Here is a 57,671-nt window from a genome sequence, read left to right on the forward strand (position 1 = left end):
CGCCAGTTGTTTAACCTGATGAATCGACAACACCCGCGGCAGCACCACGCGCTGCAGATTGAAGTGGCGATGATAAAAGCGAATCGCCTCAGGATTGGTTGCCGAAGCCTGCACAGAGAGATGACGTTCAACCTGTGGATAATGCTTCGCGGCATACTCCAGCGTGGCAATATCGGCCAGAATCAGCGCGTCGGCTCCGTTTTGCGCCGCCACATCAATCGCCCGCTGCCAGCGTCCCATGCCATCCGGGTGGGCAAACGTGTTGATCGCCACATGCAGTTTGCGCCGATGCTGATGGAGATAGCGCGCCGCTTCAGCCAGCTTTTTATCGGTGAAGTTCAGGCCCGCAAAGTGACGGGCATTGGTGTCATCTTTCAGTCCTACATAGACCGCATCCGCACCATTCTCTGTGGCGGTGCGCACTGCGGGTAAGTTTCCTGCCGGGCAGAGCAGTTCCATAGGTGTTCCTCTCAACATGCGATGGGCGTCGAGTCTAGGCATCTGGTCCGGCGAGCGTGTTGATTTGGGGCAGTGAAATTCCAGTTCATCCGGCCTGGCGGTGCTTTTTTCCCCTTCATGGCAGCGTTTTTTATTGATCCCGGATGAGGCGCGCAGAAAAGGATATGGCAATATACGTAAAATTTTCTGAAGGGAGTGACGAAAGTGTTAGAGCGGATACATGCCCATTTTGTGAAAAACGGTCCAAAAATCTTAGGGTTACCCGTAGCGCTCACCCCATTCCCGGTCAAAAAGTTGCTGCTGCAACAACTCTTAAACTGGCAATTTCGCCATGCTTTGGCTGAAGGTGAGTTAGACTTTCTGAACGGTCGCCTGCTGGGTATCGGGATTGCCGATCTCAATCTGCAATGGATAACCACGCTGCAGGATGGCCGACTGGCGGTATTGCAACAGTCCGAAGCGGATGTCTGGTTTCGGGGCAATGCCAATGATCTGTTGCTGGTGGCAGCACGTAAAGCAGATCCCGACATGCTGTTCTTTCAACGCCGTCTGGTGATTGAAGGTGACACAGAACTGGGACTTGAGGTGAAGAACGTAATGGATGCTATTGAACCCGAAGCTATGCCCACCGCGTTACGCACGGCTATTGAGCAGATGGCGGCATGTGTCGACGCTGGCATGAAACAGGACGCGAAGGCCACACAGGCGCGCGCGGGTGCCGCATGTTGATCCGGAGCGAAATTGGTGTTGATGCTGCAGGCATCGACGCACTACTCAGACGCTGCTTCAGCCGTTCAGCCGAGGCGGAACTGACTCAGGCGCTGCGTGAAGATGGCCTGCTGACCCTGGGCGTGGTCGCCACGGATGATGAGGGACAGGTGCTGGGTTATGCCGCATTCAGTCCGGTCAGCGTTCAGGGCGAAGATCGCGGCTGGGTGGCTCTGGCACCGCTGGCCGTCGATGAGACGCTGCGCGGTCAGGGCATTGCCAGCAAGCTGATTTATGAGGGGCTGGATACGCTCAATGAATTTGGCTACAGCGCGGTCGTGGTGCTGGGCGAGCCGGCGCTGTACAGCCGGTTTGGTTTTGAACCGGCTGCACGCCATGGCCTGCGCAGTCGCTGGCCGGGAACAGAGTCAACGTTCCAGGTTTACCGTCTGGCGAACAATGCTTTTGACGGCGCGGAAGGACAGATCGACTACGCCGAACCTTTTAATCGCCAGCCGTAATACCCAGCCAGCTCTCCAGATTGATCGGCTGACCCGCCACCAGCAGTAACTTCTGCTGACGGGTCAGTTGCTTAACCTGATACTCCAGTCTGGAGGCGCTGGCGCGATTGCCCGCCTCACAGTGAAACACCAGGTCCAGCGGACCTTTGCCGCGCAGCGCGCGGGCGCCGCGTCCGCTCTGGTGCTGAGCAACCCGGCGCACCACATCCGTGGTGATGCCGGTGTACAGGCTCCCTTTCGCCGTACGGACGATGTAGAGTTGCCACTGCTGACCCATCGTAATCTATCCCCAAAAAAAGGTGCCGGGCAGTGTAGCGCGCTTCACGCTCCGGTGCACCGTCAGGAGTTTACCTTGTCCGATCACGCCCATCTGGTTCGCTACCTCCGAAAGCAGCATGTGCTTTCACTCTGCTGTAACGCCGACGATCAACTCTGGTGCGCTAACTGCTACTACGTCTTTGATGAGACGCGCATGGTCTTCTGGATTATGACTGAACCCGATACCCGCCACGGTGAACTCATGGTGCAGAATCCGCAGGTTGCAGGCACCGTCAATGGCCAGCCCAGAACTGTAATGCTGATTAAAGGGGTGCAGTATCATGGCCGGGTCAGACGGCTGGATGAGGTATCAGAGCGGGTCGCCAGAGCGGCTTACCAGAAACGTTTTCCGGTCTCACGCAAAGTGTCAGCACCGCTGTGGGAGATTGAGCTGGATGAGATGAAGATGACGGATAATGCGCTGGGATTCGGCAAGAAAATTGCCTGGCAGCGGGAGAAATAGATACGCCCCTTTCAGCTGAAAAAGGGCGTGGCGGATTTACAGCGCTTCGAGGATCCGCAGAGATTCACGGTTAAAGGCCGGTAAATCGTCCGGCGTACGGCTGGTGACCAGCTTATCGCCGTCCACGACAACTTCCTTATCATGGAAATCAGCACCGGCATTGATCAGGTCAATGGCAACGGCTTTAACGGTGGTCATCTTGCGACCGCGCACGCCGTTTGCGCTAATCAGCAGCTGTGGACCGTGGCAGATGGCAAAGATCGGTTTGCCGCTGGCGACAAACTCTTTGGTAAAGGCAACAAAACGATCGTCGCCGCGCAGGGCGTCAGGCGAGTGGCCGCCGGGCAGCAGCAGGGCATCGAATTCCGCCGGGCTGACGTCATCAATGCTTCGATCGATGGTTACTTCCGCTTCGCCTTTCTTGCCTTTAACGACATTACCGGCCTGTTTCTCAATGGTCACTACCTCAAAACCAGCGCCTTTGTAGGCTTCCGCAGGTGAGGTAAATTCTGAGTCTTCAAATTCATCGGTAATCAAAACCGCCACTTTCTTGCTCATCTTTTTTCCTCATTAAATTTGTGGAGCGCGAGGCGCTTTCCGGATAACGCTGTAAGCCTGGTCGCTGAGCGTGAAAACGCAAGCCAGCCCGTTAAGATCAGCTATCTTTTAAGCTGTCAGCAGTGAAATAAGGATGAATCTGAGATGAATCGCGTATTACTGACCGGTGCCACTGGGTTAGTCGGGTCGCATCTGCTGCGCTTACTGATTGAGGATCCACGTGTTGATGAGATCATCGCGCCCACCCGCCGGCCACTGCCCGCGTTGCACAAAGTGGTGAATCCGGTTGAAGCCGATCTCACCGATGTGCTGGGGCCGCTGCAGAGTCCGCTGGATACGGTGTTCTGCTGCCTGGGCACCACACGTAAGCAGGCGGGCAGCAAGCAGGCCTTTATTCATGTCGATTACACGCTGGTGGCAGACAGCGGGTTATGCGGATTACGTCTGGGGGCGAAGCAGATGCTGGTGGTCAGCGCGCACGGTGCCAGCCGTCACTCACCGTTTTTGTACAATCGCGTCAAAGGCGAAATGGAGAATGCGCTGCGCCATCAGGGCTGGCCGCGGCTGACGCTGGTCCGACCTTCACTGCTGCTGGGGGATCGCGCGCGGAAACGACAGGGCGAAAGCCTGGCGGGACCGCTGTTTTCGCTGCTGCCGGGCAACTGGCGAGCGGTTCACGCACGCGACGTGGCACGCTGTCTGCATCAGCAGGCATTCACGCCAGGTGGTGAGAGCGTCAACATCATTGAGTCGGGCGACATCCCGCGTCATTCAGCGTAACTGCCAGATGATCTGATTTCGGCTGCCGCGCCATTGCAGCGTGGCATCTTTCTCCTCTTCAACAAAGCGGCCATCGATCAGCACGTCGAGATAGTCCAGCACGGCGCGCTGTGCCGCATTCAGCTCCTGCATGCGATAGCCGGTCCAGAGCCAGATATCTTTACCGGGACATGTCTGCCGCACCCGCTTCACCAGCCGGCGAATGTGCGGCACGTTATGCGGATGAAGGGGATCGCCGCCACTCAGCGACAAGCCCTGGCGCGGAATGCGTGTGTCCTGCAAATCCGCCAGCAGTTGCTCCTCCATCGCCAGCGTAAAGGGCACGCCGGAATCAAGACGCCAGGTGCTCTGGTTGTAGCAGCCGCGACACTGATGTTCGCATCCGGCGACAAACAGCGTACAGCGGGTGCCGGGGCCATTCACGATATCCACATCGTAGTAGCGGTGAATATGCATCATCCCAGCGGTCCGTCTGCCAGATGTTTAACGCGACGCTGCACTTCCTGTTGCTTACCGGCGTTAAACGGTCGCGCATCCGGGCTGCCCAGATAGCCACAGACCCGCCGTGTAACAGAGACGCGAGCCGGATCGTGATTGCCGCAGTTCGGACAGGTAAAGCCACGGCTGGTACAGGTAAACTCGCCATTGAAGCCGCACTCGTAGCACTCATCAATCGGCGTATTGGTACCGTAATAGGGGACGCGGTCGTAGCTGTAATCCCAGACATCCTCCAGCGCTTTGAGGTTGTGCTGTACGTTCGGGTATTCGCCGTAACAGATGAATCCGCCATTCGCCAGCGGCGGATAGGGCGCTTCAAAGTCGATTTTATCGTAAGGGTTCACCTTCTTCCCGACATCGAGATGGAAGCTGTTGGTGTAATAACCCTTGTCGGTAACGCCCGCCACCACGCCAAACTGTGCCGCATCGAGACGGCAGAAGCGGTCGCACAGGTTTTCGCTCGGCGTGCTGTAAAGGCTGAAGCCGTAGCCTGTTTCCGCTTTCCAGCAGTCAGTGGTGGCGCGCAGGTACGCAATGATCTCTACGCCTTTGGCGCGCAGCGCCGCGTCATCGTAAGGATGCTGGTGGCCGCCGCTGAGCGCATTCAGGGTTTCGTGCAGGCCGATATAGCCCAGCGACAGTGACGCCCGGCCATTACGGAAAATAGGGCCGACTTCATCATCCGCGTTCAGCCGGACGCCGCAGGCACCTTCCATATAGAGGATGGGCGCAACGCGCGCTTTGGTCTTCTCCAGGCGCGCCACCCGCGTCATCAGCGCCCGCTTAGCCAGCAGCAGGCGGGCATCAAGCAACGTCCAGAAATGTGCTTCATCCCCCGCCGCCTCCAGCGCAATGCGCGGCAGGTTCAGGCTGATCACACCAATGTTGTTGCGGCCCTCATGAATCTGCTCGCCATTCTCTTCATAAACGCCCAGGAAGCTGCGGCAGCCCATGGGCGTTTTGAACGAACCGGTGACGTTTACCACCTGATCGTAATTGAGGATATCGGGATACATCCGCTTGCTGGCACATTCCAGTGCCAGCTGCTTGATGTCGTAGTTAACGTCGCCCGCCCGGCGGTTGACGCCTTCACGAATGCTGAATACCAGTTTCGGGAACACCGCGGTTTTGCGATTTTTGCCCAGTCCGGCCAGCCGGTTACGCAGAATCGACTGCTGAATCAGCCGTGCCGCCCAGTCCGTTCCCAGGCCGAAACCAAAGGTGACAAACGGCGTCTGGCCGTTGGCGGTGTGCAGGGTATTCACCTCATACTCCAGCGACTGAAAGGCGTCGTAGCACTCCTTCTCCGTACGCTGGCGTGCATACTGTTCAGCCTGCGGAATCTGCCACTGCTCAGCAATCGTCAGATGCCGGGCATAGCTCTGCTCAACAAACGGGGCCAGCACTTCATCAATGCGGTTAATGGTGGTGCCGCCATAAATATGGCTGGCGACCTGGGCGATAATCTGCGCCGTCACAGCAGTGGCGGTGGCGATTGATTTAGGCGGCTCAATCTCAGCGTTGCCCATTTTGAAGCCGTTGGTCAGCATGCCTTTCAGATCGATCAGCATGCAGTTAAACATCGGAAAGAAGGGGGAATAGTCGAGATCGTGATAGTGGATCTCGCCGCGCTCATGCGCCAGAACGATATCCCGCGGCAGGATCTGCTGCTGCGCGTAGTGCTTCGCCACGATCCCGGCCAGCAGATCGCGCTGTGTCGGGATCACTTTGCTATCTTTGTTGGCATTCTCGTTCAGCAGCGCCGCGTTGGTCTGATCGACCAGACCGCGAATGGCGTGATGTAACTGGCTCTGACGATCGCGGGCGACATCGCGATCGTGGCGGTATTCAATGTAGGCGCGCGCCAGCTGCGGATAAGGACCCGCCATCAGCGTCTCTTCTACCGCACACTGAATCTCACGGATAGCCACCTCAGGACGATCGGCCAGCCGCAGAGCAACGCGCTCAGCGACCTGCGCGCACCAGGCCGTATCGTCGACCTCTGCTGCCCGTGCCGCCGCCATGACAGCCTGCTCAATACGCTGCGCATCAAAGCCTGTCCGGCATCCATCACGCTTGATTACCACCGTCGCCATCTCTCTCTCCGTTAACTACATATGGGGTTCAGATGGATTCTATTCCCTACATGTAGTGATTGCTGCGAATTATTGCGCCCGAATTTGACCTGAAACAAGGAAGCCTCAACCCGGCAGAAAATTCCGGCGGATGTAAAAAATCGGACTAAAGTTCAGGTTTCCTGCGGCGCTGGCAGGCCAACACGCGTGCGGTAATGCCGATCGTCAACAGCAGCGCGACGCTGAAGCCGCTGGCACACGGCGTGCAACCGATCGAAATGCTCAGTACCATGGGCCTCCCGCTGGTGAATGCTTACGTTCGTCATCAGGCATCTGGTGCCGCTGAAGTGGCCGGGATGCAGGCGACTCTGGATGCCGCCGGAGAGGTGCAGGATGAAACGGTGATAGCGCGGGTCAGCCGCTGGAGACGCTGCTGCGTGCCTTTCAGTAAACGCGATGGCCGGATGAACCGGCCTCCGCGGCGTCAGGCCGGGCCGCTGACCGAGTGACGGCGCACCAGCGTCGGGCTGAACATGTGAGTGACTTCCGGCAGCGGCAGGTCGTTGGCCAGCGCCAGGGCCAGCTGAGCGGCCTGCTGCGCCATCGTGACAATCGGATAGCGGACGGTGGTGAGGCGTGGTCGCACATAACGCGATACCAGCACATCATCGAAGCCGATCAGCGACATCTCTTCCGGTACGCGGACGCCATTATCGCTCAGGACCGCCAGCGCGCCTGCCGCCATGGAGTCGTTGTAGCAGGCGACGGCGGTGAAATTTCTGCCGCGTCCCAGCAGTTCTGTCATCGCCTGCTCACCGCCCACTTCGTCCGGTTCGCCCCAGGTCACCAGCCGATCGCTGCACGGCAGACCGTGCTCTTTCAGCGCATCGTAGTAACCCTGCAGGCGATCTTCGGCATCAGAGATGGTGTGGGTTGAGCAGATAAAGGCGATATTCTGGTGGCCGAGCTGGATCAGATGGCGGGTCGCCAGCCAGGCGCCGTAGCGATCGTCAAGTGCAATACAGCGCTTTTCAAAGCCTTTGATCAGCCGGTTCAGCAGCACCATTCCGGGCACCTGCTTCATCAGCACTTCCAGTTCTGCGTCGGGAATTTTCTTAGCGTGCACCACCAGCGCCGCGCAGCGGTGACGCATCAGCTGTTCAATGGCCTGCCGCTCTTTTTGCTCATTATGGTAACCGTTACCAATCAGCAAAAAGTTACCGGTGTCGCCTGCCACTTCATCCACGGCCTTAACCATGGCACCAAAAAAGGGATCGGAGACGTCACCGACAATCAGGCCGAGTGTTTCGGTCGATTGCTGCGCCAGCGCGCGTGCGTTGGCATTCGGGTGATACTGAAGCTGCTCCATCGCCAGGCCTACGGCCTGTCGGGAGCTATCGCTGGCTTTGGGAGAATTATTGATTACACGGGAGACTGTGGCGACAGAAACGCCCGCCAGTCGCGCAACATCCTTTATGGTAGCCATGCGTTGACCTGCTTTGGGGAAAACGTTTACACATCGCATCAGTGTTACGGAAAAGGGCGGACACATCAACCCGACAGAATGCCAGCGTCGTCGCAAAAAGGGGCAAAAACGGCCGCTGCTGCACATCTTCTGCTGAGACGTCGCACCATGTTATGCTCAGTTCCCCACCTGGCTACCGTGAAAAAAACAACGATGAAAACCAAAGTGCCACATCTGGCGCACTGGGGCGCGTTTACCGCCGTCACTGAAAACGATCGTCTGATTGGCTGCGAACCTTTCTTCGCCGATGCCGATCCGTCGCCGATGATCCACACCATTCCCGAGCTGGTCTACTCCGACAAACGCATTCGCCAGCCGATGGTGCGCCGCTCGTGGCTGAAGTCACGCGAAAAGAGCGACCGCACGCTGCGTGGCCGGGAAGATTTTGTCGCTGTGGACTGGGAAACCGCGCTGGATCTGGTGGCGGAAGAGAATCGCCGCGTCCGCGAGCGCTACGGGGCGTCGGGCATTTTCAACGGCTCCTACGGCTGGTCATCGGCCGGACGCGTCAACCATGCCCGCACGCTGGTGCGTCGCTTCTACTTTCAGGGCGGCGGCGGCGTCGATCAGCAGGGTAACTACAGCTGGGGTGCCGCGCAGTTCTTCCTGCCCTATGTGATCGGCACCTATATGCCGCTGACCGGACGCGTCACCGAGTGGCCGCAGGTGGTGGAACATGCCGAAATATTTGTCGCCTTTGGCGGGCTGGCGCTGAAAAACGGCCAGGTCGCCTCGGGGGGCGCAGGGCAGCACAGCCTGAAACCGGCGCTGATGCAGCTGGCGGCCAAAGGTACGCCGGTTATCAACATCAGCCCGATGCGCGATGACTGCCCGGCGTTTGTCAACGCCGAGTGGATCCCGATTCGCCCCAATACCGATGTAGCGCTGATGCTGGCGCTGGGTCACGAAATCACCCAGCGCGGCGCGGTTGACGAGGCGTTTCTCGCCAGCCACTGCACCGGCTGGCCGCAGCTGCGCGCCTATCTGCTGGGCGAAACCGACGGCGTGGCGAAAACCGCCGGCTGGGCCAGCCGTATCACCGGCATCCCGGCTGACCGCATCGTGCAGCTGGCGCAGCAGCTGACCGGCAAACGCAGTTTTATTACCTGCTCCTACTCTGTGCAGCGCGCCCATCGCGGCGAGCAGCCTTACTGGATGATGATTGCGCTCTCCTCAATGCTCGGTCAGCCTGGCCTGCCGGGCGCGGGGTTCTCCTTTGGTCACGGGTCGATGAACAGCGTCGGTAACCCGCGTCAGGAAGGGCCAGCGCCGATGATGAGCACCGGTCCCAATCCTTCGGGGCTGTCGATTCCGGTGGCGCGCATCAGCGATATGCTGCTCAATCCCGGTCAGCCCTATAGCTTCCAGGGCGAAACGCTGCACTATCCCGACATTCGCATGGTGCACTGGGCGGGCGGCAATCCTTTCCACCATCATCAGCAGCTGAACCGGCTGGTGGAAGGCTGGCAACGGCCTGATACGGTGGTGGTGCAGGATATCGTCTGGACGCCAGCGGCGCAGATGGCGGATATCGTGCTGCCTGCGACGACCACGCTGGAGCGCAACGACATCGGCGGCTCGTCACGTGACCGCTTTGTGCTTGCCATGCATCAGGCGATTAAGCCGCAGCATCAGGCGCGCAACGACTTCGATATTTTTGCCGATTTAGCAGAGCGTCTCGGTTATCGCGACACCTTCACCGAAGGGCGCAGTGAGATGCAGTGGATCGCGCATCTCTATCAGCAGTGCGCCACCGCGCATCAGCGCAAAAGCATTGATTTTCCGGAGTTTGATGAATTCTGGCAGCGCGGCTTTGTGGAAATTCCGGAAGGCGGCAAGCCTTATCAGTTTATGGCGGATTTCCGCGCCGATCCGCAGGCCAATCCAATCAAAACCGTCAGCGGCAAAATCGAGCTGTTCAGCCAGACCATCGCGGACTACCAGCTGGACGATTTCGCCGGTCATCCGGAGTGGCGTGAACCGCAGGAGTGGCTCGGTTCGCCCGTCAGCCGTGACTATCCGCTGCACATGATCTCCATTCAGCCGTCCGACCGGTTACACAGCCAGCTGGATGCCACCGACACGGTGCAGGGCAACAAAACGGCGGGACATGAAACGCTCGCCATGCATCCAGTGGATGCGGCCGCGCGCGGACTGGTGGAAGGCGATGAGATAGAGGTGAGCAACGCCCGTGGCGTGATGCTGGCGGGTGTGCGCATTACTGAGGGTGTCACGCAGGGCGTGGTGATTATCGCCACCGGTGCCTGGTTTGATCCGGGCTTCGGCAGAGCGTGGCAGCCTTTTGATCGCGCGGGTAACCCCAACGTGCTGACGCTCGACATCGGCACCTCGTCCCTGACGCAGGGACCAAACGCCATGAGTTGCCTGGTAGAAATCAAAAAACATCAGGATTGCACAATAGCGTAAGGATCTCATGGCTGGTTACATTTTGCGGGTAACTGTTGCGTTTGGGCGATGGCAGCCGATCAATCCCCTTTGCTACATTCAGGGTCCCAGAGGTATTGATGGGTGAACATCAATAGATTTTCTTGATTACACCAACCTGCGCAGATGCGCAGGTTTTTTTTGCCAAAAATCCGTTGCCAATAACGAACTGATACACAGTTTTCCTGTTATACGGCCAGCGCTTTCTTTATAACTGCTGGCACCAGCCTATTCTCTTTATTTTGCGCAGCGGAATGCCATGCCCCGGATTAAAAAACTACTGGGAAAAGACCAGATAAAAGCGCCCTTTAACCCTTTTCGTTTTCGGCTGATCTGCCTCGGTGTCACGACCTGTCTGGTGGTGCTGCTGGCGCGCGTCGCGGACCTGCAGTTCCTGAATCAGCCGATGCTGGAGCACGAAGCGGATCAGCGATCGCTGCGAACCGTCACGCTGCCCACCAGCCGCGGCACGCTGCTGGATCGTAACGGCGAAGCCCTGGCGCTCAGCGTGCCATCGCGCGACGTGATTGCCGATCCACTGCGCGTGCTGGAGAGCAACCCCGATTTTACCAGTGCCAAATGGGCCTATCTTGCGGCCGCACTCAACACCCGTCCTGAACAGCTGGCGGCGCAGATCACCGCCAACCCGAAACGTCGCTTCCTCTATCTGGGACGTAAAGTCGAACTGGGCATTGCCAAAGACATTAAAGAGCTGAAGCTGAAAGGCATCAGTGAAGTTTATGACGACAGCCGTTTCTATCCGATGAGCGAAGCCTCTGCGCCGCTGATCGGCATCGTTGGCGCGGATAACGTCGGCCTGAACGGGCTGGAAAAAGGCTTTGATAAAGTGTTGCAGGGCGAGCCGGGCAAAGAGGTTTATCGTCAGGATGCGGCGGGCAATATCATCGCGATGATTAACTACCAGCCGCCGACGCAGCCGCCCACGGTGCAGCTCAGCATCGACAAATATGACCAGTACACGCTCTACAGCAAACTGCGCGACGGCGTGCTGATTAACAAGGCGGACTCGGGTGCCGCCGTGCTGGTAAAGATCGACACCGGCGAGATTCTGGCGATGGCTTCTTATCCGTCGTTCAACCCCAACAACTATGAAGGGGCCACCCCGGCGCAGATGCGTAACTCGGCCATCAATGACAGCTACGAACCGGGATCGACCGTCAAGCCGTTGGTGGTAATGGAAGCACTGGAGCGCCATCTGGTTCGCCCGGACTCGGTAATCGACACTACCCCTTACAGCGTGAACGGCCACCTGATCCGTGACGTTGGCCACTGGCCGCGCCTGACCATGACCGGCATTCTGCAAAAATCGAGCGACATCGGGGTCTCTCATCTCGCGCTGGCGATGCCCGCGGAAGCGCTGGTGAATACCTATCACGCGTTTGGCCTGGGCAAGCCGACCGGATTAGGGCTGACCGGCGAAAGCGTCGGTTACTTCCCGCTGCACCGTGCCCGCTGGGCTGACATTGAGCGTGCCACCTTCTCCTTTGGTTATGGCCTGCGCGTTACGCCGCTGCAGATTGCCCGCGAATACGCCACGCTCGGCTCTTATGGCGTTTACCGTCCGCTGTCGATCACCCGCGTCACGCCACCGGTCATGGGACGGCAGGTTGCCAACCCGGAAACGGTGAAAGAGGTGGTGCATATGCTGGAGAGTGATGTCCTGCCAGGCGGAACCGGACTGAAAGCGGCGGTGCCGGGCTACCGTCTGGCAACCAAAACCGGTACGGCGGAAAAGATGGGCACCAGCGGCAAGTATGATGGCGGCTACGTCAACTACACCGCCGGACTCGCGCCCGCCAGCCATCCTGAAGTGGCGCTGGTGGTGATGATCAACCATCCGACGGCGGGCGATCACTTTGGTGGTTCGGTTGCTGCGCCGGTATTCGGCAACATCATGGGGCCGGTACTGAAACACATGAACGTTGCGCCGGATGCCATCTACACCAAACCTGCGGCCAGCTCTTCGGATAAATCTTAGTTAAATCAGAGTGTAAGCGAGGCGTGAAGGTTATACACACCTCGTTGCACTTCCCCGAATTCGGTTGCGTTTTCCTGCTGTCTCCGCGCGGTCAATCAGTGCGAGGATAGCAGTCCCAGAGGTATTAATGGGTGTGAAAACAACACCGCTTCGGCAGTGAGACCCTGTTATTACACCGACCCACGCAGATGCGTGGGTTTTTTTTGCCTGCGCACCGGACCCTGCCTTTTCGGCTGTATTGACCGCCGTTAAATTATCATCGTTTTTAACGAATCCCTGACAGTTTGCCGGTAGAAATGCGCGTCGCTTTTCACCGATAATGTCCGCCGTGACGCCTGGCGTTTTTTTTGCTCGCCACAGCCGGTTTTCACTGCCGCATTCCGCACGTTCCGGGATTTCTTTTTCTGCTTATCTGAAGAGTTCGACGATGACTCACCTTTCTCGCCCCGCGCGTTCCTTTGGGCTTAAATGGCTGCTCCTGTTGCTGGTTGTTGCGATTGTCGCGGGCGTTATCTGGCGTCTGCTCTCTTCGGGACACGGGCCGGGTGAGGGAATGCCGCCGGGCGGACCGGGTGCGCCTGGCATGATGGGCGGCAGTGCAACGCTGGTTCACAGTGGCGTCGCCAGCACGGCAGATGTGCCGGTGTGGCTGAACGCGCTCGGCACGGTGATCCCCAACGCCAGCGTGACGGTGACCAGCCGCGTTGACGGTCAGCTGGAGCAGGTTTTCTTCACTGAGGGGCAGAAGGTCAGCGCCGGGCAACTGCTGGCGCAGATCGATCCGCGCAGCTATCAGGCGACGCTGAACCAGTATCAGGCTGAACTCAGCGAAAACCAGGCGCTGCTGAAAAGTGCCGAGCTGACGCTGGCGCGTTACCGCAAACTGGCGGCCCAGGATGCGCTGGCGCGTCAGGATCTGGACAGCCAGATTGCCACCGTCGGGCAGTATCGCGGTGCTGTTGCTGCCGATCAGGCGCAGATTGCCAGTGCGAAGCTGAGCATTGAGTATGCCCGGATCACCGCTCCGATCAGCGGGCGCGTCGGCCTGCGTCAGGTCGATCCCGGCAACATGGTACAGAGCTCCAGCAGTACCGGCCTGGTCACCATCACTCAGATGCAGCCCGCCGCCGTGACTTTTAGCGTACCACAAAGCGACATCCCGGCGCTGGTCAGCGTGCTGCATCAGGGGCAAAGCCTGCCCGCCACGCTGTTCGATCAGGACAACCAGCATCAGCTCGCCAGCGGCGAAGTGAAGTTCATCAGCAACCAGATTGACACCGCCACCGGCACCGTGGCGCTGAAGGCGCTGTTTGCCAACCAGGATGAGGCGCTGTTTGCTAACCAGTTTGTGAATATCAGGCTGCAGACCCAGGTGCTGAAAGGCGCGACGGTGGTCCCGGCGCAGGCGCTGCAGCTCAGCAGCGATGGCAGCTTCGTCTTTGTGATCAACAAAGATCATACCGTCACGCGCAAAGCGGTTACCACCGGCCCGGCGTTCGGCAACGATCAGCAGGCGATCCTCAGTGGTGTTTCGCCAGGTGATCGGTTGGTAACGGAAGGGATCGATCGTCTGACCAGCGGCAGCAAAGTCACGCTGGCGGATGAGACGCCCGCTGCCGGTGCTGTATCGAAATGAACCCGTCTCGCCTGTTTATTCTGCGTCCGGTCGCTACCATTCTGCTGATGGTCGGCGTGCTGATCGCGGGCATCTTTGCCTATAAATTTCTGTCGACCTCGGCGTTACCGCAGGTCGACTATCCGACCATTCAGGTCACCACGCTCTATCCGGGCGCCAGCCCGGATGTGATGGCGTCGTCGGTCACCTCACCGCTGGAGCGCCAGCTAGGGCAGATGGCGGGGCTGAGCCAGATGAGTTCCACCAGCGCCAGCGGCTCGTCGATCATTACCCTGAAGTTCAGCCTGGATCTGTCGCTGGATGTCGCCGAGCAGGAGGTACAGGCGGCCATTAACGCGGCAAATAACCTGCTGCCTGACGATCTGCCTAATCCGCCGACCTACAAAAAGGTCAATCCGGCGGACAGCGCGGTGGTGACGCTGGCCGCCAGCTCAGACACGCTGCCGCTGACCGGGGTGCAGGATCTGGTCAATACCCGGGTGGCGCTGAAGCTGTCGCAGATTTCCGGCGTCGGAATGGTGACGCTGGCGGGCGGTCATCAGCCCGCGATTCGGGTGCAGATGAACCCGCAGGCGCTGGCGGCGCATCATCTGACGCTGGAGGCGGTAAATACGCTGATCGGCAACAGCAACGTCAATGGCTCTAAAGGCGGCTTTGACGGCAAATATCATTCGGTCACCATCGACGCTAACGACCAGCTGCGTACTGCCGAAGAGTACGGCAACCTCATCCTCACTTACGAAAACGGCGCGGCGCTGCGCCTGAAAGATATCGCCCATATTGAGCAGGGTCCGGAGAACAGCTTCCAGTCCGCATGGGCCAACAACCAGCCCGCGATTGTCATCAGCGTGCAGCGTCAGCCTGGCGCAAACGTGATTCAGGTGGTGGACAACATCAAGGCGCAGCTTCCTGCACTGCAGGCGGCGCTGCCGGACGGGGTGAAGATGACCATTCTCTCCGACCGCACCCAGACCATTCGCGCCTCAATCAGCGACGTGCAGTTTGAGCTGATGCTGTCGATTGCGCTGGTGGTGATGGTGACCTTCCTGTTCCTGCGCAACGTGGCCGCCACGCTGATCCCCAGCGTGGCGGTGCCGCTGTCGCTGGTTGGCACCTTTGGCGTGATGTATCTGGCGGGCTTCAGCCTGAATAATCTGTCGTTGATGGCGCTGACCATCGCCACCGGTTTTGTCATCGATGACGCTATCGTGGTGGTCGAGAACATTTCCCGGCGGCTGGAGCAGGGCGAGTCACCGATGGAGGCGGCGCTGAAAGGTTCACAGCAGATTGGCTTCACCATCATCTCGCTGACCTTTTCCCTGATTGCGGTGCTGATCCCGCTGCTGTTTATGGGCGATGTGGTCGGGCGGTTGTTCCGGGAGTTCGCGATTACGCTGGCGGTGGCGATCCTGGTGTCGATGCTGGTATCGCTGACGCTGACCCCGATGCTGTGCGCGTATCTGCTGCGGCACATTCCGCCCGAGCAGCAGTCAACCTTTGCCCGCAAGGGCGGCGCGCTGTTCGACCGGCTGGTGCGCGGCTATGACCGGCTGCTGACCGTAGTGCTGAACCATCAGAAACTGACGCTACTGGTGGCGCTGGCGACCTTCGGGCTGACGGCGCTGCTCTATCTGATGGTGCCGAAAGGTTTCTTCCCGACGCAGGATACCGGGCTGATTCAGGGCGTCACCATTGCGTCACAGGATGTCTCGTTTAAAGCAATGGCCTCGCGCCAGCAGGCGCTCTCGGCGTTGATCCTGAAAAATCCGGCGGTGGAGAGTGTTTCATCGACCATCGGTATCGACGGCACCAATACCAGCCTCAACAGCGGACGGTTGCAGATCAACCTTAAGCCGTTTGGCTCCCGCGATCTCAGTGCCAGCGAGGTCATCAGCCAGCTGAACCAGGCGACCGCCAGCGTGCCGGGTATCCGGCTCTATCTGCAACCGGCGCAGGATCTCACCGTCAACGATCAGGTGTCGCCGAGTCAGTATCAGTTCACCCTTGACGACGCCGACAGTGAAAATCTGGTCCGCACGTCGCCGAAACTGGTGGCGGCCTTGCAGCAGCGGCCCGAGTTTAATGGCGTGGTGAGTAACCTGCAGGATCAGGGGCGCGTCTCTTACGTGGAGCTGAACCGGGACAAAGCGGCACGCTTCGGCATTACCGCATCGGACGTGGACACTGCGCTCTATAACGCCTTTGGTCAGCGTCTGGTCTCGACCATTTTTACCCAGTCGAATCAGTATCGGGTAGTGCTGGAAGTCGCGCCGGCTTACCAGCAGGGTCCGGCGTCGTTTGATGATGTTTATCTGCAGCCGTCCACCAGCAGCAGTTCAACGTCGTCATCCACCAGCACGACGTCATCTGCCTCTTCATCCACCTCTTCATCCACATCGACGTCGACGTCTGCTTCCGCTTCAGACACAACCTCCACCACCAGCGGGATGGTGAAACTTACCGCTATCGCGACGATTCATCAGCGCACCGGCTCGCTGATGCATATGCGGCTGAATCAGTTCCCGGCGGTGATGATCTCCTTCAACCTTAATCCAGGCTACTCGCTGGAGGATGGCCAGCGGGCAATTGCGGAGGTGCGCCAGCAGCTGCAGCTACCGGAGAGCACCACGCTGCGCTATCAGGGAGAAACCTCGGCGTTTCAGAGCGCCACCGGCAATACGCTGTGGCTGATTCTGGCGGCGCTGATCACCATGTATGTGGTGCTTGGCATCCTCTATGAAAGCTTTATCCATCCGGTGACGATTCTCTCTACGCTGCCGTCGGCGGCGGTGGGCGCGCTGCTGACGCTGTTGCTGGCGGGCACGGAGTTCAGCCTGATTGCGCTGATTGGCGTCATCCTGCTGATCGGCATCGTGAAAAAGAACGCCATTATGATGATCGACTTTGCGCTGGAGGCGGAACATCAGCAGCACCTCAGCGCGCGTGAGGCGATTCATCAGGCCTGCCTGCTGCGCTTCCGTCCGATTCTGATGACGACGATGGCGGCGCTGCTCGGCGCGCTGCCGCTGATGCTCGCCTCCGGCTCGGGTGCTGAGCTGCGGCAGCCGCTGGGGCTGGTGATTGTCGGCGGACTGATTGTCAGTCAGGTGCTGACGCTCTTCTCCACGCCGGTGATCTACCTCTGGTTTGACGGGCTGGCGCAGCGCGGCAACGCCTGGGTGAAGCGCCGTCAGCAGCAGGCGCGGAGCGGGCAATGAACCTGACCCGGTTGTTTATCTTTCGTCCGGTGGCGACGCTGCTGCTGACGCTGTCGATCCTGCTGCTCGGTGCACTGGGCTACCGACTGCTGCCGGTGGCACCGCTGCCGCAGGTCGATTTTCCGACCATCATGGTCAGCGCCAGCCTGGCGGGGGCCAGCCCGGAAACTATGGCTGCGACGGTCGCTACCCCGCTGGAACGTTCGCTCGGGCAGATTGCCGGTATCAGCGAGATGACCTCCAGCAGTTCGCAGGGATCCAGCAGCATCATCCTGCAGTTTGAGCTGGACCGCGATATCAACGGCGCGGCACGCGACGTGCAGGCGGCGATCAACGCGTCGCGTAGCCTGCTGCCGAGCGCGATGGCCTCGCTGCCTACTTATCGCAAAGCCAATCCGTCAGACGCGCCGATTGTGATGCTGGCGCTGACTTCTGCCACCCGCACGCCCGGCGAGCTTTACGATCTGGCGGAGAGCAAGATCGAACAGGCAATGGGGCAGGTGAAGGGCGTGGGCGAAGTGTCACTGATGGGCAGCGCCTTACCCGCGGTGCGTATTGATCTGCAGCCGCTGAAGCTGACCCACTACGGCATCTCGCTGGAGACGGTGCGTGCCGCCGTTGCCAACAGCACCACCAATCTGCCTAAGGGGATTCTGCAGGGCAGTGACCAGTCGTGGCTGGTGGACAGCAACGGCCAGCTGGAGAAGGCGGCCAGCTACCGCGATCTGATCATCACTTATCAGCAGGGCAAGGCGGTGCGGCTGCGTGACGTCGCGACGGTCTATGACTCGGTGGAAGACCGTTATCAGGCGGGATTTCTGAATGCCACGCCTGCGGTGATGATCGGCATCAAACGGCAGGCGGGCGCCAACATGCTCGAAACCATCGACGCGATCAAAGCGCAGCTGCCGCTGCTGGAAAAGAGCCTGCCCGCAGACAGCCAGCTGAAAGTGGTGGTTGACCGCTCGCCCGGCGTGCGCGCCTCGCTGTATGACACCGAAGAGACGCTGCTGATCGCGGTGCTGCTGGTCATCGCGGTGGTGTTTATTTTCCTGCGCAATCTGCAGGCGGTGATCATTCCGGCACTGGCATTGCCAGTGTCGCTGATCGGCACCTGCGCGGTGATGTACCTGCTGGGGTACAGCCTGGATAACCTGTCGCTGATGGCGCTGATTATCTCCACCGGCTTCGTGGTGGATGATGCGATTGTCGTGCTGGAGAACATCACCCGTCACATTGAGCGCGGACTCAGCCCACTGCGGGCGGCGCTGCGCGGGGCGCAGGAGGTGAGTTTCACCGTGCTGTCGATGACCGTATCGCTGATCGCGGTGTTCATCCCGATCCTGCTGATGGGCAGCATTGTCGGGCGGCTGTTCCGCGAGTTTGCCGTGACGCTCACCGTGTCGCTGCTGATCTCGCTGTTTGTCTCGCTCAGCCTGACGCCGATGCTCTGCGCACGCCTGCTGAAACCAAAGCCGCCCGTCAGCCAGCGGCCGCATCCGCTTTATCAGTTTATTGAAAACCAGCTGAACCGCCTGCTGGTCGCCTACGGACGCGGGCTGGCCTGGGTGATGCGCCATCAGAAACTGACCCTGCTCAGTCTGCTGCTGACCGTGCTGCTGAATGTTTTTCTGTTCACCGTGGTGCAGAAGGGCTTTTTCCCGAACCAGGACACCGGGCTGCTGATGGGCGCACTGCGCGCCGATCAGAACATTTCGTTTCAGGCGATGAAGCCGAAAATGCTGATGTTCACGAAGATCATTCAGGAAGATCCGGCGGTCGAGAGCGTGATGTCGTCGATGGGCAGCGGGATGTTTGGCTCCCGTAACAGCGCCAACTTCTTTGTGCGGCTGAAGGACTTTGACCAGCGCGATGCCACGGCCACCGAAGTGGCCAACCGGCTGACGCGTAAAACCAGCCACATCGCTGGGGCCCAGATGTTCCTGATGGCGGCGCAGGATCTGCACATCGGCGGACGCAGCGCTAACGCCACGTATCAGTACAGCCTGCAGGCAGACGATCTGGATCTGCTGCGGGTCTGGACGCCAAAAGTACAGGCGGCGCTGGCGGCGATCCCCCAGCTCAACAGCGTAGACTCCGACTCGCAGACGGGTGGGCAGGAGGTGGAGCTGACCATTGACCGCGACCGTGCTACCCGGCTGGGCGTTGACGTGAAAATGCTCGATACGCTGCTGAATAATGCGTTCAGCCAGCGGCAGATCGCCACGCTCTATCACACCCTGAATCAGTATCACGTGGTGATGTCGCTGCAGGACAGCGACACCGCGAATCCGGAGACGCTTCAGCAGCTCTATGTGATTGATGACAGCGGTGACCGCGTGCCGCTCTCCGCCTTTGCCCGCTTCAGCGGCGGTAATGCGCCGCTGTCGGTGGCGCATCAGGGCCAGTCCGCCACCAGTACCGTAGCCTTCAACCTCAATGAGGGCGTCTCGCTGGAGCAGGCGCAGGGTCTCATCAAACAGGCGATGGCGAAGCTGGGCCTGCCGTCGACCATTCATGCCGGTTTTGCCGGTACCGCCGCCGCCTTTTCCCAGCTAACCGCCACCATGCCGTGGCTGATTCTGGCGGCGCTGGCAGCGGTTTATATCGTGCTCGGCGTGCTCTACGAGAGCTACATCCATCCGCTGACCATTCTCTCGACCCTGCCGTCTGCGGGCGTCGGCGCGCTGTTGTTGCTGCTGCTGACCAACACGCAGCTCACGGTGATCGCGCTGATTGGCATCATCCTGCTGATTGGCATCGTGAAAAAGAACGCCATCATGATGATCGATTTTGCCATCGACGCGGAGCGGCGGCAGGGCATGTCGCCGCAACAGGCGATCACCCAGGCGTGTCTGATGCGCTTCCGGCCGATCATGATGACTACGCTGGCCGCCTTTTTCGGCGCGTTGCCGCTGGCGCTGGGCAGCGGCGGTGATGCCGATCTGCGCAGTCCGCTGGGGATTGCCATCGCGGGCGGTCTGGCGCTCAGCCAGCTGCTGACGCTGTTTACCACACCGGTTGTTTATCTGTGGCTCGACCGTCTGGGTCGTGCCACTCAACGTCAATGGCGTCGTCTGCGCCATGCGGAATCCTGATCCATGAAACCACTTATCCCATTTATTGTGCTGCTGCTGGCTGGCTGTAGCGTTGGCCCCGACTATCAGCGCCCGACGGTGGCGATGCCGGTTCATTATAAAGAGGCCCGGGGCTGGCAACAGGCAACGCCGCTGGATGCGCAAAGCAAAGGCGAATGGTGGACGGTCTATCACGACGCCACGCTGAGCGGGCTGCTGAGCCAGGTCAGTGTGTCGAATCAGAATGTGGCGACCTATGCCGCGCAGTACCGGCAGGCGCAGGCGCTGGCGGCGGAGTCTCGCGCGTCGCTGTTTCCTTCGCTGGGCTATGATAGCAGCGTGACGCGCAGCGGCAGCCATGCAACCAACAGCAGCGTTCGCACCACCAGCAGCAGCCATCAGGCAGAGCTGAGTGCCAGCTGGGAGCTGGATCTGTGGGGCAAACTGCGGCGCACGCTGGAGGAGGACCGCGCCAGCGCCTCGGCCAGCGCGGCGGAGCTGGCGAATATCACCCTGAGCGCCCAGTCTGAGCTGGCGCAGGACTATTTCCAGCTGCGCATCATGGATCAGAAAATCGCGCGTTATCAGCAGAGCGTTGATGCCTATCAGCGCTACCTGAACGTCATTACCAGCCAGTATCAGGCGGGCACCGCATCGCGGGCGACGCTGGCTCAGGCGCAGCTTCAGCTTGAGAACGCCAGCGCCTCGGCGCAGGATTACCAGTGGCAGCGCGCGCAGATGGAGCACGCCATTGCGCTGCTGGTCGGCAAAGCTCCTGCCGACTTCAGCCTGGCCGCCGCACCGCTGACCGCTACGCTGCCCGCGATTCCGGCAGCCCTGCCGGGCGAGCTGTTGCAGCGCCGTCCCGACATTGCGTACGCCGAACGCAACATGGCCGCCGCCAATGCCGCCGTGGGTGTAGCGGTGGCCGGTTACTATCCCGACCTGACCCTGAGCGCCAGCGGTGGCGTCAGTGCTTCGGTGCTGCATTCGCTGTTCTCACTGCCGAACCGCGTCTGGTCGCTGGGGCCGGAGCTGAGCGGCACGCTGCTTGACGCAGGTGCGACCTCTGCCAAAGTCGATCAGGCGCGGGCAGGCTGGGATGCCAGCGTCGCGACCTATCGTCAGACGGTGCTGTCCGCGATGCAGGAAGTGGAAGATAAACTGGTGGAGCTGAATACGCTGCAGGGCGAAATTGCCGCGCAGCAGCGCGCCACCGACGCAGCGCAGACATCGGCGCGGGTGACACGTCTGCAGTATGAGGCGGGCATGATTAACTACCTGGATGTGGCAACTACTGAGAACAGTAGCCTGAGTGCGCAGCAGAGTTTGCTGACGCTGCAGAGCACGCAGTGGGTCAGCAGCGTGGCGCTGATTGCCGCACTCGGCGGTGGCTGGCAGGCCCCCTGAAGCCGCGTCAGATTGCCGATAATTCGGTTGTCGAACCGCGTCAAATCCTGCATCGTGAGGGCTATTTTTCACGATGCTAAGGAGCTGGCATGGCTTTCAAACTATTACGCCTGATATTCCGACTGTTATGGCGGGTCGAACTGCGTGGCGACGTCGCCGAACTGCATAAGCAGAAGGTCCTGATTACGCCGAACCATATGTCGTTTCTCGACGGCATGCTGCTGGCGCTGTTTTTGCCAATTAAGCCGGTATTCGCCGTCTACTCGACCATCAGCGAAAGCTGGTTTATGCGTCTGATAAAACCCTTTATCGACTTTGTGCCGCTGGATCCGACGCGGCCTATGGCACTGAAGCAGCTGGTACGGCTGATTGATACAGGCCGTCCGGTGGTCATCTTCCCGGAAGGACGGATTACCGTGACCGGATCGCTGATGAAGATCTACAGCGGGGCCGGCTTTGTCGCCGCGCGTTCAGGCGCGAATGTGGTGCCGATGCGCATCGAAGGCGCTGAATACACGCCGTTTGGTCGTCTGGCAGGCGTGTTTAAACGTCGCCTGTTCCCGCGCATCACCCTGACCATTCTGCCCGCGACCCGCATTCCGATGCCGGAAGCGAAGCGGGCGCGCGACCGGCGCGTGCTGGCCGGGGAGCATCTGCATCACGTGATGATGGAAGCGCGCATGGCGGTGCGTCCGCGTGAAACCCTGTTTGAGGCGTTCCTGGCGGCACGGACACGCTATGGCGCGTTTAAGCGCTGCATCGAAGATGTGAATTTCAAACCCGACAGCTACACCGGACTGCTGAAGAAGTCGCTGGGCGTGGGCCGTATTCTGGAGCGCTACAGCCAGCCGCGTGAAGTGGTAGGGCTGCTGCTGCCCAATGCCACCGTCACGGCGGCGGCGATTTTCGGGGCTACGCTGCGCGGGCGTGTTCCGGCCATGCTCAATTACAGCGCGGGCGTTAATGGCATGCGGGCGGCACTGACCGCCGCACAGATCAAAACCGTCTTCACATCACGGCAGTTCCTGGACAAAGGCAGCCTGTGGCATCTGCCGCAGGGGCTGGATGATGTGCAGTGGATCTACCTGGAAGATCTCAAAGATACCATCACCGGCAAAGACAAGCTGTGGATCCTTGCGCATCTGCTGATGCCGCATCGCGCCCAGTTGCCTCAGCAGCCGGAAGACGCCGCGATGGTGCTGTTTACCTCCGGCTCGGAAGGCAATCCCAAAGGCGTAGTGCATTCACATAAAAGCCTGCTGGCGAACGTCGAGCAGATCCGCACCATCGCGGACTTCACCCCTCGCGACCGCTTTATGTCGGCGCTGCCGCTGTTCCACGCGTTTGGTCTGACCGTCGGGCTGTTTACGCCACTGATGACCGGCGCGCAGGTCTTCCTCTATCCCAGCCCGCTGCACTATCGCATTGTGCCGGAGCTGGTCTATGACCGTAACTGCACCGTGTTGTTTGGCACCTCAACCTTCCTGGGTAACTACGCGCGCTTTGCCGCGCCCTATGATTTTGCCCGTCTGCGCTATGTGGTCGCGGGTGCGGAGAAGCTGCAGGAGAACACCCGTCAGCTCTACATCGAGAAGTATGGTATTCGCATTCTTGAAGGCTACGGCGTAACCGAGTGCGCGCCGGTCGTGGCGATTAACGTACCGATGGCGGCGAAGACGCATACCGTGGGACGCATTCTGCCGGGCATGGATTCACGGCTGATGTCGGTGACGGGCATTGAGCACGGCGGACGTCTGCAGCTGCGCGGGCCGAACGTGATGAAGGGCTATCTGCGGGTCGAAAACCCGGGCGTGCTGGAAGCGCCGGTCGCCGACGATGGTGAAGGCAATATGGAAGCGGGCTGGTACGACACTGGTGATATCGTCAGCTTCGATGAAGGCGGCTTCTGCCAGATTCAGGGCCGTGCCAAACGCTTTGCGAAGATTGCCGGTGAGATGGTGTCACTGGAGATCGTCGAGCAGATCGCCCTCAAAGCATCACCGGACAAACAGCACGCCGCTTCACTGCGACCGGATGGTCAGCGTGGTGAGGCACTGGTGCTGTTCACCACCGATGCTGAGCTGGCGCGCGACAGGCTGCAGAAGGCGGCCCGTGAGCTGGGTGCGCCAGAGCTGGCACTGCCGCGTGATATCCGTGTCATGAAGCAACTGCCGCAGCTGGGCAGCGGTAAACCCGACTACGTCACGCTGAAAAAAATGGTGGAAGAGGAGCAGGCATGAGCCTTGATCGTAATGCGCCGCTGATGTCGCGCGGCATGATTGCCGTGATTATCGCCCAGTTCTTTTCGGCCTTCGGCGATAACGCGCTGCTGTTTGCCACGCTGGCGGTGCTGAAAAGTCAGTTCTATCCCGAGTGGAGCCAGCCGGTATTACAGATGCTGTTTGTTGCAGCCTACATTCTGCTGGCACCGTTTGTCGGTCAGGTGGCGGACAGCATGGCGAAAGGGCGGGTGATGATGCTTGCTAACAGCCTGAAGCTGCTGGGCGCGCTGGTGATCTGCTTCGGCTTTAATCCCTTCCTCGGCTACACTCTGGTGGGCGCGGGCGCAGCGGCCTACTCGCCGGCCAAATATGGCATCCTCGGTGAGATCACCCATGGCGAGAAGCTGGTGAAAGCCAACGGGCTGATGGAGGCCTCGACTATCGCCGCCATTCTGCTTGGCTCGGTGGCAGGCGGTATGCTGGCTGACTGGCATATTCTGGCAGCGCTGGGGATCTGTGCGCTGACCTACGGCATCGCCGTGGTCGCGAACCTGTTTATCCCGAAACTGCAGGCGGCACGGCCGGGTCAGAGCTGGCGATTTGATGTGATGACGCGCAGTTTCTTTAGTGCCGCTGCGCTACTGTGGCGTGACGCAGAGACGCGCTTCTCGCTGCTTGGCACCAGTCTGTTCTGGGGCGCAGGCGTAACGTTACGTTTTCTGCTGGTGCTCTGGGTGCCGGTGGCGCTGGGTATCAATGACAACACCACGCCAACCACGCTGAATGCGATGGTCGCGATCGGTATCGTGATTGGCGCGGCGGCGGCGGCAAAGCTGGTCACGCTGGAGACCGTGCGTCGCTGCATGCCAGCCGGTGTGCTGATTGGCGTGATGGTGGTGGTCTTTGCGCTGCAGCACTCCCTGATGAATGCCTATTTAGTGCTGATGCTGATTGGTGCGCTGGGCGGTTTCTTTGTGGTGCCGCTGAATGCGCTGCTGCAGGCGCGCGGCAAAGAGAGCGTCGGGTCAGGCAATGCAATTGCGGTTCAGAACCTGGGCGAGAACAGCGCCATGCTGATCATGCTGGGGCTTTATACGCTGGCGATTAAGGCGGGTGCACCTGCGGTGGCGACGGGCGTCGGTTTTGGCGTGCTGTTTGCGCTGGCGATTACGGTGCTGTGGCTATGGCGACCGGCTAAGCGGTAACGAATTCGCCGCCTCTTCCGGCTTACGCGGGGAGAGGCGGCGTGAGGCTTAGCGACGGACGGCAATCGCTTCGATTTCGATCTTCACATCTTTTGGCAGACGCGCCACTTCAACACAGGAACGCGCCGGGAAGTTAGCCTCATGCTCGGTGAAAAACGCTTCATACGTCGCGTTGACCGTGGCGAAATCATTCAGGTCCTTCACGAATACCGTGGTTTTCACAATGTCACCCACCTTCAGACCCGCGGCTTCAACAATCGCCTTCACATTTTCCAGTGACTGACGCGCCTGTGCGGCAATGTCATCTGCCACCTGGCCGGTCGCCGGATCGACCGGGATCTGACCTGAGGTAATGATCATGCTGCCCAGATCGACACCCTGAACATAGGGACCGATAGCGGCAGGGGCTTTTTCAGTACTGATTTCACGAGACATCATGGCTCCTTTAATTATGTCGTCAGGCGGCGATGCCGCCGGTGTTGCCCATTATAAGGTCGGGCAGGGCGATTACCAGTGACCCAGCACCACATGACGGGCGAACTCTTTCTCGCAATATTTGCACTTCAGATGCACATCGTCGGCGCGCTGCTTCACGGCAAAGCTGGAGAAGACCGGCTCGCTGCGGCTGATGCAGTTGCTGTTCGGGCAGGTCAGCACCCGTTCAACGTGATCCGGCAGCGTCGGGGCGATCTTCGCCACCACTTCGTAGTCGTCGATGCGGTTAACCGTGGCGTGCGGCGCATAAACCGCCAGCTGATTTACCTGATCGTCGGTGAGAAAGGTGTTCTCAATCTTGATCAGATCTTTGCGGCCCATCTCGCCCGACGGCAGATTCAGACCGATAGTAATGCGCTGATCGGTTTCGGTCAGCCGGAACAGGGAGAGCAGTTTAAAACCGATCTGCGCCGGAATATGGTCGATGACCGTACCGCGTTTGATCGCTTCGACCTGCAATTTGTTGTCCTGCGTCATGGGGATTCTCCTTACAGGGCGAGTTCGCTGTTTAAAACCAGTGCCAGCAGAGCCTGGCGCGCATAGATGCCGTTACCCGCCTGCTGGAAATACCAGGCATACGGGGTTTTATCGACATCAGTGGTGATCTCGTCGATGCGTGGCAGCGGGTGCAGCACCTTCATGTTGTCGCGTGCCGTACTGAGATCGGCGGCGCGCAGAATGAACTGTGCTTTGACGTTGGCATATTCAGAGGGATCGAGCCGCTCTTTCTGCACGCGCGTCATATAGAGGATATCGAGCTGTGGCATCACCTCTTCAAAGCTGTCGTGACGGGACCAGGCGATGTTCTTCTCATCCAGCATATCGGTGATATAAGCTGGCATCGCCAGCGCATCGGGCGCGATGAAGAAGAAGCGGTTGCCATCAAATTTTGCCAGCGCCTGCGTCAGAGAGTGCACGGTGCGGCCATACTTCAGGTCGCCGACCATCGCCACATTCAGCTGATTAAGACGGCTCTGCGTCTCCTGAATGGTGAAGAGATCGAGCAGCGTCTGGGTCGGATGCTGGTTTGCGCCGTCACCGGCGTTGAGAATCGGGATGCCGCCCGAGAATTCGGTCGCCAGCCGCGCTGCGCCTTCCTGCGGATGACGCATCACGATCGCATCAACGTAGGTGCCGATGACGGAAATGGTGTCGGCCAGGGTTTCGCCTTTTTTGCCCAGCGAGGTATTACTGCCGTCCGCAAAGCCCACCGCTGACGCGCCCAGACGATGAATCGCGGTTTCAAACGACAGGCGGGTACGGGTCGAGGCCTCAAAGAAGCAGCTGGCGATCACCTTATGCTTCAGCAGTTCCGGCTGCGGATGGGCTTTAAGCTTCGCGGCGGTGTGCAGCGCCAGTTCCAGCTCTTCACGACTGAGGTCGTTGATTGAAATAATGTGCTTGCGATATAGCGGGTTAGGCATAGCTCTCTCCTCTGCGCGGCCGGATTGCGGACAAAAAAAAGCCCCTGATTAAGGGGCTTTTTTTTGATCGGGTCGATGACCGAAAGAAACAGCAGCGCCGCCTGCGGTCAGGCGTGATTGAGCGTTAAATTGTCCGCTGTGCTGTCGCATATTTCCTCCGGCAAATTGGGCCGCATTATACCCGTTCGCGGTGGCGCGGCAAGAGGAAAACGTTTGCGCCTCGGTAGCAGCTAAGCGCGCATGGGAGGTCAGACGGGTGACGCGCTCTGCACCAGCAAACGTGACTTCGTGTCATCAGCCCATCTGAATCCCGCCGGTCAGCGCTGGCCCAGCGTGGCGACCATCACCGCTTTAATAGTGTGCATCCGGTTCTCGGCCTGGTCGAACACAATGCTGTGCGGCGACTCAAACACTTCGTTGCTCACTTCCATGCCGTTGGGCAGATCGTACTGTTCTGCCATCTGCTGGCCCAGTGTGGTCTGATCGTCATGGAAAGCGGGCAGGCAGTGCAGGAATTTAACCTGCGGGTTACCGGTCAGATCGAGCATCGCACGGTTGACCTGATAGTCACGCAGCAGGGCGATACGCCCGGCCCAGACGTCTTTGGCTTCGCCCATGGACACCCAGACATCGGTGTAGATAAAGTCAGCGCCTTTTACGCCATCAGCAATATCTTCGGTGAGGGTAATTTTGCCACCGGTCTGCTGCGCAGCATCGCGGCACTGCGCCACCAGTTCGTCCTCTGGCCAGCAGCTCTTCGGAGCCACCAGACGCAGATCCAGACCGACCTGAGCAGCGGCTTCCAGCATGGTGTTACCCATGTTGTTGCGCGCATCGCCCACGAAGACCAGCGTCATCTCGCTGAGTTTTTTGCCCGGCAGATGCTCCTGCATGGTCAGCAGGTCGGCCAGCAACTGGGTCGGGTGAAACTCGGTGGTCAGACCGTTCCACACCGGCACACCGGCGTGTTCTGCCAGCGTCTCCACCAGCTCCTGACCGTAACCGCGATACTGAATGCCATCGTACATGCGGCCCAGCACCCGCGCGGTGTCGCGCATTGACTCTTTATGGCCGATCTGACTGCCACTCGGGCCGAGATACGTGACGTTTGCACCCTGATCGTAAGCGGCAACTTCGAAAGAGCATCGGGTACGGGTCGAGTCTTTTTCGAAGATGAGCGCGATGTTTTTGCCTTTCAGATACTGCACTTCGCTGACGCTTTTTTTCGCCTGTTTCAACTCCGCAGACAGGGAAAGCAGGTGGTCAATTTCGGCGGGGGTAAAATCCAGAAGCCTGAGGAAATGACGCTGATACAGTTGACTCATACAACACTCCGGTAATCATAAAAATGAATTAAAATTCAATTTAACCGTATGAATATTCATTTTCAAGTCTGCTGTTAATAAACTTTTCGTTTTGTGTAGTGGCGCGACAGGCAGTGTGGGAAAATAATTGATTATTGCCGAACTCAGAGAGGACATTGTCATGGCATATGAAGCATTACTGGAAGAGCAGCAGGAAGAGACACGGCAGATTATCGAAGAGCTGCTGGAGGATGGCAGCGATCCTGATGCGCTCTATACCATCGAGCATCATCTCTCATGCAATAATTTTGATTCACTGGAAAAAGCCGCGGTTGATGCGTTCAAGCTGGGTTATGAAGTGACCGAGCCGGAAGAGCTGGAGCTGGAAGATGGCACCACTGTGATGTGCGTCGACATCATCAGCGAATCTGCGCTGAAGCCTGAACTGATTGATGTGCAGGTTGAGCAACTGGTGAACCTGATTGGTAAGTACAACGTCGACTATGACGGCTGGGGCACCTATTTCGAAGACCCTGATGCCGAAGATGAAGACGAAGATGACGACGCCATCGAAGATGAAGATGATGATGGTATTCGACACTAAATAGCCGGGGCGGAGAGTTCTCCGCCTGTCACTTCTGCCACGCCTTTAGACATCATGAATTACGCACCTTTACTTGAACCTATCTATCAGTTTCTGCACTGCCGCACGCCACAGGCCTGGATTGATGAGGCGCGCAAGCCGGAAAATCTGACCCTGCTGTTAACCGACCATCTGGTGTGCGAACTGAAAGCCGCCCAGACCGCCGTGTGGCTGATCCGCAAATATGTCGCCGACAAACCCAGCGGCGACGCCATTCTGGCGTGGCTGAAGCCCTATGAAAATTTTATCTTCCGCGAAGATGGCGACAGCGACTTTATCAACGCCCATAAGAACCTGACGAAAAGCGTTATTGTGCGCAATGCGCTGCCGTGGGCGGATGAGCTGGTGGAGAAGATGGTGCTACTGATTAAAGAGGAGCTGCATCACTTCTATCAGGTGTGGGAAATTATGCAGTCACGCGGGCTGGTCTATCAGAAGATTACCTCCAGCCGCTATGCCAAATCGCTGCTGCGCGAAGTGACCACCCATGAGCCGGAGACGCTGGTGGATAAGCTGATTTGTGGTGCTTATATTGAGGCGCGATCCTGCGAGCGTTTCGCCAGTCTGGCACCATATCTTGATGATGAACTGGCGACGTTCTATATTTCGCTGCTGCGCTCCGAGGCGCGGCATTATCAGGACTATTTAACGCTGGCGGCACAGATTGCCGGTAAAAATATCGCGCCGCGGGTTCAGGCGATTGGCGTAACAGAAGGGCGGTTAATCAGCGAACCGGACAACGAATTACGCTTTCACAGCGGCGTTCCCGCGTTCTGATACGGCTGCACTGGCGGGGCGGGCAGCCTCGTCTGTCACAGTAGTTTCAGCATCCGCACTTCGCAGTCGATATGGCCGGTGCAGCCCATCGCGCTGTCGATATGCTCAAAGCCCAGCGACTCATAAAGTTTGATGGCCCGCGTCAGGCTGGCGGTCGTTTCCAGATAACAGCGACGGAAGCCGTGGCTGCGTGCATGTTCCATCGCCCGCAGCGCCAGTTCGCGCGCCAGGCCCTGACCGCGCACCTCTGGCAGGAAGTACATCTTTTGCAGTTCGCAGATATCGGGCGCGCTGCAGGCGAGAGGCGCAACCCCTCCGCCGCCGACCACTTTGCCCTGATACTCCACAATCCAGTAGGCGCTTTGTCCGGCACTGTAAAGCTCAAACAGCTGGTCGAGCTGGGGATCGGAGACGGTATAGCCCTTGTCAGCCGTCAGGCCGAACTCCGCAGAAACATCACGGATCACCCGGGCAATATGCGCATTATCAGCGGCCGTAATTGGCCGTACCTGGAGGTCAAAACGCGGGATGGTACTGGTCGTCATCATCTCTTCCGGATTTGTACGAGATCAATAAAAAAGCCGGGCAAGCCCGGCTTTATGAATAAGCTGTCAGCTAAGACGCTTACAATGCCGCAATGACCGCCTGCTGTTCAATCAGTTTTGTTTTTGATTGTTGCAGGTCTGCCACGCGTTCGCGCTCTTTCGCAACGACCGCTTCCGGCGCGCGTGACACAAAGCCTTCGTTCGCCAGCTTGGTCTCAATCTTCTCGATCTCGACATCCAGCTTAACCAGCTCTTTCGCCAGACGCTCCAGCTCGGCAGTTTTATCCACCAGATCGGCCATCGGGATCAGCAGCTCAGCGCCTTCCACAATTTTGGTCACCGACACCGGGCCTTTCTCGCCCGCAGGCAGAATGGTCAGGCTCTCCAGACGCGCCAGACGCGACAGGAAGTTGCGGTTAGCTTCAACGCGACGCAGCGCCGCAGGCGAGCAGTCACGCAGCAGCACATCCAGCGGTTTGCTCAGCGCGATGTTCATCTCGGCACGGATGTTACGCACCGCGACGATCGCCTGCTTCATCCACTCAATGTCCGCTTTCGCTTCGGCATCTTCTTTCGCCGCATCATACTGTGGGAAAGGCTGCAGCATAATGGTGTCGTCGCTGATATTTTTCAGCCCCTTCACGCGCTGCCAGATGGTTTCAGTGATAAACGGAATGATCGGGTGCGCCAGGCGCAGCAGCGCTTCCAGCACGTGAACCAGCGTATGACGGGTGCCGCGCAGTTCAGCTTCACTGCCGCTGTTCATCACTGGCTTGGTCAGCTCCAGATACCAGTCGCAGAACTGGTTCCAGGTGAAGTCATACAGCAGGTTAGCCGCGATGTCGAAACGGTAGCTATCCAGCGCTTCACGGTATGCTTTCACCGTGTTGTTGAACTCGGTCAGGATCCAGCGATCCGCCAGCGACAGCGTCATGTCGCCGCCGGTCTGTCCGCAATCCTGGTCTTCGGTGTTCATCAGCACGAAGCGGCTGGCGTTCCACAGCTTGTTACAGAAGTTGCGATACCCTTCCAGGCGTTTCATGTCCCAGTTGATGTCGCGACCGGTTGAGGCCAGCGCCGCCAGAGTGAAACGCAGCGCATCGGTGCCTGATGGCTCAATGCCATCCGGGAATTGCTTCTCGGTACGTTTGCGGATCTTCTCCGCCAGCTGTGGCTGCATCATGTTGCCGGTGCGTTTTTCCAGCAGCGCTTCCAGCGAAATGCCGTCAACCATATCCAGCGGGTCAATCACGTTGCCCTTGGATTTCGACATCTTCTGACCTTCTTCATCGCGGATCAGACCGGTCATGTAGACGGTTTTGAACGGCACCTGCGGTTTGCCGTTTTCATCTTTGATGAAGTGCATGGTCAGCATGATCATGCGGGCAATCCAGAAGAAGATGATGTCGAAGCCGCTGACCAGCACGCTGGTCGGATGGAAGGTGCGCAGCGCTTCGGTGTTTTCCGGCCAGCCCAGGGTGGAGAAGGTCCACAGACCTGACGAGAACCAGGTATCCAGCACGTCGTCATCCTGACGCAACGCCACATCGGCGGCCAGGTTGTTCCCGGCGCGGACTTCCTCTTCGGTGCGGCCAACGTAGACGTTACCGTCGTTGTCATACCATGCCGGGATGCGGTGACCCCACCAGAGCTGACGGGAAATACACCAGTCCTGAATATCGCGCATCCAGGAGAAGTACATGTTTTCATATTGCTTCGGCACAAACTGGATGTCGCCATTCTCAACGGCTTCAACGGCCACTTTTGCCAGCGGCGCGGTACGCACATACCACTGGTCAGTCAGCATCGGCTCGATCACCACGCCACCACGATCGCCGTAAGGCACGGTCAGCTCGTGCGGCTTGATCTCTTCAAGCAGGCCCAGTTCATCGACAGCGGCAACGATGGCTTTACGCGCGGCAAAGCGTTCCATGTTCCGGAAGGCGGCCGGGATCTCATCGGAACAGGCATCGCTGGCTTCGCCGTTGGTGTCATACACCTGAGCGCGGTCGCGGATATCACCATCAAAGGTCAGGATGTTGATCATTGGCAGCTTATGACGACGACCCACTTCGTAGTCGTTAAAATCATGCGCCGGGGTGATCTTGACGCAGCCGGTGCCTTTTTCCATGTCAGCGTGTTCGTCGCCAACGATTGGAATCAGACGGTCAACCAGCGGCAGCATCACAAATTTGCCGATCAGATCTTTGTAACGCGGATCTTCCGGGTTAACGGCCACGCCGGTATCGCCCAGCAGGGTTTCCGGACGGGTGGTGGCAACGACCAGGTAATCTTTACCGTCGGCGGTTTTTGCGCCATCAGCCAGTGGATAGCGGATATGCCACATCGAGCCTTTGCTCTCGCGGTTTTCCACTTCCAGATCGGAGATTGCCGTGCGCAGTTTAGGATCCCAGTTCACCAGGCGTTTGCCACGGTAGATCAGGTTCTCTTTGTAGAGGCGAACAAACACCTCTTTCACGGCATTGGAAAGGCCGTCGTCCATGGTGAAGCGCTCGCGCTCCCAGTCGACGGAGTTACCCAGGCGGCGCATCTGACGGGTAATCGTGCCGCCGGATTCCGCTTTCCACTGCCAGATTTTCTCGATGAACGCATCGCGGCCATAATCCTGGCGCGTCTTGCCCTCTTCAGCCGCAATTTTGCGCTCAACCACCATCTGCGTGGCGATGCCCGCGTGGTCAGTACCGGCCTGCCACAGGGTATTTTTCCCCTGCATGCGCTGGTAACGGATCATGGTGTCCATGATGGTTTGCTGGAAGGCGTGACCCATGTGCAAGCTACCAGTGACGTTCGGCGGCGGGATCATGATGCAAAAGCTTTCCTGGCGGGTATCGCCATTCGGTTTGAAGTAGCCCTGCTTTTCCCAATGCTCGTAAAGCGGCTGCTCGATATCTTGCGGGTTATATGTCTTTTCCATTTCTGCTATGTCGTTTGCGGCTGTGGTGGCGCTGCCGTATTCAATTGGAATCCAACGCTGCGATACGCTTTATAGCGTTCGCGCGCCAGTTGTTTGAGAGCGTCCTCGTAAGGAACGAAGTCTATCACTTCATGGAAAGCAGTAGCAAAATCTGCGAAGTGGGGCAGCAGGCTAATCAGCAGGTCGCGCTGAGAACTGCCGCGACGCTGTGGCCAGGCCAGTTCGACCGGCGCACCGTAGCGCGGGCCTTCACCCGCCAGGTTGTGCGGCACGAAGGCATTTGCCGGTCGTTGCCATAGCGCTTCGTCGAGACGAATAGCTTGCTGTTCGTCTTCGCAGGCGATCAATACCCGCTTTCCGGCCCGCCAGCGTGTTTCCGCCAGATTGCACACCAGCGCTTCTACGGCACTCAGGCCATCGCTCGTTGCATCGGTTTCCAGCACGTAGAAGGTTGCGTTTTTCATCGGTTAGCTCATCAGAAGATCAAGGGCGGATTCAGATCCGCCCTTGCTGTCAGAAAAGAGGGCGCTTAGTCGTCGCCGTTCAATCCTGCCCGATTCAACAGAAACTGCGACAGCATCGGCACCGGACGTCCGGTCGCGCCTTTGGCCTTGCCGGAGCGCCAGGCGGTACCGGCGATATCAAGGTGCGCCCAGTTATATTTGCGGGCAAAGCGAGCCAGGAAGCAGGCGGCGGTAATCGCGCCACCAGGACGGCCACCGATGTTGCCCATATCGGCAAAGTTGGACTCCAGCTGCTCCTGGAACTCATCCGCCATCGGCAGACGCCAGGCGCGATCGCCCGACTGCTCCGAGGCGCTGATCAGCTCATGCGCCAGCGGGTTGTGGTTCGACAGCAGGCCGCTGATGTGATGACCCAGCGCAATCACGCAGGCGCCGGTCAGCGTTGCCACGTCAATCACCACTTCCGGGTCGAAACGTTCCACGTAGGTCAGCGCATCGCACAGCACCAGACGGCCTTCGGCGTCGGTGTTAAGTACCTCAACCGTCTGACCAGACATGGAGGTCAGCACGTCGCCCGGACGCATTGAGCGGCCATCCGGCATGTTTTCACAGCCCGCCAGCACGCCCACTACATTCAGCGGCAGATTCAGCTCGGCCACCATCCGCATCACGCCATAGACGGCGGCCGCACCGCACATGTCATATTTCATTTCGTCCATGCTGTCGGCAGGCTTGATAGAGATGCCGCCGGAGTCAAAGGTCAGCCCTTTACCCACCAGCACAATCGGGCGCGCTTCAGCGTCGGGATTGCCTTTGTATTCAATCACCGACATCAGCGATTCGTTCTGCGAACCGGCACCGACAGCGAGATAGGCGTTCATGCCCAGCTCTTTCATCTGCTGTTCGCCGATCACGCGGGTGGTGACATTTTTGCTGAAGGCATCGGCCAGCTGACGCGCCTGCGACGCCAGATAGGCTGCGTTACAGATGTTTGGTGGCATGTTGCCGAGATCTTTAGCGGCTTTCATGCCGGCAGCGACCGCTAATCCATGCTGGATAGCGCGTTCGCCGCTGGTGAGTTCACGGCGGGTCGGCACGTTAAACACCAGCTTGCGCAGCGGACGACGCGGCTCGGCTTTGTTACTTTTCAGCTGGTCGAAGTTGTAGAGCGCCTCTTTTGAGGTCTCCACCGCCTGACGCACTTTCCAGTAAGTATTACGGCCTTTGACATGCAGCTCGGTCAGGAAGCAGACCGCTTCCATGGAGCCGGTGTCGTTCAGGGTGTTGATTGTTTTCTGAATGACCTGCTTGTACTGGCGTTCATCCAGCTCACGCTCTTTACCGCAGCCAATCAGCAGAATACGCTCGGACAGGATATTTGGCACATGATGCAGCAGCAGTGTCTGGCCCACTTTTCCTTCCAGCTCGCCGCGGCGCAGCAGGGCGCTGATGTAGCCGTCGCTGATTTTATCCAGCTGTTCGGCAATCGGTGACAGACGACGCGGTTCGAAAACGCCAACGACAATGCAGGCACTGCGCTGTTTTTCCGGGCTTCCGCTTTTTACACTGAACTCCATGCACTCTCCTGAATCTTAAAGACAACGGCCGCTGCTGCCGCTAGAATGTAGCGCGCTCATGACCCATTTATTCATTGTCGCAGCATGACATTCTGCTGCTGGAGGTCATAATGAATCAGGGTGACAGGATGTTGTTTTTTCACCACCCGGACGCGTTTTTCATACAAATTTAGCTACGGCGACGGCCATTGATGAAGAAAAATGGCTGATAAGCGTTGAAACTAGCGATTTTCCTGCAAAAAGACAAGTTTTCACAGGCGTACTAAGCGTGATCATCATAAGATATCTGGTTCGGGAAACGCTCAAAAGCCAGCTGGCTATCCTGTTTATCCTGCTACTCATCTTCTTTTGCCAGAAGTTAGTCAGGATCCTGGGAGCCGCGGTGGATGGCGAAGTGCCGACAAACCTCGTTCTGACCTTGTTAGGACTCGGTGTGCCTCAAATGGCACAACTTATACTGCCCTTAAGTCTGTTTCTGGCGATCCTGATGACGCTGGGGCGTCTCTACACGGAAAGTGAAATTACCGTGATGCACGCCTGCGGCCTGAGTAAGGCCGTCCTGGTAAAAGCGGCGATGGTACTGATGCTGTTTACCTCGGTGGTGGCAGCGGTGAACGTCATCTGGCTGGGGCCGTGGTCATCCCGCTATCAGGATGAGGTGACGCAGAACGCCAAAGCAAACCCTGGTGCTGCGGCGATGGCTGCCGGACAGTTCCAGACCTCCAGCGACGGCAGCGCTGTGCTGTTTGTCGAGGATGTGAAGGGCAACAACTTTGGTAACGTGTTCCTGGCGCAGTTACGGCCAAAAGGCAACGCGCGTCCTTCGGTGGTGCTGGCTGACAGCGGTCACATGGAGCAGCACAAAGATGGCTCGCAGGTGGTAACGCTGGACAAAGGCACCCGCTTTGAGGGCACCGCACTGCTGCGTGATTTCCGTATCACCGACTTCACCAACTATCAGGCAATTGTGGGATATAAAGCGGCAACGCTTGATCCTAACGATGCTGAGCAGGCCAGCATGACCGACCTGTTCGCGAATAAGACACCGGATTTCCAGGCCGAGCTGCACTGGCGTCTGACGCTGGTGTTTGCGGTGCTGGTAATGGCGCTGATGGTGGTGCCGCTCAGCGTGGTGAACCCGCGTCAGGGTCGCGTGCTTTCGATGTTGCCCGCCATGCTGCTCTATCTGATCTTCTTCCTGTTGCAGAGCTCGCTGAAGTCAAGCGGAGCAAAAGGGCGGCTCGATCCGGCGCTCTGGATGTGGGTGGTGAATATCAGCTATCTGATGCTGGCGGTGCTGCTTAACCTGTGGGATACGGTGCCGATGCGTCGGATTCGCGCCCGCTTTACCCGCGGAGGGTCGGTCTGATGTTTCGCGTACTTGACCGCTATATCGGTAAAACCATATTTAATACCATCATGCTGACGCTGTTCATGCTGGTGTCGCTTTCCGGCATCATCAAGTTCGTCGATCAGCTGCGTAAAACCGGCCAGGGGAGCTATAGCGCGCTGAGTGCCGGTTATTACACCCTGCTCAGCGTGCCGAAAGATATTGAGATTTTTTTCCCGATGGCGGCCCTGCTGGGCGCGCTGCTGGGACTGGGCGCGCTGGCGCAGCGCAGTGAGCTGGTGGTGATGCAGGCGGCGGGCTTTACCCGCATGCAGGTGGCACTGTCCGTGATGAAAACGGCGATTCCGCTGGTGCTGCTGACCATGGCGATTGGTGAGTTTGTTGCGCCATCGGGCGAGCAGATGGCGCGTAACTATCGGGCGCAGCAGCTTTATGGCGGCGCACTGGTCTCGACGCAGAATGGCCTGTGGGCGAAAGATGGCAATAACTTCATCTATATTGAGCGCATCAAAGGCGACAACGAAATTGATGGTGTGAGCATCTACAACTTCAACGATCAGCGTCGCCTGCAGAGTGTGCGTTATGCGGCGACCGCGACCTGGGATGCGGCTAAGAAGCGCTGGATGCTGTCACAGGTCGATGAGTCAAACCTGACCGATCCGAAGCAGATTACCGGTTCACAGAGCCTGAGCGGCGAATGGAAAACCAATCTGACGCCAGATAAACTGGGCGTGGTAGCGCTGGATCCCGACGCATTATCGATTCGCGGTCTCCATAGCTACAGTAAATATCTGAAGCAGAGTGGTCAGGAAGCGGGACGTTATCAGCTGAATATGTGGAGCAAGATTTTCCAGCCGTTGTCGGTGGCAGTGATGATGCTGATGGCGCTGTCGTTTATCTTTGGTCCGCTGCGTAGCGTGTCGATGGGTGTGCGTGTGGTGACCGGTATCAGCTTTGGCTTCCTGTTCTACGTGCTGGACCAGATTTTCGGCCCGCTGAGTCTGGTTTACGGTTTGCCGCCGATTCTGGGGGCGATTCTGCCGAGCTTTGCGTTCTTCGCGATCAGTATGTTTATGTTGATTAAGCGGCGCTGACCGTCATCACGAAAATGGCCGCCTCTCGGGGCGGCTTTTTTATGGCAGGCACCGTGCGCCAGTTTATTCATCCAGCCGTCTGATGCATCCCCCCATTACCTCATCCAGTCGTTAATCAACGCACCATACAACACTTCCGCTTCCGCTAACCGGCTCAGGAGGCAGTATTCATCCGTCTGGTGTGCCATTGATGGCTCGCCGGGACCGAGGATAATGCAGGGCGGCGAACCCAGCGCGGGCAACAACAGGGACGCATCAGTAAAGTAGGGCACAACGCGCGGTGTCAGCGGGGCGTCATGTAACGCCTGACAATGCTGATAAACAGATTGAATCCAGGCCTGATTGTCTTCACTCAGTACCGCTGGCAGATCCACCAGCGTCGTCATCGTTACGCTGTCTCCCATTAAGGTTGTCAGTTGCTGACGAATGGTGGCGTGCTGCAGATTGGGTGCACTACGGATATCCACGTCAAACTGCGTGCGATCGGGCACCGAGTTAATGTTCAGGCCGCCTGCAATGCGTCCGACGTTAATGGTCGGCTGCTTCATCAGCGGATGAGGTGCGCCAGGCGAGAAGTGCTGAATCTTGCCCAGTGCCTCCGCCGCCAGATAAATGGCATTGATGCCCAGTTCCGGCATTGCGCCATGGGCTGTTTTCCCGCGGGTTTCACAGCGTAGCCATAGCGCCCCTTTGTGGCCAATAACCGGATAGTTGGCGGTGGGCTCACCGACAATCAATGCGCCCACATCGGGCAGGTCAGCGGTATCAATCAGCGCCCGCGCACCGTCGCAGCCCGTTTCCTCCCCGCCCGTGATCAGCAGCACTACGCCGGAACCCTGGCGAATCGCCTGCTGATTCGTCACGCAGGCCATAGCAAATGCCGCGACAGCGGCCTTCATGTCACTGGATCCGCGCCCGTAAAGTCTGTCACCCACGATTTCACCGAAAGGATCGTACTGCCAGTCAGCATTGCCGAGCGGGACGGTATCCAGATGGCCGGTAAACGCCAGCTGCGGTCCAGGCCGACTGCCATGCAGACTGGCAATCAGGTTCAGGCGATCTTCACCGAAGGAGGACAAGGTGACGTCAAAGCCCTGTTCCATCAGCCAGTTCGCCAGAAAGTGCATGCAGGCCGCTTCATTGCCCGGTGGATTAATGGTGTCAAAGCGCAGCAGCTGCTGCGCCAGCGTCTGGCTCTGGCTCATCATCCGCGCACCGTTAACCAGTCCAGACAGTTGATCCACAGCTGGCGGTAACCCTGCCACCGGGCAAATTCCTGCGGCAGCCAGTGCGCAGACATATCGCTGGTCCAGACCAGTGAGCGGCCTTGCTGATACTCGCGTACCGCCAGCAGCGGATGTGACGTACCGTCAATGGTCGCCAGCAATTTACCTTCAGGGTGCATCTCCACTTCGTTATAACCCAGCAACCACGGCCATTCGTCTGGCATATCGGTAAACAGCGCGTGAGATTCCGTCACGCTGGGATAAACGCCTTCGGGCGTTTCGATACGGTCATCCCAGGCCAGGCAGCGCACCGGCAGCACTTTCTCAACTGCCGTATTGCGATAGCGCGCGCCGCCATTAATACCCTGAAAACTAAAGTAGCCGCCAATCATCATCAGCGCGCCACCTGCGGCCACATAGTCGTGGATCAGCGTCAGGCGGTTCGCCGTGCGCTGGCTCTTGAGCCAGGTATCCGGATGCAACAGCAACGTATTGGCACCGATGTCCGATAAAATGATGGCATCCCACTGCTGAAGTCCGTCCAGTGTTAAAGGAAACTCGGTGGCGGCAGCATGGGCGGGCATGTAGGTGATGGCATAGTCACTGTCGGCCAGCGCCGCCATAAAGTCGATTGCGCCATTATGCCAGGTGGCGGTGGCAAACTGATCGAAGCCTTTGACGTGAACAGATGTGCTGGTCCAGGACTCGCCGACCAGTAAAATTTTCTTCTGCATTACGGTTCTCCCTTACCCACCAAAAACGCGCTGTGGGTTAGCAATCAGTAAGGTTTCAAGTTGTTCGCCGCTCACGCCGTGGCGTTTCAGACGCGGAACAAAATGTTTAAGGATGTAGCCATAGCCATGACCGCCGTAGCGGGTCAGCATGGTTTTCAGGAACACGTCCTGCGACAATAAAATCTTTTCGATAAAGCCATCATCGATCAGCTCGCGAATAGCACGGGCATTCTCCTCATCGGACGGTGACTGCGCGGACTCATCGGCGTAGTAATAGCTCATGCCGATCATGTCGTACTCCAGAAAGGCCCCGCGCTGCGCGAGTTCGCGCTGATAACGTTTGTCGGCAAAGCTGGGGTTCATGTGGCACAACACCACATGGCGCAGGTCTGCCCCTTCATCTTCAAGGATATCCAGCACCTGATGCCCTAATCGTGCCCAACCGGGCAGATGCACCTCAATCGGCACACGTGTCGCGGCACTGGCACGGCCCGCCGCCCGCAGGGATTTCTCCTCGTCGGGCGTAAAGCGGCTGGATACGCCAATCTCGCCGATCAAGCCAGCCAGCACCTCGGGTTTTTCCTCCCTGCCGCCGAGGTCGTGAATCAGCTTCTCAGTCAGGGCTTCGATGCTGATCGTTTTCACCCAATCCGGATGAGACGGTTCCAGATATAACCCTGTGCTCATGATGATATTCAGCCCGGTCAGGCGTGCAATGCGTTGCAGTGCTTTGGGATCGCGGCCAATGCCAATATTCGTAGGGTCCACCACGGTATCGCCGCCCAGCGCCCGAAACTTAATCAGCTCCTCAATCGCTAAATCCACATCAAACAGCTGACAGTTATCGCGGCTGATGAGCGGATTAAGTGACAGCTCGCCCAGGTTTTCGATGCTGACGGGCAATTCCGCCAGATGACGATCGCTACAGCAGCAGGGCGGCACCCATTTGCCGGACGCATCCAGCAAAATATGTTCGTGCATCAGCGTCACCCCCATCTCACTGACAGGGAGCGGGCCGAGTACGGTCATCACATAGCCACTGTTGATGCCCAGCGGCAGTGGATCAGGATGACGAAAAATTGAATGTTTCATACGCTATCCTTTCGCCGCCGATCGCGTCGGGTTGAGAATGCGGGTGTTCAGCCAGATCGCCAGCAAAATAATCGTACCGGTGGCGATCTGCGTGTAAAACGGGGAGATGTGCGACAAAATCAGGCCGTTCTGGATGATGGCAATCGACATTGCGCCTAGCAGCGTGCCAATAATGGTGCCGAAGCCGCCGAACAGACTGGTACTGCCCAGCACCACTGCAGCGATCACCTGCAACTCAAAGCCTTCGCCCTGATTAGAGGATCCGCTGCCGAGACGGGCGGTGATGATCATGCCCGCCAGCGCTGCCGCCATGCTGCTGAGGATGTAGACCTTCATGGTCACGGCTTTGGTGTTAATCCCGCTACGGCGTGCGCCTTCCGCATTCGCGCCGATCGCTGTGACATAACGACCAAAACGCATATGGTTCAGAACGATATGGCCTGTCACCAGCACCACGATGCCAATCAGCGCAGGCATCGGAACGCCCAGCACCCAGGCGCGTCCCATAAAGGCGAACAGGCTGTCGGCAGGGATGGGAATGGAGTAACCCTGGGTGATCAGCAGCGCCACGCCGCGCACCACCGCCAGCGTTGCCAGCGTGACGATAAAGGCAGGAATGCCTTCGTAAGCAATAAAGAAGCCGTTGATGGCACCGACCAGCGCACCCAGTAGCAAGCCGCCCAGCAACACCACCGGCCAGGGCAGGCCCCAGTTATTCAGGGCGATAGCGGACAGGGCGCCGACCAGTGCCAGTGTCGACCCCACGGAAAGATCAATCCCACCCGTGGTAATCACCAGCGTCATCGCCGTGGCGACGATCAGCAGCGGTGCACTCTGGCGAATGATATTCAGCCAGTTTGCGCTGCTGAGAAAGTTGCCGGTGATCAGGGAAAACACCACGCAGCAGAACACGAAAAAGAGTGCGATGCTGACTACGCCAGAGTGGTTGTGCAGAAGGCGACGCGGAAGCGAGTGCTGTGCCATGCGGGAACTGCTCAGATTCATAATAGTCATCCTGTTACCTCGCTCAGTGCGCTGCGGCCGAGCGGGCGACAAATTTCTCACCCACGATCAAATTGACGATCTCGGTCAAATCCGTTTCGGCCACCCGGCGCTCCGCCACGTTGGTGCCTTCGTACATCACCATGATGCGATCGCAGACCAGGAACAGATCCTGCAGGCGATGCGTGATCAGGATGACACTCACGCCACGTGCCGACACCCGACGGATCAGCTCCAGTACCGCCTCCACTTCGGCGACGGCCAGCGCGGCGGTAGGTTCATCCATGATCAGCACTTTAGGATCGAAGGCGGCGGCGCGCGCAATAGCAATCGCCTGGCGCTGCCCGCCGGATAAATTGCGCACCAGCAGCCGGGTATCCGGAATAGAAATCCCCAGGCCTTTCAGCATCTCCCGTGCGTCAGCGTGCATTTTCTCTTCATCCAGAAACGGAATGCCGAGAATGGATTTCATCGGCTCACGTCCCATAAACAGATTGCCTGCCACATCGACGGTGTCGCACAGCGACAGATCCTGATAAACCATCTCGATATGGCAGCGGCGTGAATCCGCCGGGTTACTAAAATGCTGCTCTTCACCATCAATACGAATCGTGCCGCTGGTAGGCACGACAGCACCTGACAGCACCTTGGTCAGTGTGGATTTACCCGCGCCGTTGTCACCCACCAGGCCCAGCACTTCACCCGGAGCCAGTTGCAGATTTACGCCGCGCAGAGAACGTATCGCGCCATAGGTCTTGGTAATATTCACCATCTCTACCCGCGTCAGGGCAGTTTGTGCTTGCTGCATGTGATTACTCCCATCACGACTAACGGGACCGTTACTCTGCATGTAAAAAAGGGGTATCCGGCACGGTTTACGCCCTTGTAAACCGGTTTACCTGCAGGATAAAACCTTTGTCACAACACACAGAACAACACGCTACAACGATATTTGTTTGCCAGGTAAAACATTGCAGCTTCCGTGCCAGCATGCGAACAGAAGTTACACTTGCGATCTAACTAAATGTAATAAAAAAGATTTATCGTTTTATTTTAGGTAAACCGGTTTACTTAAAATAACACTATAAAATCAAAAAGCGCATTATTTGCGCCAGAACTGTGCGCTTTTGCGCCATTCTGGAACGTTGTTAACATATTCGTATCGAATCGCGCGCCACCCATTCTACCGGCAGGCGGGTTTCGGCGGGGATGGGGAGGTCATCATTCAGAATACGCAACATGATTTCTACCGCCGTGCGGCCCAGTTCACGTGCGGGCTGGCGGATGGTTGAAATGCGGGGCTGAGTAAAATCAGCATAGGTCGCGTCATCAAAGCCCACCAGCGACAGCGCATCGGGAGCGTTAAGCCCACGCGCGCGCAGGCCATCCATTAATCCCAGCACGAGAAAATCACTGGCGGCAAAAACGGCGGTAGGACGTTCAGCGCGGCTAAACAGCTGTTCCAGCGCCTGTTTACCGAACTCACGCTGGTATTCGCCGTACATTACCCATTCGGGCGTGACACGCAGGCCAGCCTGCTCCATTGCGGTGCAAAACCCCTGGTAGCGCTCGCGCGCACTCATTAGTTCATCCGGGCCGCCGACAAAGGCGATATGGCGGTGACCCGCAGCGATCAGCTTTTCGGTAGCAATCTGGCCACCCTGAACGTTGTCGACAAACACCTTGGGCACCCTGCTACCAGGAATGTCCTCATCCAGCAGTACGATGCGCTGGTGGCGATTAATTTCTTTGCGCAACAGACCGTTATCAGGATGGTTGGTGGTAAACAGCAGGCCGTCTACCTGGCAGGTATCCAGCCAGCGGATAAACTGGCTCTCTTTGCCTGGATGGTTGCGGGTAATACACAGCACCAGGCTGTAACCATGGGCAGAGGCGGCTTCTTCGGCGGCATCTGCCAGTTCGGCAAAGAAGGGATTAGTGATATCGGGCAGCACCAGCCCCAGGGTTTCGCTACCGCCCTTGCTCAGACGACGAGCCAGGCTGTTACCGCGATAATCAAGTTGGCGAATCGCCGCTTCGATGCGATTAATCGTCTCCTGCGGCAGCATAATACTTCGATTCATATAGCGGGATACGGTCGCTTTTGACAGTCCGGCCAGCGCTGCGACATCGGATAACAGCACCCGTTTTTTACTCATATCACCTGCCATCTTGCCCGGAATCGGCTATCAGTCACACAGTTGCGCGCAGCGAATACAGTTTTTAATATGACCGCTGGCGATAAAATAATCGCTTGACAAAATTTAGCCAGAAGCGAATGTTAAAGACAGTTTACCGCATTACCCGGGAGTCACTCCCAAACCCGATTAATCCCTTTCACACGTGCACCATAATGGACGGTGTGCAGAAAGTCGATTATTCAGGTCCTGGCTGAAGCAGCCACTCAGACGATATTTGCCCGCCAACACTATTCCCTCTGCATTTCGATGCGGAGATCGACTGGTTATCGCTCATTCCCGATGAGGAATTTTAAGATGATGGCATTTAACACCAGAAAACTGCGTGCTGTTGCGCTGGCAACCGGCTTACTGTCTGCAGGTTCTTTATTTTCACTGGCGCAAGCCGCTCCCACTTATGCGCTGGTTCAGATTAATCAGCAGGCTCTGTTTTTTAATCAGATGAACAATGGCGCTCAGGACGCAGCGAAAGCCAGCAGTAAAAATTTAGTGATCTTTAACGCCAACGATAATCCTGTGTCGCAAAACGATGCGATCGAAAATTATATTCAACAAGGCGTCAAGGGCATTATGGTGGATGCGATTGATGTCAATGGCATCATGCCAGCCATAAAAGAAGCGGCCGCCGCTAAAATACCGGTGATTGCGATTGATTCGGTATTACCGGCCGGCCCTCAGGCAGCACAGGTGGGCGTGGATAACCTGGAGGGCGGCAAAATTATGGGTAAATATTTCGTCGACTACGTGGCAAAAAACAGGGGCGGCAAAGCGCGACTGGGCATTGTGGGCGCGCTGAATTCAGCCGTACAGAACCAGCGTCAGAAAGGGTTTGAAGAAACGATTAAGAGCAATGCGGGCATCACCGTAGCGGACGTGGTTGATGGCCAGAACGTGCAGGATACCGCGATGACGGCGGCAGAAAACCTGATGACCGGTAACCCGGATTTGACCGCTATCTACGCGACCGGTGAACCGGCACTGCTGGGTGCAATTGCTGCCGTTGAAAACCAGGGCCGTGAGAAGGACATTAAAGTCTTTGGCTGGGATCTGACGTCAAAAGCCATTAGCGGCATTGATGGCGGTTATGTCGAGGCCGTGCTGCAGCAGGATCCGAAAAAGATGGGTGAAGAAGCAGTTAAGGCCCTGAACGCGCTTACGGCGGGCAAAACTGTGTCAAAAACCATTCTGGTGCCGGCCACGGTGGTAACCAAAGCCAACGTGGACAGCTACCGCGCGATATTTAAGTAATCGCTGACTCGCCGCCTGCCTGGAGTAGTGCGGCGAGTTCCTCTGCGGTGGGGAAGGCCTGAAGTGTGCCATGACGGCTGACGGTCAGCGCAGCAGCCTGACAGGCATGGGTGAGTGCTAATGCATCAATTTCCCCCCCACGCAGGATCGCGGAAGCCAGCATCACGGCAAGAAAGGTATCACCTGCGCCGGTAGTATCGACGGCATTGGCGGGTTGTGCCGGGTAAAACGTTCGCTGGTCGCCCTGAGTCAGCCAGGCACCCGCGCTGCCGAATGTGGTCACTAACGTTTTCACTGCGCGGGGCTGCAACTGTTGGGCTTCGTGCTGATTGACCACGGCGATATCCACCAGCGGCCAGCAGGAGGCAAAACCGGCGTGCACGGGCGAGGGGTTAAATACGGTGATCAGGCCGCGAGATTTGGCCAGACTGAACAGCGCATGGGTTTTCTCTGGCGAGAAATTGCCCTGCTGCACCAGCAGATCGCCCGGACGCGCGCTGGCAAGATGGTGGTTAAGCGTATCGATATCCAGCGCATCTGCCGCCGTTGTACTGGTAATAATGGCGTTATCGCCATCGGCGCTGTGCAGAATAAGTGAGGTATCACTCAACGCAGTCATGGGCTGCGCGGGCAGTAACGTCAGAGGCTCGTTCATGAGCTGCTGACGGATCCATTTTCCATTGCTGTCATAACCGGTCGCGGCAATTAAATACGTTTCAATGCCGCAACGGGATAAAAGTATCGCCTGATTCGCGCCTTTACCGCCGATATCCTGCGAACGTTGATAACCGTGAACAGAGGCGCCCTTAGCCGGAATATCTGTAACAGACCAGGTTTCATCGACAGTAATATTACCAGCCACATAAACACGCATAGTGTTTTCCTGAACAGGATAATGAAGCGATGGTTGCTATATCAGCAGAAAAAATTGATGCAATACAAGCGATATTTTCACGCTCTAAAGCGGTTATTGGCGTCATTCACTGTGACCCTTTTCCGGGTTCGCCAAAATATCGCGGCAAACCCGTCAGCGCGATAATTGATCGTGCATTACGTGATGCGGAAAACTATATTCTTGGCGGCGTTCACGGCCTGATTGTAGAAAATCATGGCGATATTCCTTTTTCAAAACCTGAGGATATTGGCCCGGAAACGCCAGCGCTGATGGCGGTAATTACGGAAAAAGTGCGGGAACGTTTCGGCGTGCCGCTGGGCATTAACGTGCTGGCGAATGCAGCATTACCTGCTTTTGCCACCGCACTGGCGGGCGGGGCGGATTTTATCCGTGTCAATCAGTGGGCCAATGCGTATATCGCCAACGAAGGCTTTATTGAAGGAGCCGCCGCAAAAGCGCTGCGCTACCGTAGCCAGCTGCGCGCCGAACATATCAGGGTGTTCGCCGACAGCCACGTTAAACACGGCAGCCATGCGATAGTGGCCGATCGCTCCATTCAGGAACTGACCCGCGATGTCGATTTCTTCGAAGCGGATGCAGTTATCGCCACCGGACAACGTACCGGGGACAGCGCCACGCTGGACGAAATCGACGAGATCCGCGCCGCCACCACCTTACCGCTGCTAGTGGGTTCGGGCGTGACGCCCGCCAACGTCTGCCAGATTCTGGCGCGTACGCAGGCCGTTATTGTGGCCAGCGCGCTCAAGGTAGATGGCGTCTGGTGGAACGATGTGGAGCGGGACAGGGTAAAACATTTTATGGCGGTGGCGCAGCCTGCGCTGGACCAGGCGTAGCCGCCGTTTAACACCTGACACAGACAATAGAAAATCCCGCCGGTGAGGCGACGTTTTTTGTTCAGGTGAGCACGGTGGAATGCGGCGAACACCGTGCCGCACCAGATTCAGATCAGCCAGCCTTTCACCACCGGCAGCACAGCCGGCAGCTGCGACAGCAGATAAAGAATCAGCCCGATAGTGCCGCCGACCAGCGTACCGTTGATGCGAATAAACTGCAGGTCCTTGCCGATATTGAGTTCGATCTGCTGCGACATGTCGCGCGCATCCCAGCTCTTCACGGTGTCGCTGATGTGACGCGTCAGGAAGCTGGCAAACTCCGGCGCCACGCTGCGCGCCGCCTGCTCCAGATGCTGATTCATGGAGTCACGTAGCGCCGGGTCGGCCGCCAGGGTTTCGCCCAGCCACAACGCTGCGCTGCGCACTTTCTCCTGCACCCGCGAATCATCGCTGCTGAGATCGGCCTTGAGCCAGTTGCGCATATCATTCCACAGCTCGCCGATGTAGCGATTGAATGAGGCATCCTCTTTCAGCCAGCCCTTAATTTCTTCGGCGCGCTCCGCCATTTCCGGGTCGGTCTGCAGCTTAGCGATCAGTTTATCAACTGCCCGGTTGAAGCCGAGGCGCAGCTCGTGGCCCTGATCCAGCGCCACATCATCCAGCAGGGAATCGACCGCGTTTGCCACCAGCTCGGCGCTGTGTTCACCCAGCCATTCGGTCGGCAACATTTTGGCTTTGATCGGATGCTCGCGTTTCAGCCAGCGCACCAGCTGCATCGCAATAAACTCGCGGGTACTGGGTTTATGCAGCAGCTTCAGCAGCTGTTCGATAGCCGCGTCCAGCAGCGCCTGATGACGGTTATTTTTGGTCAGGCTCTCCAGCACCATGGCGCTGGTCTGGCTGAGATCGACCTTGTCGATGGCGCGATGCACCGCGCGGCGCATAAAGGTCTGAATTCGTGCGTCATCGGTGAGATCCAGAAAGCCGCGCATCACCTGCAGCAGATGGCGGCCAACGCGGTCGGCATTGCCCGGCGCATTCAGCCACTGGGACAGCAGGTTTGAGGGATCGTGACGGCGAATCAGATTCAGCAGGGAGTCGGTATCAAGAAATTTCTCCTGCACAAAGCGCCCGAGATTTTCACCGATACGATCTTTGTTGCGCGGGATGATGGCGGTATGGCGCGAGATAAAGGGCACCGGCACGCGCCGGAACAGCGCCACCACGGCAAACCAGTCCGCCAGTGCGCCGACCATCGCGGCTTCCGCAATCGCTTTGACGCCGCTGACCCAGAAGCCGGGCGGCAGGAAAAGGGTGACGACAAAAGTAGCGACGGCAAGCAGCAGCAGCAGCAGCGCCAGGCGTTTCATCCGTTTCAGTTCGTAGTGTTTATCCATAACCTGATCTTAGCAGAGAGCGGGGTTCATCGGCGACGGCCACCCAGCAGGCTGCCGAGCACCCCACGGATGATCTGACTGGTGATCTGACGGGTGGCGCTTTTCGCCATGGTCTGGACCACGCCATCGTGTCTGCCGCCGCGCGGTCCGGTGTGACCAAACAGGATCTCTTTCAGACCACCGAGAATACCATTGTCGACCGCGACAGCATCGCCTTTGGCCGGGGGGGCGCTCGCCTCATCGCTGGCGGCCTGAAAGCCTTTTTGCAGCTTTTCAAACGCCGATTCGCGATCGATTTCGGTGTCATATTTGCCATAAAGCGGCGAATGGTTGATCAGGCCGTTACGTTCATCGCCGGTGACCGGACCCATGCGCGAGCCGGGTGCAATGACCATCGCGCGTTCTACTACCGACGGGCTGCCTTTGGCATCCAGGAAGGAGATCAGCGCTTCGCCGGTACCCAGCGCCTGAATCGCTTCCACGCTGTCAAACGCCGGGTTGGCGCGCAGCGTATCGGCGGCCGTTTTCACCGCTTTCTGATCTTTCGGCGTGAAGGCACGCAGGGCGTGCTGGACGCGGTTGCCGAGCTGGCCCAGCACCCGGTCGGGAATATCTGCCGGGTTCTGGGTGACGAACCAGACGCCAACGCCTTTGGAACGGATCAGCCGCATGACCTGTTCAATTTTCTCCAGCAGCACCGCTGGCGCGTCGGTAAACAGCAGGTGCGCCTCATCAAAGAAAAACACCAGCTTTGGCTGATCGAGATCGCCCGCTTCCGGCAGATGCTCGTAAAGCTCCGACAGCAGCCACAGCAGGCTGGTGGCGTAGAGTTTTGGCATCTGGTAGAGCTTCTCTGCGGAGAGGATGTTGATGATGCCTTTGCCGCTGCTGTCGACGCGCATCCAGTCGGCGATATCCAGCATCGGCTCACCAAAGAAGTGTTCCGCACCCTGTTGCTCCAGCGTCAGTAATCCACGCTGAATCGCGCCGACCGAGGCGCTGTTGATATTGCCGTAGTGGGTCTGAAAGTTTTTGGCGTTATCACCGATGTATTGCGTCATGGCGCGCAAATCTTTGAAGTCCAGCAGCAGCAGGCCCTGGTCATCGGCGATGCGGAAAATAATCTGCAGCACGCCGCTCTGTACCTCATTCAGATTCAGCAGCCGCGCCAGCAGCAGCGGTCCAAGATCGGAGACGGTGGCGCGCACCGGATGGCCTGTCTCGCCGAAGATATCCCACAGCACCACCGGATTGCTCTGCGGCTGCCAGTCGGTGACCCCGATTTTCGCCAGCCTCTCCTGCAGCTTTTCGCTGGACTGGCCCGCCGTCGCCACACCAGTTAAATCGCCTTTGACGTCAGCCATAAAGACCGGTACGCCACTCGCAGAGAACGATTCGGCCAGCTTCTGCAGCGTCACGGTTTTACCGGTGCCGGTCGCACCGGTAATTAAACCGTGGCGGTTGGCCATTTGCGGCAACAGATAAAGTTCGACGTCTGGCGTACGGGCAATCAGTAGCGGGGAAGTCATGGTTTTCCACTCTCAGTCAAAGGATTATGCCTGAAGGATAGCAAGCGGAGCATAGACAGGAGGAGAACAATTCGTCAAAAACGCGGCCGCTGCCAATAGAGCAGCGGCCTGAAACGCGGGATTACTTCTGCACCTCTTCGAAATTGAGCAGGCTGACGCCGATGCCCTGCTGCAGGTGACTGAGGTTGCTGCGCACCGCCACCTGGGTCGCGCCCTGTAACAGTACGATAAACGGCGAATCCTGCTGGATGCGGGTTTGCAGCCCGGTATAGAGGCTACGGCGTTTGGCCGCATCGCTCTCTCCGGCGGCGGCGCGGGTTTGCGCACTCAGCTTCGGAATGGTCCAGCCGACGCGCCACGCCAGGGTTTTGCCGCCGCCTGGCACGTTAGAAGCAAAGGCGCTGGCATTGGTGTTAGGGTCGACGTAGTCCGCGCCCCAGTAAGTGAAGATGGCCTGGAAGTCCCGGCTGCGCATTTTGCTCCACAGCTCTGACTCCGCCACCGGCTGGATATCGAGCTGCACATCCGCTTTGGCAAAGCTCGCCTGCAGCGCCTGCGCCACGTCAATAAACGGCGGCTGGTTCACCACCGTCAGCGCGATGTGGGTGCCCGGTTTGATGCCGCCTTTCTGCAGGATTTCCTGCGCCTTTTTCAGATCGTAATGGAACGGCGTGGTGTTCAGTGCACCATCGAAGCCGTCCGGCAGGAAGCTCTGATGGATGCGGTACTGACCTTTCAGCAACTGGTTTGCCAGGCTGTCATAGTCCACCAGCCAGCGTGCCGCCTGCCATAGCGCCGGATTGCCCAGCGCCGGTTGCTGCGCGCTCTGAGTATTAAAGCCAACGTAGTAAACCAGGCTGGACGGGAAGGCGTCGACCCGCACATTGGGCACATTTTTCAGCGCGGCAATCTGGTCTGGTCCGAGCTGGTAGGCGACATCCACGTCACCCTGCTGAAGCAGCAGTCGGCGGCTGCCGGCTTCGGCGACGCCCTTGAGCAATACCCGCTTCAGATGCGGCTTCTGCGTGCTGTAAGGGTTAGCTTCCAGCACCAGCGCCTGCAGCGGGACAAACTGTTTGATGGCATATGCCGCGCTGCCAGCCGAGTGCGTTTTCAGCCAGGCGTTGCCGTAATCATTGTTGCTGACGTGCTGCTGTGCCAGTTTACTGTCAACGATGGAGGCGACCGGCGCAGTCAGCAGGCGCAGCGCCAGATCGCTGCCGATTTCAGCGGGCCAGCGCAGCTCAATCTGGTGGTCGTTAATCACCGTGAACTGCTGATCGATATTTTCCGGCGTCCAGCCAAACTCACCCAGGATAAAGGAGGGCGCCTTGTTGAGTTTTACCGCACGGGTTAAGGAGAACACCACATCCTGAGCCGTCAGGGGATTACCACTGGAGAAGCGGGCCTGCGGATTGAGATCAAAAACGAGACTGTGCGGCGTTTTTCCGGCCTGCCAGTGCGTAGCGGCCAGCGGCGATAATTTTTGCGGATTCTGATGGTCCGGCTCCACGAGCCTCTGATAGATATTGCGCTGGCTGCTGTTGCTGACCATTTCAAAACTTTCCGCCGGATCGAAACTGATGATGCCATCCAGCGGGACGGCAACCACCAGCGTGTCGGCAGGCGTCGTGGCGTGTGCCGGGTGAACCAGTGCCAGAGCAGTCAATAAAGAGAGTGACAGTAGCGATTTGCGCATTGAGAGTTATCCTGAGTCGTTGATCGCTCTACTCTATCGGGCGCCGGATAATCTCAAAATGCCGGTTTGTTATGAGCTTTGCACAATTACATGCTTAGTTATTCAGGCAAAAAGACGAATTAAGATAATGTCGGTCAGTTATTATTTCAGCGTCATTTTAAAGCAGGCGGAATAAAGCCGGATTTATTCAGGCGATCACAATTTGCGCACTGTCTGATTGTATGACCATCAAAGTCACTATAGTGTTAACGATGAGAATGATTCTCTGGTATGGAAGTATGATATTTTTTTATCGGTTATTCAGCGTGATGATGACAGGACGAAAATAATATCCATCACTCCTGCGTTAAAACGGCTAAATACCCGATGTTTATGCGGTTTTAGACGTAATTTCCTTGCTGTAAATCTTTTACCTACCCGTAACCCTTCCGCAACACCATGATAAACTTTCACTTAGACACATTTTAAATTCAATTTTTACATTCAGACATATCTATATCCCTAATATTGCCAGGTTATTAACCGATATGTTCCGTTAGTCACCGAACTATAATTCTACCTGCCTTCTCTGTTCTGCCGTTGTCTGTGCTGTGTGCATTTATCTCTGCGGGGAGTCTCCTGCCTGCACCCGGCCTTTCAGCGTCATAACACCGTAAGCGGGTATTTAGCAGATGAGAGTCGTGCGGATATGCTTTTAGAAAAACCCACCACCAGGCGTAAATTTTTGCTCGGTTCACTGCTGGCGTTGCCATTAAGTGAGCTGGTTCTGAAAGGCATGAGTGCCGCACAGGCTGCAGAGATGGCCGCACCCGAGTTAGCCGATTACAAACCAATCTTTTTTAGTGCCGATGAGTGGCAGTTCATCCTGGCCGCTACCGACCGCCTGATTCCGGCGGGCGGCAAAGGCAAAGCGCCAGGCGCGCTGGAAACTAATGTGCCGATCTTTATCGACCAGCAGCTGCACAGCGAAGCGTTTGGCAGCGAAATCTATATGCAGGGGCCTTTCAACACGAAAGCACCCGCCACGATGGGTTATCAGATCCCGTTCCGTCCCCAGCAGATGTACCAGACCGGTATCCGGCTGATCAATCAGTGGTCGCAGAATACGCACCAGAAAGCGTTTCATGCGCTGACGCTGGAAGAGAAAGATGCGGTCCTGACCCAGGTCAACAAAAACGAGATCGACTTTGCCGCGCTGGGCGAAGCCGATCTTAAGCCTTCCCATTTCTTCAGCCAGCTGCTTTCTGATACCAAGCATGGCTACCTGGCCGACCCGATGTACGGCGGTAATAAAGGCATGAAAGCCTGGATCGCCATCGGCTTCCCGGGCGCGCGTGCCAGCTTCACCGAATGGGTGAAACAGCACAACGTTCCTTATCCACTCGGCCCGGTCAGCATCAAAGGTGAACGCGCTTAAGCGCTTCCACATCAGGTAAACAGGATTATCATGGCACAGGTTACTAAAAAAGAAGTCGACGTCGTGGTCTGCGGCCTCGGCTGGGCAGGCTCGCTGATGAGCATCGAGCTGGCACTGGCAGGTCTGGACGTGCGCGCCCTGGAGCGCGGCGGCGATCGCGATTACGACGAATTCGCCTACCCGAAACCGGCGGATGAATACGCCTATGCGGTGCGCAACAAAGTGTTTGCGACACCCGCCGAAGTGGCGGTCACCGTGCGCTACAACAGCAGCCAGACAGCATTGCCAACCCGTAAATGGGGCGCGTTTGCACCGGGCACCGGCGTGGGCGGTTCCGGTCTGCACTGGACGGCGGTATTGATCCGTCCGACGCCGACCGATATCAAACTTAAAACCTACGTTGACGAGGCTTACAAGCCCGGCATTCTGCAGGATGATATGCGTGTGATGGACTTCCCGTTTAGCTGGGAAGAGATCGAGCCGTACTACTACAAATTTGAACTGATTTGCGGCCAGTCGGGCAACACCGGCAACCTGCGCGGCAAAATCCTGGAAGGCGGTGACCCGTTTGAAGGCCCGCGCTCTGAACCTTATCCGCTGCCCGCGCTGGATGACACGCTGAACAACGTGATGTTCAAAGAGGTGGCAACGAAGCTCGGTTACCACCCGTTCCCGAACCCGTCAGCCTGTGTGTCGCGCGCATGGAAAAACCCATACGGCAACCAGATCGCACCGTGCAACTACTGCGGCTACTGCAGCAAATATCCCTGCCTGAACTATTCCAAAGCGTCGCCGCAGACCGCGGTGATGGATTCGCTGAAGCGGATGCCGAACTTCTCGTATGAAGTGAATGCGGAAGTGATCAAGGTTGTGCTGAACGATGATAAGAAAACCGCCAAAGGCGTAATCTATATCGATGCACAGGGCAACGAGTGCTTCCAGCCCGCGAAAATCGTGGTGCTGAGCAGCTTCCAGCTCTACAACGTGCGCCTGATGCTGCTTTCCGGCATTGGCAAGCCTTATAACCCGATTACGGAAGAGGGCGTGATAGGCCGTAACTACGCGTTCCTGTCGAACGGCGGCGCAACGCTGTTCTTCAAAGATAAAAACTTCAATCCGTATGCGACGGCAGGCGCGACCGGCCAGATGTTTAACGATATCTCGCCAGGCAACTTCGACGGTCCTTCACTCGGCTTCCTGGGCGGCGCGAAGATCCACAGTTCACAGGCAACCGGCACGCCAATCAGCACCGCGCTGCCAAAAGGCACCCCGACCTGGGGCATGGGTTACAAGGAAGGTCTGGAAGAGTGGTACGGCCATTCGATGAAGATCAGCATTACCACCACCTGCCAGTCTTATCGCGACATCTATCTGGATCTCGATCCGAACTACAACGATCACCGTGGCCTGCCTCTGCTGCGTATGACGTTTAACTGGAAAGAGAATGAGCTGAAGCTGCAGCAGCATCTGAAAGGCATCGTCGGCAACATCGCCAAAGAGCTGAATCCGGACAGCATGAGCATGAGCTTCCTGCCGATGGGCGCGGACTTCGATCTCACCAAATATGTCTCTACCCACAATGTGGGCGGTGCCGTAATGGGCGATAACCCGAAAACCTCGGCGCTGAACAAATATCTGCAGAGCTGGGATGTTCATAACGTCTTTGTGCCCGGCGGCAACGCCTTCCCGCAGAACTTCCAGGCGAACCCGACCGATACCATCGGTGCGATTACCCTGATGGCGGCGCAGGCGATCAAAGATCACTATCTGAAAAATCCCGGCCCACTGGTACAGGCATAAGCGCATGAATAAGCTGAAACTGAAGTCTTTTATTTTTGCCAACGCGGTGCTGCTGGCCAGCGGATTTGCGCTGCCGGTTCACGCCGAAGATGAAGCGCAACTGATTAAGCAGGGCGAGTATCTCTCGCGGCTGGGCGACTGCATGGCGTGCCACTCGCTGCCCGGCAAACCGGCCTATTCGGGTGGACTGGCGATTGAGTCGAACCTCGGCACCATCTTCTCTACCAACATTACGCCGGATAAGCAGCACGGTATCGGCAACTACAGCGAGCAGCAGTTCTCTGACGCGGTGCGCAAGGGTGTATTACCGGACGGATCGCACCTCTATCCGGCGATGCCGTATCCTGACTACGCCAAAATCAGCGATGCCGATATGCACGCGCTCTACGTCTACTTTATGAAAGGCGTGCAGCCGAGTGCAGAACAGCCACCGGAAACCGATCTGAGCTTCCCGTTCAGTCAGCGCTGGGGCATGCGGTTCTGGAACTGGGCGTTCGCGTCCGATAAACCGTTCCAGCCGATTGGCGGTGCGTCAGCAGAGATCAACCGCGGTGCCTATATCGTGGAGAGTCTGGGTCACTGCGGCAGCTGTCATACGCCGCGCGGTCTTGGCATGAACGAGAAAGCGCTGGATAGCGGTGACGATAAATTCCTGGCAGGCGGCAGCCTGAACAACTGGGATGTGCCGTCACTGCGTGGCCTGCCACACTGGAGCGAGCAGGAAGTCATTGATTACCTGCAGACCGGTCGTAACGATAAAGCGGCAGTAGGCGGTGAGATGACCTCGGTGGTTGAGCACAGCAGCTCACACATGACCGATGCCGATCTCAAAGCTATCGCGGCCTACCTGAAGTTCCTGGGCGGCAATCCGCCATTGCAGGCCTTTAACGTGCAGGCGCAGCAGGCAACGGAAGCGAAACTCACCGCCGCGAAGAACCTCAGCGAAGGCGAGCGTCTCTATCTGGATAACTGCGGTGCCTGTCACTTCGTGACCGGCAAAGGCGCACCGGGGATCTTCCCGGAGCTGGATGGCGCAACCCTCGTCAATGCTAAGGATCCAACCGGCTTGATCCACACCATTCTGGCCGGCGCACAGCAGCCTTCTACCGAAAAAGCGCCGTCTAAACTGGCGATGCCGGGCTTTGCCCAGCGGCTGAATGATGATGAAGTCGCGCAGCTGGCGACCTTTATTCGTCAGGGCTGGAGCAACACTGCGCCTGCGGTGAGCAAAGATCAGGTTGCTGAAGTGCGTAAAACGCTAAAGTAATCGCGCTTTCCCCTCTGCCTGTCCGGAGAGGGGAAAACCCGGATTAATGGAAGGTGCGCACTACTTCCAGCACGCCGTTAATGATGAACTGCACGCCCATACAGACCAGTAAAAATCCCATCAGGCGCGATATCGCCTCAATGCCGCTTTTACCCACCAGCTTCATGATGGCTCCTGAACTGCGCAGCGAGATCCACAGGATCAGGCTCACCAGCAGGAAGGTCAGCACCGGTGCCACGCTGATCACCCAGGCGGGAAAATCGACGCCACTTCTCACCGTTGAGGCGGAAGAGATAATCATCGCAATGGTTCCCGGTCCCGCCGTGCTTGGCATCGCCAGCGGCACAAAGGCGATATTCACCGGCTCTTTGGTTGCCTCCTGCTCATCCAGCTTGTGCTTCGCTTCGACTGAATGACCTGCAGGCTTCGCTGGAAACAGCATCCGGAAGCCGATAAAGGCGACGATCAGGCCGCCCGCCATGCGCAGACCCGGTATAGAGATACCGAAGGTGTTCAGCACCGCGCTGCCCGCGTACCACGCCACCACCATGATGGCGAAAACGTAGAGGGACGCCTGGCGCGCCTGGCGGTTGCGCTCCTCGAAATTCATGTCTCCCGCCAGCCCTAAAAACAGCGCCACGGTGGTGAGCGGATTCGCGAGCGGCAGGATGACGACCAGCCCCAGGCTGACCGCTTTAATCAGCTCCAGCATGTCAGATCTCCCTGATTAGTGTTTCGGGCGCTCCAGCGCCTCTAACAGCTCCGGGAAGAAGTCCTGCAGGATTTCGGGCGTCATCAGTTCGGGATACTGCATCAGATGTTCGCGGATACGTTCGTTGACGTCCGGCAGCAGACGCTGGGCCGCGGCACTGGCGGTGATTTTGTGCTTCTTCATGGCGCGCAGCAGATCGCCTGGCAGCCCGTCTTCGTCATCGCCGTCATCGACCATCTCCAGCGCATCCAGCTCGTCGAACATCTCCATCAGCGCTTCGGTCTGCGGCGTGCGCGACTCATATTCACGCGGATGTTCATCTTCCAGGAAACGCAGCATGGCGCGCATCGGCGTACCGTCTGGCGTGGATGGTGGCTCGGTAGCAAACCAGCTCAGCAGCTGATGCATGGTGACCTGATGGACGCGATAGCCGCTGTCGACCAGCTCATCGGCCAGCAACTCGGCGGTTTCGTTTTCAATCAGGCAGATGTGGGTGCGTTTAGGTTCGTACTGCTCCAGCCACTGGTAGATCTCTTCAATCACGCCATCGTCATACTCGAATTTTTTGCTGAGATAGCTGTCGTCCTGTTCGTGAACGCAGGCCTGAATCTGATCGGGGTCGAAGTAAAGTGCGATGTTGATGCCTTTCATGCGTGCTGTCCTGTAGAAACCAAAACAACACTATAGCGCTCAACCCCAGGTTAAGGGAATGTCAGGTATCACAGCAAAGCGGGGTTTAACACTCCCCTCAAAGAAGAGAGGGGAGAGAGAGGAGAGGGATCAGGAGATAAAGTTTTTGCCCTGCTTCAGGACCACGTTACAGGCTTTGGTTTTCAGCTTCTCACCCATCGGTGAGTTGCTCAGGCTTTGCAGAT

The 57,671-nt window shown here is 57.9% G+C and carries 49 protein-coding genes (2 of these 49 running past the window's edge); 22 read left to right on the forward strand and 27 right to left on the reverse strand.

The window, feature by feature from the left end:
• Window positions 1-459, reverse strand: partial view of a ubiquinone anaerobic biosynthesis protein UbiU gene (gene ubiU, locus QSK07_RS05910; RefSeq protein ID WP_285721088.1) — the 5' end (the start) only. Its footprint begins 537 nt before the window's first position; only the first 459 of its 996 coding nucleotides appear in the window; it begins with the start codon at window positions 457-459; its stop codon lies off the left edge, out of view.
• Between the two features lie 204 nt (window positions 460-663).
• Here ubiU and ubiT point away from each other — a divergent pair, with 204 nt between their 5' ends.
• On the forward strand, window positions 664-1,188 hold the full coding sequence (gene ubiT, locus QSK07_RS05915; protein ID WP_098053092.1) for a ubiquinone anaerobic biosynthesis accessory factor UbiT: 525 nt from the start codon (window positions 664-666) through the stop codon (window positions 1,186-1,188).
• Window positions 1,182-1,688, forward strand: a complete 507-nt coding sequence (locus QSK07_RS05920) for a GNAT family N-acetyltransferase (protein WP_285721089.1) — start codon at window positions 1,182-1,184, stop codon at window positions 1,686-1,688. The genes ubiT and QSK07_RS05920 overlap by 7 nt, the downstream gene beginning before the upstream one ends.
• Here QSK07_RS05920 and QSK07_RS05925 read toward each other — a convergent pair.
• Window positions 1,672-1,965, reverse strand: a complete 294-nt coding sequence (locus tag QSK07_RS05925; protein WP_285721090.1) for a GIY-YIG nuclease family protein — start codon at window positions 1,963-1,965, stop codon at window positions 1,672-1,674. The two genes, QSK07_RS05920 and QSK07_RS05925, sit on opposite strands and share 17 nt — an antisense overlap.
• A gap of 75 nt (window positions 1,966-2,040) precedes the next feature.
• Here QSK07_RS05925 and QSK07_RS05930 point away from each other — a divergent pair, with 75 nt between their 5' ends.
• On the forward strand, window positions 2,041-2,469 hold the full coding sequence (locus QSK07_RS05930; RefSeq protein ID WP_285721091.1) for a YhbP family protein: 429 nt from the start codon (window positions 2,041-2,043) through the stop codon (window positions 2,467-2,469).
• A gap of 36 nt (window positions 2,470-2,505) precedes the next feature.
• Here QSK07_RS05930 and QSK07_RS05935 read toward each other — a convergent pair whose 3' ends face one another.
• Complete coding sequence (locus QSK07_RS05935; protein WP_033731332.1) at window positions 2,506-3,027, reverse strand: type 1 glutamine amidotransferase domain-containing protein; 522 nt, start codon at window positions 3,025-3,027, stop codon at window positions 2,506-2,508.
• Window positions 3,028-3,171: 144 nt separating this feature from the next.
• Between QSK07_RS05935 and QSK07_RS05940 the strand changes: the two genes are divergently transcribed.
• Window positions 3,172-3,807, forward strand: coding sequence for an NAD-dependent epimerase/dehydratase family protein (locus QSK07_RS05940; protein WP_285721092.1), 636 nt, complete (start codon window positions 3,172-3,174; stop codon window positions 3,805-3,807).
• Here the strand turns inward: QSK07_RS05940 and nrdG are convergent.
• Both nrdG and nrdD read right to left on the reverse strand, forming a co-directional pair.
• Entirely contained in the window at window positions 3,799-4,266 is a 468-nt protein-coding gene (nrdG, locus tag QSK07_RS05945) for an anaerobic ribonucleoside-triphosphate reductase-activating protein (protein ID WP_098051654.1), read from the reverse strand. The genes QSK07_RS05940 and nrdG overlap by 9 nt on opposite strands.
• Window positions 4,263-6,401 (reverse strand): anaerobic ribonucleoside-triphosphate reductase, encoded by a 2,139-nt coding sequence (gene nrdD, locus QSK07_RS05950; RefSeq protein WP_285721093.1) that lies wholly within the window; start codon window positions 6,399-6,401, stop codon window positions 4,263-4,265. The genes nrdG and nrdD overlap by 4 nt, the downstream gene beginning before the upstream one ends.
• 194 nt (window positions 6,402-6,595) lie before the next feature.
• On the opposite strand from nrdD, the gene QSK07_RS05955 reads away from it, so the two are divergent.
• The gene (locus QSK07_RS05955) at window positions 6,596-6,889 is read left to right on the forward strand and encodes a hypothetical protein (RefSeq protein WP_285721094.1); all 294 of its coding nucleotides are present in this window, start codon (window positions 6,596-6,598) and stop codon (window positions 6,887-6,889) included.
• On the opposite strand, the gene galR is transcribed toward QSK07_RS05955, so the two are convergent.
• Window positions 6,865-7,866: an HTH-type transcriptional regulator GalR gene (gene galR / locus QSK07_RS05960; RefSeq protein ID WP_285721095.1), complete on the reverse strand. Its 1,002-nt coding sequence runs from the start codon at window positions 7,864-7,866 to the stop codon at window positions 6,865-6,867. The genes QSK07_RS05955 and galR overlap by 25 nt on opposite strands.
• Before the next feature lie 192 nt (window positions 7,867-8,058).
• On the opposite strand from galR, the gene QSK07_RS05965 reads away from it, so the two are divergent.
• From QSK07_RS05965 to lplT, 8 genes are all read left to right on the forward strand, one after another.
• Window positions 8,059-10,332, forward strand: coding sequence for a molybdopterin guanine dinucleotide-containing S/N-oxide reductase (locus tag QSK07_RS05965; RefSeq protein WP_285721096.1), 2,274 nt, complete (start codon window positions 8,059-8,061; stop codon window positions 10,330-10,332).
• A gap of 277 nt (window positions 10,333-10,609) precedes the next feature.
• Window positions 10,610-12,349: a penicillin-binding transpeptidase domain-containing protein gene (locus QSK07_RS05970; protein ID WP_098051650.1), complete on the forward strand. Its 1,740-nt coding sequence runs from the start codon at window positions 10,610-10,612 to the stop codon at window positions 12,347-12,349.
• 427 nt (window positions 12,350-12,776) lie between these two features.
• Complete coding sequence (locus QSK07_RS05975; protein ID WP_285721097.1) at window positions 12,777-13,985, forward strand: efflux RND transporter periplasmic adaptor subunit; 1,209 nt, start codon at window positions 12,777-12,779, stop codon at window positions 13,983-13,985.
• Entirely contained in the window at window positions 13,982-17,203 is a 3,222-nt protein-coding gene (locus QSK07_RS05980) for an efflux RND transporter permease subunit (protein ID WP_285721098.1), read from the forward strand. Before QSK07_RS05975 ends, QSK07_RS05980 begins: the two co-directional genes overlap by 4 nt.
• Window positions 17,200-20,301, forward strand: a complete 3,102-nt coding sequence (locus QSK07_RS05985; protein WP_285721099.1) for an efflux RND transporter permease subunit — start codon at window positions 17,200-17,202, stop codon at window positions 20,299-20,301. Before QSK07_RS05980 ends, QSK07_RS05985 begins: the two co-directional genes overlap by 4 nt.
• 3 nt (window positions 20,302-20,304) lie before the next feature.
• Window positions 20,305-21,690, forward strand: a complete 1,386-nt coding sequence (locus tag QSK07_RS05990) for an efflux transporter outer membrane subunit (RefSeq protein WP_275220382.1) — start codon at window positions 20,305-20,307, stop codon at window positions 21,688-21,690.
• A gap of 89 nt (window positions 21,691-21,779) precedes the next feature.
• A complete protein-coding gene (gene aas, locus QSK07_RS05995) occupies window positions 21,780-23,930 on the forward strand; it encodes a bifunctional acyl-ACP--phospholipid O-acyltransferase/long-chain-fatty-acid--ACP ligase (RefSeq protein WP_285721100.1) in 2,151 nt (716 codons plus the stop codon).
• Window positions 23,927-25,117: a lysophospholipid transporter LplT gene (lplT, locus tag QSK07_RS06000; RefSeq protein WP_285721101.1), complete on the forward strand. Its 1,191-nt coding sequence runs from the start codon at window positions 23,927-23,929 to the stop codon at window positions 25,115-25,117. Before aas ends, lplT begins: the two co-directional genes overlap by 4 nt.
• A 48-nt stretch (window positions 25,118-25,165) precedes the next feature.
• Here lplT and ridA read toward each other — a convergent pair whose 3' ends face one another.
• The 4 genes from ridA to argF all read right to left on the reverse strand — a co-directional run bounded on the left by ridA (window position 25,166) and on the right by argF (window position 28,361).
• Window positions 25,166-25,552: a 2-iminobutanoate/2-iminopropanoate deaminase gene (ridA, locus tag QSK07_RS06005; protein WP_013359937.1), complete on the reverse strand. Its 387-nt coding sequence runs from the start codon at window positions 25,550-25,552 to the stop codon at window positions 25,166-25,168.
• Between the two features lie 72 nt (window positions 25,553-25,624).
• Window positions 25,625-26,089 (reverse strand): aspartate carbamoyltransferase regulatory subunit, encoded by a 465-nt coding sequence (gene pyrI, locus QSK07_RS06010; RefSeq protein WP_010251684.1) that lies wholly within the window; start codon window positions 26,087-26,089, stop codon window positions 25,625-25,627.
• An 11-nt stretch (window positions 26,090-26,100) separates the two neighbouring features.
• On the reverse strand, window positions 26,101-27,036 hold the full coding sequence (pyrB, locus tag QSK07_RS06015) for an aspartate carbamoyltransferase (protein ID WP_147789326.1): 936 nt from the start codon (window positions 27,034-27,036) through the stop codon (window positions 26,101-26,103).
• Between the two features lie 317 nt (window positions 27,037-27,353).
• Window positions 27,354-28,361, reverse strand: coding sequence for an ornithine carbamoyltransferase (gene argF, locus QSK07_RS06020; protein WP_285721102.1), 1,008 nt, complete (start codon window positions 28,359-28,361; stop codon window positions 27,354-27,356).
• Between the two features lie 160 nt (window positions 28,362-28,521).
• Between argF and rraB the strand changes: the two genes are divergently transcribed.
• Both rraB and miaE read left to right on the forward strand, forming a co-directional pair.
• Window positions 28,522-28,944, forward strand: coding sequence for a ribonuclease E inhibitor RraB (gene rraB / locus QSK07_RS06025; protein ID WP_013359940.1), 423 nt, complete (start codon window positions 28,522-28,524; stop codon window positions 28,942-28,944).
• A gap of 54 nt (window positions 28,945-28,998) precedes the next feature.
• A complete protein-coding gene (gene miaE, locus QSK07_RS06030; protein WP_285721103.1) occupies window positions 28,999-29,760 on the forward strand; it encodes a tRNA isopentenyl-2-thiomethyl-A-37 hydroxylase MiaE in 762 nt (253 codons plus the stop codon).
• 35 nt (window positions 29,761-29,795) lie between these two features.
• On the opposite strand, the gene QSK07_RS06035 is transcribed toward miaE, so the two are convergent.
• The 4 genes from QSK07_RS06035 to pepA all read right to left on the reverse strand — a co-directional run bounded on the left by QSK07_RS06035 (window position 29,796) and on the right by pepA (window position 35,281).
• Window positions 29,796-30,308, reverse strand: coding sequence for a GNAT family N-acetyltransferase (locus QSK07_RS06035; RefSeq protein WP_285721104.1), 513 nt, complete (start codon window positions 30,306-30,308; stop codon window positions 29,796-29,798).
• 76 nt (window positions 30,309-30,384) lie between these two features.
• Window positions 30,385-33,240 carry a valine--tRNA ligase gene (locus QSK07_RS06040; RefSeq protein WP_285721105.1) on the reverse strand — a complete coding sequence of 952 codons (2,856 nt, stop codon included), beginning with the start codon at window positions 33,238-33,240 and terminating at the stop codon, window positions 30,385-30,387.
• A 5-nt stretch (window positions 33,241-33,245) separates the two neighbouring features.
• The gene (locus QSK07_RS06045) at window positions 33,246-33,704 is read right to left on the reverse strand and encodes a DNA polymerase III subunit chi (protein ID WP_098051638.1); all 459 of its coding nucleotides are present in this window, start codon (window positions 33,702-33,704) and stop codon (window positions 33,246-33,248) included.
• A gap of 65 nt (window positions 33,705-33,769) precedes the next feature.
• Entirely contained in the window at window positions 33,770-35,281 is a 1,512-nt protein-coding gene (gene pepA, locus QSK07_RS06050; protein ID WP_285721106.1) for a leucyl aminopeptidase, read from the reverse strand.
• A gap of 268 nt (window positions 35,282-35,549) precedes the next feature.
• On the opposite strand from pepA, the gene lptF reads away from it, so the two are divergent.
• Both lptF and lptG read left to right on the forward strand, forming a co-directional pair.
• A complete protein-coding gene (lptF, locus tag QSK07_RS06055) occupies window positions 35,550-36,650 on the forward strand; it encodes an LPS export ABC transporter permease LptF (RefSeq protein ID WP_098051637.1) in 1,101 nt (366 codons plus the stop codon).
• Window positions 36,650-37,726: an LPS export ABC transporter permease LptG gene (gene lptG / locus QSK07_RS06060; protein ID WP_033781702.1), complete on the forward strand. Its 1,077-nt coding sequence runs from the start codon at window positions 36,650-36,652 to the stop codon at window positions 37,724-37,726. The genes lptF and lptG overlap by 1 nt, the downstream gene beginning before the upstream one ends.
• 95 nt (window positions 37,727-37,821) lie before the next feature.
• On the opposite strand, the gene QSK07_RS06065 is transcribed toward lptG, so the two are convergent.
• From QSK07_RS06065 to QSK07_RS06090, 6 genes are all read right to left on the reverse strand, one after another.
• Window positions 37,822-38,931 carry a M20 family metallopeptidase gene (locus QSK07_RS06065; protein WP_285721220.1) on the reverse strand — a complete coding sequence of 370 codons (1,110 nt, stop codon included), beginning with the start codon at window positions 38,929-38,931 and terminating at the stop codon, window positions 37,822-37,824.
• Window positions 38,931-39,686 carry a glutamine amidotransferase gene (locus tag QSK07_RS06070; protein WP_285721107.1) on the reverse strand — a complete coding sequence of 252 codons (756 nt, stop codon included), beginning with the start codon at window positions 39,684-39,686 and terminating at the stop codon, window positions 38,931-38,933. Before QSK07_RS06070 ends, QSK07_RS06065 begins: the two co-directional genes overlap by 1 nt.
• A gap of 12 nt (window positions 39,687-39,698) precedes the next feature.
• Window positions 39,699-40,778, reverse strand: coding sequence for a phosphotriesterase family protein (locus tag QSK07_RS06075; protein ID WP_285721108.1), 1,080 nt, complete (start codon window positions 40,776-40,778; stop codon window positions 39,699-39,701).
• Window positions 40,779-40,781: 3 nt separating this feature from the next.
• Window positions 40,782-41,783, reverse strand: a complete 1,002-nt coding sequence (locus tag QSK07_RS06080) for an ABC transporter permease (RefSeq protein WP_285721109.1) — start codon at window positions 41,781-41,783, stop codon at window positions 40,782-40,784.
• Window positions 41,784-41,805: 22 nt separating this feature from the next.
• On the reverse strand, window positions 41,806-42,552 hold the full coding sequence (locus tag QSK07_RS06085; RefSeq protein WP_275220676.1) for an ATP-binding cassette domain-containing protein: 747 nt from the start codon (window positions 42,550-42,552) through the stop codon (window positions 41,806-41,808).
• Between the two features lie 376 nt (window positions 42,553-42,928).
• The gene (locus tag QSK07_RS06090; protein WP_098051632.1) at window positions 42,929-43,951 is read right to left on the reverse strand and encodes a LacI family DNA-binding transcriptional regulator; all 1,023 of its coding nucleotides are present in this window, start codon (window positions 43,949-43,951) and stop codon (window positions 42,929-42,931) included.
• A 324-nt stretch (window positions 43,952-44,275) separates the two neighbouring features.
• On the opposite strand from QSK07_RS06090, the gene QSK07_RS06095 reads away from it, so the two are divergent.
• Window positions 44,276-45,226 (forward strand): ABC transporter substrate-binding protein, encoded by a 951-nt coding sequence (locus QSK07_RS06095; RefSeq protein ID WP_285721110.1) that lies wholly within the window; start codon window positions 44,276-44,278, stop codon window positions 45,224-45,226.
• Here the strand turns inward: QSK07_RS06095 and QSK07_RS06100 are convergent.
• Complete coding sequence (locus QSK07_RS06100) at window positions 45,219-46,100, reverse strand: PfkB family carbohydrate kinase (protein ID WP_285721111.1); 882 nt, start codon at window positions 46,098-46,100, stop codon at window positions 45,219-45,221. The two genes, QSK07_RS06095 and QSK07_RS06100, sit on opposite strands and share 8 nt — an antisense overlap.
• Before the next feature lie 29 nt (window positions 46,101-46,129).
• On the opposite strand from QSK07_RS06100, the gene QSK07_RS06105 reads away from it, so the two are divergent.
• Window positions 46,130-46,975 (forward strand): BtpA/SgcQ family protein, encoded by an 846-nt coding sequence (locus tag QSK07_RS06105; RefSeq protein ID WP_275220408.1) that lies wholly within the window; start codon window positions 46,130-46,132, stop codon window positions 46,973-46,975.
• Window positions 46,976-47,082: 107 nt separating this feature from the next.
• Here QSK07_RS06105 and QSK07_RS06110 read toward each other — a convergent pair whose 3' ends face one another.
• From QSK07_RS06110 to QSK07_RS06120, 3 genes are all read right to left on the reverse strand, one after another.
• Entirely contained in the window at window positions 47,083-48,372 is a 1,290-nt protein-coding gene (locus QSK07_RS06110; RefSeq protein ID WP_285721112.1) for a DUF445 domain-containing protein, read from the reverse strand.
• A 26-nt stretch (window positions 48,373-48,398) separates the two neighbouring features.
• Window positions 48,399-49,901 carry a helicase HerA-like C-terminal domain-containing protein gene (locus QSK07_RS06115; protein WP_285721113.1) on the reverse strand — a complete coding sequence of 501 codons (1,503 nt, stop codon included), beginning with the start codon at window positions 49,899-49,901 and terminating at the stop codon, window positions 48,399-48,401.
• Between the two features lie 121 nt (window positions 49,902-50,022).
• The gene (locus QSK07_RS06120; protein ID WP_285721114.1) at window positions 50,023-51,600 is read right to left on the reverse strand and encodes an ABC transporter substrate-binding protein; all 1,578 of its coding nucleotides are present in this window, start codon (window positions 51,598-51,600) and stop codon (window positions 50,023-50,025) included.
• A 688-nt stretch (window positions 51,601-52,288) separates the two neighbouring features.
• On the opposite strand from QSK07_RS06120, the gene QSK07_RS06125 reads away from it, so the two are divergent.
• From QSK07_RS06125 to QSK07_RS06135, 3 genes are read left to right on the forward strand one after another with little or no spacing between them, the layout of a single operon-like run.
• Complete coding sequence (locus QSK07_RS06125) at window positions 52,289-53,017, forward strand: gluconate 2-dehydrogenase subunit 3 family protein (RefSeq protein WP_285721115.1); 729 nt, start codon at window positions 52,289-52,291, stop codon at window positions 53,015-53,017.
• A gap of 30 nt (window positions 53,018-53,047) precedes the next feature.
• A complete protein-coding gene (locus QSK07_RS06130; protein WP_098051623.1) occupies window positions 53,048-54,817 on the forward strand; it encodes a GMC family oxidoreductase in 1,770 nt (589 codons plus the stop codon).
• Between the two features lie 4 nt (window positions 54,818-54,821).
• Complete coding sequence (locus QSK07_RS06135; RefSeq protein ID WP_098051622.1) at window positions 54,822-56,084, forward strand: c-type cytochrome; 1,263 nt, start codon at window positions 54,822-54,824, stop codon at window positions 56,082-56,084.
• Between the two features lie 43 nt (window positions 56,085-56,127).
• Here QSK07_RS06135 and QSK07_RS06140 read toward each other — a convergent pair whose 3' ends face one another.
• The 3 genes from QSK07_RS06140 to QSK07_RS06150 all read right to left on the reverse strand — a co-directional run.
• Complete coding sequence (locus QSK07_RS06140; RefSeq protein ID WP_285721116.1) at window positions 56,128-56,796, reverse strand: MarC family NAAT transporter; 669 nt, start codon at window positions 56,794-56,796, stop codon at window positions 56,128-56,130.
• A 15-nt stretch (window positions 56,797-56,811) separates the two neighbouring features.
• Window positions 56,812-57,447, reverse strand: a complete 636-nt coding sequence (locus tag QSK07_RS06145) for a hypothetical protein (protein WP_285721117.1) — start codon at window positions 57,445-57,447, stop codon at window positions 56,812-56,814.
• Window positions 57,448-57,576: 129 nt separating this feature from the next.
• Window positions 57,577-57,671, reverse strand: the 3' portion of a protein-coding gene (locus QSK07_RS06150) for a YjjA family protein (protein ID WP_285721118.1). It continues 415 nt past the right edge of the window; only the last 95 of its 510 coding nucleotides appear in the window; its start codon lies off the right edge, out of view — the gene reads right to left on this strand; it ends in the stop codon at window positions 57,577-57,579.

The sequence above is a fragment of the Pantoea sp. QMID4 genome (assembly GCF_030270445.1).
In the GTDB taxonomy this organism is placed as follows: domain Bacteria; phylum Pseudomonadota; class Gammaproteobacteria; order Enterobacterales; family Enterobacteriaceae; genus Pantoea; species Pantoea vagans.

Bases quoted from the DNA above. Each gene is read 5' to 3' on its own strand.
- ridA (WP_013359937.1), bottom strand. From the start codon at position 25,552: ATGTCTCGTGAAATCAGTACTGAAAAAGCCCCTGCCGCTATCGGTCCC.
- QSK07_RS05985 (WP_285721099.1), top strand. From the start codon at position 17,200: ATGAACCTGACCCGGTTGTTTATCTTTCGTCCGGTGGCGACGCTGCTG.
- QSK07_RS05920 (WP_285721089.1), top strand. From the start codon at position 1,182: ATGTTGATCCGGAGCGAAATTGGTGTTGATGCTGCAGGCATCGACGCA.
- QSK07_RS05990 (WP_275220382.1), top strand. From the start codon at position 20,305: ATGAAACCACTTATCCCATTTATTGTGCTGCTGCTGGCTGGCTGTAGC.
- rraB (WP_013359940.1), top strand. From the start codon at position 28,522: ATGGCATATGAAGCATTACTGGAAGAGCAGCAGGAAGAGACACGGCAG.
- aas (WP_285721100.1), top strand. From the start codon at position 21,780: ATGGCTTTCAAACTATTACGCCTGATATTCCGACTGTTATGGCGGGTC.
- QSK07_RS06085 (WP_275220676.1), bottom strand. From the start codon at position 42,552: ATGGTGAATATTACCAAGACCTATGGCGCGATACGTTCTCTGCGCGGC.
- QSK07_RS06075 (WP_285721108.1), bottom strand. From the start codon at position 40,778: ATGAAACATTCAATTTTTCGTCATCCTGATCCACTGCCGCTGGGCATC.
- argF (WP_285721102.1), bottom strand. From the start codon at position 28,361: ATGAGTCAACTGTATCAGCGTCATTTCCTCAGGCTTCTGGATTTTACC.
- QSK07_RS06135 (WP_098051622.1), top strand. From the start codon at position 54,822: ATGAATAAGCTGAAACTGAAGTCTTTTATTTTTGCCAACGCGGTGCTG.
- QSK07_RS06080 (WP_285721109.1), bottom strand. From the start codon at position 41,783: ATGAATCTGAGCAGTTCCCGCATGGCACAGCACTCGCTTCCGCGTCGC.
- QSK07_RS05955 (WP_285721094.1), top strand. From the start codon at position 6,596: ATGCCGATCGTCAACAGCAGCGCGACGCTGAAGCCGCTGGCACACGGC.
- QSK07_RS06100 (WP_285721111.1), bottom strand. From the start codon at position 46,100: ATGCGTGTTTATGTGGCTGGTAATATTACTGTCGATGAAACCTGGTCT.
- QSK07_RS06070 (WP_285721107.1), bottom strand. From the start codon at position 39,686: ATGCAGAAGAAAATTTTACTGGTCGGCGAGTCCTGGACCAGCACATCT.
- QSK07_RS06035 (WP_285721104.1), bottom strand. From the start codon at position 30,308: ATGATGACGACCAGTACCATCCCGCGTTTTGACCTCCAGGTACGGCCA.
- QSK07_RS06095 (WP_285721110.1), top strand. From the start codon at position 44,276: ATGATGGCATTTAACACCAGAAAACTGCGTGCTGTTGCGCTGGCAACC.
- QSK07_RS06140 (WP_285721116.1), bottom strand. From the start codon at position 56,796: ATGCTGGAGCTGATTAAAGCGGTCAGCCTGGGGCTGGTCGTCATCCTG.
- QSK07_RS06045 (WP_098051638.1), bottom strand. From the start codon at position 33,704: ATGAAAAACGCAACCTTCTACGTGCTGGAAACCGATGCAACGAGCGAT.
- QSK07_RS06105 (WP_275220408.1), top strand. From the start codon at position 46,130: ATGGTTGCTATATCAGCAGAAAAAATTGATGCAATACAAGCGATATTT.
- pepA (WP_285721106.1), bottom strand. From the start codon at position 35,281: ATGGAGTTCAGTGTAAAAAGCGGAAGCCCGGAAAAACAGCGCAGTGCC.
- QSK07_RS06125 (WP_285721115.1), top strand. From the start codon at position 52,289: ATGCTTTTAGAAAAACCCACCACCAGGCGTAAATTTTTGCTCGGTTCA.
- miaE (WP_285721103.1), top strand. From the start codon at position 28,999: ATGAATTACGCACCTTTACTTGAACCTATCTATCAGTTTCTGCACTGC.
- nrdG (WP_098051654.1), bottom strand. From the start codon at position 4,266: ATGATGCATATTCACCGCTACTACGATGTGGATATCGTGAATGGCCCC.
- QSK07_RS05975 (WP_285721097.1), top strand. From the start codon at position 12,777: ATGACTCACCTTTCTCGCCCCGCGCGTTCCTTTGGGCTTAAATGGCTG.
- QSK07_RS06130 (WP_098051623.1), top strand. From the start codon at position 53,048: ATGGCACAGGTTACTAAAAAAGAAGTCGACGTCGTGGTCTGCGGCCTC.
- QSK07_RS06090 (WP_098051632.1), bottom strand. From the start codon at position 43,951: ATGGCAGGTGATATGAGTAAAAAACGGGTGCTGTTATCCGATGTCGCA.
- galR (WP_285721095.1), bottom strand. From the start codon at position 7,866: ATGGCTACCATAAAGGATGTTGCGCGACTGGCGGGCGTTTCTGTCGCC.
- QSK07_RS05925 (WP_285721090.1), bottom strand. From the start codon at position 1,965: ATGGGTCAGCAGTGGCAACTCTACATCGTCCGTACGGCGAAAGGGAGC.
- QSK07_RS05965 (WP_285721096.1), top strand. From the start codon at position 8,059: ATGAAAACCAAAGTGCCACATCTGGCGCACTGGGGCGCGTTTACCGCC.
- QSK07_RS06110 (WP_285721112.1), bottom strand. From the start codon at position 48,372: ATGGATAAACACTACGAACTGAAACGGATGAAACGCCTGGCGCTGCTG.
- QSK07_RS06115 (WP_285721113.1), bottom strand. From the start codon at position 49,901: ATGACTTCCCCGCTACTGATTGCCCGTACGCCAGACGTCGAACTTTAT.
- QSK07_RS06145 (WP_285721117.1), bottom strand. From the start codon at position 57,447: ATGAAAGGCATCAACATCGCACTTTACTTCGACCCCGATCAGATTCAG.
- pyrB (WP_147789326.1), bottom strand. From the start codon at position 27,036: ATGCCTAACCCGCTATATCGCAAGCACATTATTTCAATCAACGACCTC.
- nrdD (WP_285721093.1), bottom strand. From the start codon at position 6,401: ATGGCGACGGTGGTAATCAAGCGTGATGGATGCCGGACAGGCTTTGAT.
- QSK07_RS05970 (WP_098051650.1), top strand. From the start codon at position 10,610: ATGCCCCGGATTAAAAAACTACTGGGAAAAGACCAGATAAAAGCGCCC.
- QSK07_RS05940 (WP_285721092.1), top strand. From the start codon at position 3,172: ATGAATCGCGTATTACTGACCGGTGCCACTGGGTTAGTCGGGTCGCAT.
- QSK07_RS06040 (WP_285721105.1), bottom strand. From the start codon at position 33,240: ATGGAAAAGACATATAACCCGCAAGATATCGAGCAGCCGCTTTACGAG.
- lplT (WP_285721101.1), top strand. From the start codon at position 23,927: ATGAGCCTTGATCGTAATGCGCCGCTGATGTCGCGCGGCATGATTGCC.
- pyrI (WP_010251684.1), bottom strand. From the start codon at position 26,089: ATGACGCAGGACAACAAATTGCAGGTCGAAGCGATCAAACGCGGTACG.
- QSK07_RS05980 (WP_285721098.1), top strand. From the start codon at position 13,982: ATGAACCCGTCTCGCCTGTTTATTCTGCGTCCGGTCGCTACCATTCTG.
- lptG (WP_033781702.1), top strand. From the start codon at position 36,650: ATGTTTCGCGTACTTGACCGCTATATCGGTAAAACCATATTTAATACC.
- QSK07_RS06065 (WP_285721220.1), bottom strand. From the start codon at position 38,931: ATGAGCCAGAGCCAGACGCTGGCGCAGCAGCTGCTGCGCTTTGACACC.
- QSK07_RS05935 (WP_033731332.1), bottom strand. From the start codon at position 3,027: ATGAGCAAGAAAGTGGCGGTTTTGATTACCGATGAATTTGAAGACTCA.
- QSK07_RS06120 (WP_285721114.1), bottom strand. From the start codon at position 51,600: ATGCGCAAATCGCTACTGTCACTCTCTTTATTGACTGCTCTGGCACTG.